Origin of the sequence: Streptomyces sp. NPDC005706 (genome assembly GCF_040631045.1) — a bacterium.
Taxonomy (GTDB): Bacteria; Actinomycetota; Actinomycetes; order Streptomycetales; family Streptomycetaceae; genus Streptomyces.
On record NZ_JBEXYS010000026.1, the window covers coordinates 57,230 to 101,137 of the forward strand.

At 74.1% G+C, this 43,908-nt stretch carries 42 protein-coding genes and 2 pseudogenes (1 of these 44 running past the window's edge); 19 read left to right on the top strand and 25 right to left on the bottom strand.

Annotated elements, in window-relative coordinates; translation table 11 throughout:
• The 3 genes from ABZ478_RS30070 to lnt form a co-directional block, all read right to left on the bottom strand.
• On the bottom strand, positions 1-447 hold the 5' portion of the coding sequence (locus ABZ478_RS30070; protein WP_359554066.1) for a 3-hydroxybutyrate dehydrogenase. 375 nt of this gene lie to the left of the window's left edge; only the first 447 of its 822 coding nucleotides appear in the window; its start codon is at positions 445-447; the stop codon falls past the left edge of the window.
• 54 nt (positions 448-501) lie between these two features.
• Positions 502-981 carry an NUDIX domain-containing protein gene (locus ABZ478_RS30075; RefSeq protein WP_359554068.1) on the bottom strand — a complete coding sequence of 160 codons (480 nt, stop codon included), beginning with the start codon at positions 979-981 and terminating at the stop codon, positions 502-504.
• A gap of 66 nt (positions 982-1,047) precedes the next feature.
• Positions 1,048-2,658, bottom strand: coding sequence for an apolipoprotein N-acyltransferase (gene lnt, locus ABZ478_RS30080; protein WP_359554070.1), 1,611 nt, complete (start codon positions 2,656-2,658; stop codon positions 1,048-1,050).
• Positions 2,659-2,972: 314 nt separating this feature from the next.
• Between lnt and ABZ478_RS30085 the strand changes: the two genes are divergently transcribed.
• Positions 2,973-3,938, top strand: a complete 966-nt coding sequence (locus ABZ478_RS30085; protein WP_359554072.1) for an O-antigen ligase family protein — start codon at positions 2,973-2,975, stop codon at positions 3,936-3,938.
• 30 nt (positions 3,939-3,968) lie between these two features.
• Here ABZ478_RS30085 and ABZ478_RS30090 read toward each other — a convergent pair whose 3' ends face one another.
• Together ABZ478_RS30090 and ABZ478_RS30095 are read right to left on the bottom strand one after the other, a co-directional pair.
• Positions 3,969-4,514: a hypothetical protein gene (locus ABZ478_RS30090; protein WP_358929250.1), complete on the bottom strand. Its 546-nt coding sequence runs from the start codon at positions 4,512-4,514 to the stop codon at positions 3,969-3,971.
• A gap of 93 nt (positions 4,515-4,607) precedes the next feature.
• Positions 4,608-5,402, bottom strand: coding sequence for an aspartate/glutamate racemase family protein (locus ABZ478_RS30095; RefSeq protein WP_359554074.1), 795 nt, complete (start codon positions 5,400-5,402; stop codon positions 4,608-4,610).
• Between the two features lie 57 nt (positions 5,403-5,459).
• Here ABZ478_RS30095 and ABZ478_RS30100 point away from each other — a divergent pair, with 57 nt between their 5' ends.
• Positions 5,460-6,635 carry a glycosyltransferase gene (locus ABZ478_RS30100; protein ID WP_359554076.1) on the top strand — a complete coding sequence of 392 codons (1,176 nt, stop codon included), beginning with the start codon at positions 5,460-5,462 and terminating at the stop codon, positions 6,633-6,635.
• 6 nt (positions 6,636-6,641) lie between these two features.
• Here ABZ478_RS30100 and ABZ478_RS30105 read toward each other — a convergent pair whose 3' ends face one another.
• Positions 6,642-7,934, bottom strand: coding sequence for a TerD family protein (locus ABZ478_RS30105; RefSeq protein WP_359554078.1), 1,293 nt, complete (start codon positions 7,932-7,934; stop codon positions 6,642-6,644).
• Positions 7,935-8,216: 282 nt separating this feature from the next.
• Between ABZ478_RS30105 and ABZ478_RS30110 the strand changes: the two genes are divergently transcribed.
• The 4 genes from ABZ478_RS30110 to ABZ478_RS30125 all read left to right on the top strand — a co-directional run bounded on the left by ABZ478_RS30110 (position 8,217) and on the right by ABZ478_RS30125 (position 12,833).
• A complete protein-coding gene (locus tag ABZ478_RS30110) occupies positions 8,217-8,654 on the top strand; it encodes a DUF6643 family protein (RefSeq protein WP_359554080.1) in 438 nt (145 codons plus the stop codon).
• A 42-nt stretch (positions 8,655-8,696) separates the two neighbouring features.
• Positions 8,697-9,521: an MOSC N-terminal beta barrel domain-containing protein gene (locus ABZ478_RS30115; RefSeq protein WP_359554081.1), complete on the top strand. Its 825-nt coding sequence runs from the start codon at positions 8,697-8,699 to the stop codon at positions 9,519-9,521.
• A 154-nt stretch (positions 9,522-9,675) separates the two neighbouring features.
• Positions 9,676-10,281 (top strand): hypothetical protein, encoded by a 606-nt coding sequence (locus ABZ478_RS30120; protein WP_359554082.1) that lies wholly within the window; start codon positions 9,676-9,678, stop codon positions 10,279-10,281.
• Between the two features lie 110 nt (positions 10,282-10,391).
• Positions 10,392-12,833, top strand: a complete 2,442-nt coding sequence (locus tag ABZ478_RS30125) for a right-handed parallel beta-helix repeat-containing protein (RefSeq protein WP_359554084.1) — start codon at positions 10,392-10,394, stop codon at positions 12,831-12,833.
• 22 nt (positions 12,834-12,855) lie between these two features.
• On the opposite strand, the gene ABZ478_RS30130 is transcribed toward ABZ478_RS30125, so the two are convergent.
• On the bottom strand, positions 12,856-15,186 hold the full coding sequence (locus tag ABZ478_RS30130) for a hypothetical protein (RefSeq protein ID WP_359554086.1): 2,331 nt from the start codon (positions 15,184-15,186) through the stop codon (positions 12,856-12,858).
• A 306-nt stretch (positions 15,187-15,492) separates the two neighbouring features.
• On the opposite strand from ABZ478_RS30130, the gene ABZ478_RS30135 reads away from it, so the two are divergent.
• Entirely contained in the window at positions 15,493-16,323 is an 831-nt protein-coding gene (locus ABZ478_RS30135; protein ID WP_359554087.1) for a DeoR/GlpR family DNA-binding transcription regulator, read from the top strand.
• Positions 16,324-16,341: 18 nt separating this feature from the next.
• On the opposite strand, the gene ABZ478_RS30140 is transcribed toward ABZ478_RS30135, so the two are convergent.
• Positions 16,342-17,466 (bottom strand): PLP-dependent cysteine synthase family protein, encoded by a 1,125-nt coding sequence (locus ABZ478_RS30140; RefSeq protein ID WP_359554088.1) that lies wholly within the window; start codon positions 17,464-17,466, stop codon positions 16,342-16,344.
• A gap of 379 nt (positions 17,467-17,845) precedes the next feature.
• On the opposite strand from ABZ478_RS30140, the gene ABZ478_RS30145 reads away from it, so the two are divergent.
• Together ABZ478_RS30145 and ABZ478_RS30150 are read left to right on the top strand one after the other, a co-directional pair.
• Entirely contained in the window at positions 17,846-18,169 is a 324-nt protein-coding gene (locus ABZ478_RS30145) for a hypothetical protein (RefSeq protein ID WP_351660537.1), read from the top strand.
• Between the two features lie 207 nt (positions 18,170-18,376).
• Positions 18,377-18,985: an ATP-binding protein gene (locus ABZ478_RS30150; protein WP_359554089.1), complete on the top strand. Its 609-nt coding sequence runs from the start codon at positions 18,377-18,379 to the stop codon at positions 18,983-18,985.
• Positions 18,986-19,263: 278 nt separating this feature from the next.
• On the opposite strand, the gene ABZ478_RS30155 is transcribed toward ABZ478_RS30150, so the two are convergent.
• Complete coding sequence (locus ABZ478_RS30155) at positions 19,264-19,545, bottom strand: SHOCT domain-containing protein (RefSeq protein ID WP_359554090.1); 282 nt, start codon at positions 19,543-19,545, stop codon at positions 19,264-19,266.
• A gap of 270 nt (positions 19,546-19,815) precedes the next feature.
• On the opposite strand from ABZ478_RS30155, the gene ABZ478_RS30160 reads away from it, so the two are divergent.
• Positions 19,816-20,007, top strand: coding sequence for a DUF1272 domain-containing protein (locus ABZ478_RS30160; RefSeq protein ID WP_359554092.1), 192 nt, complete (start codon positions 19,816-19,818; stop codon positions 20,005-20,007).
• Positions 20,008-20,056: 49 nt separating this feature from the next.
• Here the strand turns inward: ABZ478_RS30160 and ABZ478_RS30165 are convergent, their stop codons facing one another.
• From ABZ478_RS30165 to ABZ478_RS30175, 3 genes are read right to left on the bottom strand one after another with little or no spacing between them, the layout of a single operon-like run.
• Complete coding sequence (locus tag ABZ478_RS30165) at positions 20,057-20,791, bottom strand: NUDIX hydrolase (protein WP_359554094.1); 735 nt, start codon at positions 20,789-20,791, stop codon at positions 20,057-20,059.
• Positions 20,788-22,023, bottom strand: a complete 1,236-nt coding sequence (locus ABZ478_RS30170; protein ID WP_358929222.1) for an ROK family protein — start codon at positions 22,021-22,023, stop codon at positions 20,788-20,790. The genes ABZ478_RS30165 and ABZ478_RS30170 overlap by 4 nt, the downstream gene beginning before the upstream one ends.
• A 46-nt stretch (positions 22,024-22,069) precedes the next feature.
• Positions 22,070-22,729 carry an alpha-ketoglutarate-dependent dioxygenase AlkB gene (locus ABZ478_RS30175; protein WP_359554096.1) on the bottom strand — a complete coding sequence of 220 codons (660 nt, stop codon included), beginning with the start codon at positions 22,727-22,729 and terminating at the stop codon, positions 22,070-22,072.
• 67 nt (positions 22,730-22,796) lie between these two features.
• Between ABZ478_RS30175 and ABZ478_RS30180 the strand changes: the two genes are divergently transcribed.
• Positions 22,797-23,933, top strand: a complete 1,137-nt coding sequence (locus tag ABZ478_RS30180) for a methyltransferase (RefSeq protein ID WP_359554135.1) — start codon at positions 22,797-22,799, stop codon at positions 23,931-23,933.
• Here ABZ478_RS30180 and ABZ478_RS30185 read toward each other — a convergent pair.
• Together ABZ478_RS30185 and ABZ478_RS30190 are read right to left on the bottom strand one after the other, a co-directional pair.
• Positions 23,920-24,813, bottom strand: coding sequence for a class II fructose-bisphosphate aldolase (locus tag ABZ478_RS30185; protein WP_359554097.1), 894 nt, complete (start codon positions 24,811-24,813; stop codon positions 23,920-23,922). The two genes, ABZ478_RS30180 and ABZ478_RS30185, sit on opposite strands and share 14 nt — an antisense overlap.
• A gap of 26 nt (positions 24,814-24,839) precedes the next feature.
• Positions 24,840-25,721 (bottom strand): SIS domain-containing protein, encoded by an 882-nt coding sequence (locus tag ABZ478_RS30190; protein ID WP_359554099.1) that lies wholly within the window; start codon positions 25,719-25,721, stop codon positions 24,840-24,842.
• Between the two features lie 123 nt (positions 25,722-25,844).
• Between ABZ478_RS30190 and ABZ478_RS30195 the strand changes: the two genes are divergently transcribed.
• On the top strand, positions 25,845-26,624 hold the full coding sequence (locus ABZ478_RS30195; protein ID WP_359554100.1) for a DeoR/GlpR family DNA-binding transcription regulator: 780 nt from the start codon (positions 25,845-25,847) through the stop codon (positions 26,622-26,624).
• A gap of 64 nt (positions 26,625-26,688) precedes the next feature.
• On the opposite strand, the gene ABZ478_RS30200 is transcribed toward ABZ478_RS30195, so the two are convergent.
• Entirely contained in the window at positions 26,689-27,084 is a 396-nt protein-coding gene (locus ABZ478_RS30200; RefSeq protein ID WP_359554101.1) for a luciferase family protein, read from the bottom strand.
• 414 nt (positions 27,085-27,498) lie between these two features.
• On the opposite strand from ABZ478_RS30200, the gene ABZ478_RS30205 reads away from it, so the two are divergent.
• Positions 27,499-28,665, top strand: coding sequence for an MFS transporter (locus ABZ478_RS30205; RefSeq protein ID WP_359554103.1), 1,167 nt, complete (start codon positions 27,499-27,501; stop codon positions 28,663-28,665).
• A gap of 117 nt (positions 28,666-28,782) precedes the next feature.
• Positions 28,783-29,523, top strand: coding sequence for a maleylpyruvate isomerase family mycothiol-dependent enzyme (locus ABZ478_RS30210; RefSeq protein WP_359554105.1), 741 nt, complete (start codon positions 28,783-28,785; stop codon positions 29,521-29,523).
• A gap of 7 nt (positions 29,524-29,530) precedes the next feature.
• On the opposite strand, the gene ABZ478_RS30215 is transcribed toward ABZ478_RS30210, so the two are convergent.
• Positions 29,531-29,929 (bottom strand): MarR family transcriptional regulator, encoded by a 399-nt coding sequence (locus ABZ478_RS30215; protein ID WP_359554107.1) that lies wholly within the window; start codon positions 29,927-29,929, stop codon positions 29,531-29,533.
• 84 nt (positions 29,930-30,013) lie between these two features.
• Here ABZ478_RS30215 and ABZ478_RS30220 point away from each other — a divergent pair, with 84 nt between their 5' ends.
• On the top strand, positions 30,014-31,495 hold the full coding sequence (locus ABZ478_RS30220; protein ID WP_359554109.1) for an MFS transporter: 1,482 nt from the start codon (positions 30,014-30,016) through the stop codon (positions 31,493-31,495).
• Between the two features lie 77 nt (positions 31,496-31,572).
• Here ABZ478_RS30220 and ABZ478_RS30225 read toward each other — a convergent pair whose 3' ends face one another.
• The 3 genes from ABZ478_RS30225 to ABZ478_RS30235 all read right to left on the bottom strand — a co-directional run bounded on the left by ABZ478_RS30225 (position 31,573) and on the right by ABZ478_RS30235 (position 34,381).
• Positions 31,573-32,238, bottom strand: a complete 666-nt coding sequence (locus tag ABZ478_RS30225; protein WP_359554110.1) for a response regulator transcription factor — start codon at positions 32,236-32,238, stop codon at positions 31,573-31,575.
• On the bottom strand, positions 32,235-33,455 hold the full coding sequence (locus ABZ478_RS30230) for a sensor histidine kinase (protein ID WP_359554112.1): 1,221 nt from the start codon (positions 33,453-33,455) through the stop codon (positions 32,235-32,237). Before ABZ478_RS30230 ends, ABZ478_RS30225 begins: the two co-directional genes overlap by 4 nt.
• 230 nt (positions 33,456-33,685) lie before the next feature.
• Complete coding sequence (locus ABZ478_RS30235; protein WP_359554113.1) at positions 33,686-34,381, bottom strand: TetR/AcrR family transcriptional regulator; 696 nt, start codon at positions 34,379-34,381, stop codon at positions 33,686-33,688.
• A 146-nt stretch (positions 34,382-34,527) separates the two neighbouring features.
• Between ABZ478_RS30235 and ABZ478_RS30240 the strand changes: the two genes are divergently transcribed.
• Entirely contained in the window at positions 34,528-34,986 is a 459-nt protein-coding gene (locus ABZ478_RS30240; protein WP_359554114.1) for a nitroreductase family deazaflavin-dependent oxidoreductase, read from the top strand.
• Here the strand turns inward: ABZ478_RS30240 and ABZ478_RS30245 are convergent.
• Entirely contained in the window at positions 34,976-36,226 is a 1,251-nt protein-coding gene (locus ABZ478_RS30245) for a geranylgeranyl reductase family protein (protein WP_359554116.1), read from the bottom strand. The two genes, ABZ478_RS30240 and ABZ478_RS30245, sit on opposite strands and share 11 nt — an antisense overlap.
• Positions 36,227-36,358: 132 nt before the next feature.
• Here ABZ478_RS30245 and ABZ478_RS30250 point away from each other — a divergent pair, with 132 nt between their 5' ends.
• Both ABZ478_RS30250 and ABZ478_RS30255 read left to right on the top strand, forming a co-directional pair.
• Entirely contained in the window at positions 36,359-37,714 is a 1,356-nt protein-coding gene (locus ABZ478_RS30250) for a dipeptidase (protein ID WP_359554118.1), read from the top strand.
• A gap of 62 nt (positions 37,715-37,776) precedes the next feature.
• A pseudogene (locus ABZ478_RS30255) lies at positions 37,777-38,486 on the top strand (MBL fold metallo-hydrolase).
• 30 nt (positions 38,487-38,516) lie between these two features.
• Here ABZ478_RS30255 and ABZ478_RS30260 read toward each other — a convergent pair.
• From ABZ478_RS30260 to ABZ478_RS30270, 3 genes are all read right to left on the bottom strand, one after another.
• Positions 38,517-39,563, bottom strand: a complete 1,047-nt coding sequence (locus ABZ478_RS30260) for an NUDIX domain-containing protein (RefSeq protein WP_359554120.1) — start codon at positions 39,561-39,563, stop codon at positions 38,517-38,519.
• 141 nt (positions 39,564-39,704) lie between these two features.
• Positions 39,705-39,896, bottom strand: a complete 192-nt coding sequence (locus tag ABZ478_RS30265; RefSeq protein WP_359554122.1) for a hypothetical protein — start codon at positions 39,894-39,896, stop codon at positions 39,705-39,707.
• Positions 39,897-40,007: 111 nt separating this feature from the next.
• Positions 40,008-40,961: an ROK family protein gene (locus tag ABZ478_RS30270; RefSeq protein WP_359554125.1), complete on the bottom strand. Its 954-nt coding sequence runs from the start codon at positions 40,959-40,961 to the stop codon at positions 40,008-40,010.
• Between the two features lie 212 nt (positions 40,962-41,173).
• On the opposite strand from ABZ478_RS30270, the gene ABZ478_RS30275 reads away from it, so the two are divergent.
• Complete coding sequence (locus ABZ478_RS30275; RefSeq protein ID WP_359554128.1) at positions 41,174-42,223, top strand: LacI family DNA-binding transcriptional regulator; 1,050 nt, start codon at positions 41,174-41,176, stop codon at positions 42,221-42,223.
• A 36-nt stretch (positions 42,224-42,259) separates the two neighbouring features.
• Here the strand turns inward: ABZ478_RS30275 and ABZ478_RS30280 are convergent, their stop codons facing one another.
• Positions 42,260-43,558 carry an aldolase gene (locus ABZ478_RS30280; RefSeq protein ID WP_359554130.1) on the bottom strand — a complete coding sequence of 433 codons (1,299 nt, stop codon included), beginning with the start codon at positions 43,556-43,558 and terminating at the stop codon, positions 42,260-42,262.
• A 181-nt stretch (positions 43,559-43,739) separates the two neighbouring features.
• Positions 43,740-43,908, bottom strand: a pseudogene (locus ABZ478_RS30285) (electron transfer flavoprotein subunit alpha/FixB family protein); the annotation flags it as partial.

The following is a 43,908-nucleotide window of genomic DNA, read 5'->3' on the forward strand; positions in this document are numbered from 1 at the left end:
CCGCCCCCACCCTTGCTCGTACATGTGCGGCAGGGCGCCCCGGATGAGCCGGAACGGTGCCTCCAGCATCACGGTCAGCACGGTGTGGAAGACCTCGGGCGGGAACTGCTCCAGAGGACGGACCAGTTGCAGTCCGGCGTTGTTGACCAGGACGTCGGTGCCGGCGGCGACGCGCTCGGCGGCGTCGAGGTCGGTGAGGTCCAGGGTGTGGGGTACGACCGTGCCCGAGAGGTCACCGGCCCGCAGGGCGAGTTCCGCCAGCTCGGCGAGGCCCGCCGCGTCCCGGTCGACGGCTCTCACCTCGGCGCCGGCGGCGGCGAGCCGCAGCGCGCAGGCGCGCCCGATGCCGCTGGCGGCGCCGGTGACGAGGGCGGTGCGGCCGCCCAGGTCGAGGGAGTGGTGCGGGGCTGGGGGCTGGGCGGCCGGTGGCGGGCTGGACGTGGTCATGAGCCGACGATAGGCGGGGCCCACACCTCACCACATGTGGTCACCACCCACACTTCAGCCAACCGTCATAGGGTCGAACCATGTGGGTGCCTCGGACATGGCCTGCTTGATCCGGAAGAGCCCGAACTCGTTCAGGTCCGGCAGCGCGTCCACCGTGAACCAGCCCACCTCCAGCGACTCGTCGTCGTTGACCCGGGCCTCGCCGCCCACGGCACGGCAGCGGAAGGTGATGTCCATGTACTGGCAGACGTCCCCGTTGGTGTAGGTGACCGGCTCCAGGGCCTGGACGAGGACGACCCGCTCGGGGACGCACGTCACCGCCGTCTCCTCGAACACCTCCCGCACCGCGCAGGCCGCGGGTTGCTCGCCCGGGTCCGGGATGCCCCCGATCACCGACCACTTGCGGGTGTCGGACCGCCGGCCCAGCAGCACTCTGCCGTCGTCGTCGAAGACGATCGCGGTGACCCCGGGGAGCCACAGCAGCTGCTGACCGGCGCTGGCCCGGAGAGTGCGGATGAAGTCAGGAGTAGCCATGGACCGACCCTAACGGGCCGGTCCACGGCTCCCCCGCATGTCAGACGGCGTACGGCCGTCGTACGGCTACGCGCCACCGGCGCGCCGGGCGCGCACACCGGAGCCGATCGCCCAGCCGAGTCCGCCGGCGGCGACCAGCACCAGGGCGATCTCCGGCAGGATGCCGAGCCGGGTCGCGGGCGTCTCGGAAGTGCGCAGCGGCACCTTCTGCACCAGGTACGCGGGCACGAACATGCCGGTCTTCTGGGTGATCCTGCCGTCCGGCATGATGATCGCGCTGACGCCGCTGGTGACCGGCACGGTCACGGTCCGGCTGTGCTCGACGGCGCGGACCCGGGACATGGCGAGCTGCTGGTAGGTCATCTCGCTGCGGTCGAAGGTGGCGTTGTTGCTCGGCACCGAGATCATCTCCGCGCCGTGTGTGACGGTGTCCCGGACCGCCCAGTCGAAGGCGGCCTCGTAGCAGGTGGCGAGGCCGACCCTGGCGCCGCCGAAGTCGAAGACGCCCGGCTCGCTGCCCCGGCTGAAGTCCTGGCGTACCATGCCGGTCCAGTCCTTGTTGATCGCGCCGACCAGGCCGCGCAGCGGAAGGTACTCGCCGAACGGCTGCACCTGCCGCTTGTCGTAGGTCTGGGTCGGCCCCTTGACCGGGTCCCACAGGATCTGCTCGTTGAGCAGCCTGCCGTCCTTCTCCACGACACCGCCGACCGAGATCGGCACCCCGACGGCCCTGGCCGCCTCGTTGATGACGGCGGCCGCGTCCGGGTTGGTGAAGGGGTCGATGTCGGAGGAGTTCTCCGGCCACAGCACGTAGTCGGGCTTCGCCGCCTTGCCCGCCTTGATGTCGGCGGCGAGCTTGAGGGTCTCGCGCGCGTGGTGGTCGAGCACGGCCCGGCGCTGGGCGCTGAACTCCAGACCGGAGCGGGGGACGTTGCCCTGGATGACCGCGATGGTCGCGGTGCCGTCCTGCGCCTTGTCGCTCACCAGCGGCCGGGCGGCGACCGCTGCGGCCACCGGGACGGCGACGCTCAGCAGGGCGGCGGCCGCCGCCCCGCGCCGCAGGGTCCGGGTGCGGCGCCGCTCGGCGACCAGACGCCCCGCCTCGTACAGACCGAAACCGCACAGGACGACGGCGAAGCCGAGCACCGGGGTGCCGCCCACCGCGGCGAGCGGCAGGAAGACGCCGTCCGCCTGGCCGAAGGCGATCTTGCCCCAGGGGAAGCCGCGGAAGGGCACACGCGCGCGTACCGCCTCGCCGGCGATCCACAGGGCGGCCGCCCACACCGGCCAGGCCGGCAGTCTCGACACCGCCGCGACACCGACGCCGACCAGGGCCACGAAGACCGCCTCGATGGCGACGAGGGCGAGCCAGGGCCCGGGACCGACCTCCACGCCCGTCCACACCAGCAACGGCAGCAGAAAGCCGAGTCCGAAGAGGTAGCCGAGGCCGAGGGCCGCCTTCCAGCCACGGCCGCGCAGCACCCAGGCGAAGCCGGCGAAGGCGGGCAGGGCCAGCCACCACAGGGGGCGCGGCGGGAAGCTGACGTAGAGCAGCGCTCCGCACAGGGCGGAGGCGGCGGCCGGGAGCAGACGGAGCAGCCGGCTGCCGCGCGCGGTGTGCGCGGAGGGCGGCCTGAGCTGGTCGGACTGGTCCACGGAAGTTGCGGTGACGGTCACCCGGGGAGTGTACGGCGGCCGCCCTCGATGCCGACAGCGCCGTCCAGGACGTCCCGGCCGCCTCCGGCGTCCCGTCGCCGGTCACGTGTTGCCGCGCGACTCGTCCACAAATCGGCCGTCAGCCGTTAACGTGTGCCCAGCCTCAGCGGTGCGGCCGGTCCGGTGCGCGCCGCCGGGGGACCGCCACAGGTCGGGGGACCTGGGACCTGGGTACGAGGGGCTACGGGGTGGGGTCGACGGGAATGGGATCCGTGGCCGGTGTGGCCGGCGCCGACTGCCGGCAGGCCGGACGAAACGTTTCTGACGGGGTGGGCATGATCCTCCTCGGGGCGTGTGCCGCCTGGTCGCTGATCACGGCGGCCGCTCATGAGGGGCGGCCCGAGGGCGTGCTGCTCGCGGTGCTCGCCCTGGCCGCGGGCTACGCCGCGGGGCGGATCTCCGGGTCGCTGCTGCCGGTGGCCGCGCCGGCGGCCGGTGCGGTCGTGGGAGCGGCCCTGCCGCTGGTGATGCCCGGCCTCTCCCCCGGCTCCCGGTACGCCGTCCCGCTGGGGCACGCCGGTGCCACCGCCGCGCTGCTGGCGCTGGCGGCCGGAGCGGCCTGCTGTGCCGCCTGGTCGGCGCGCCGGCCGCCGACCCGGCTCGGACTGCGGCTGCTGGCCGCCGGTATCGCGCTGACCGGCGCCGCGACGGGGTCGGCCGTCGGCTGCGCGGTCGGCGCGGCCGTTCTGCTGTGCTCGCTCGCGGCGGGCGCGATGCCCCGCCGGGGCGCCGGTGTCGCCGGGCTGGCCCTCGTGGCGGCCGTACCCGCGGCGGCGGTCTGGGCGGTGGCGGCGGACGCGCTGCCCGCCGGTCTCACCGAGGCCCTGCGGGACCGGTTCACCGCGAGCCGGCTCGGGCTGTGGCGGGACGCCCTGCGGCTGGCCGGCCACGACACCCTGCTCGGTGTCGGCCCCGGGCGCTTCGGCGAGGTCGGTGCGGTCGGGCCGCCGGGAGCACCGGCCGACGGCAGACCGCACTCGGCCCCGCTTCAGCAGGCGGCCGAGCAGGGTCTGATCGGGGTGCTGCTGCTGGTCGCCGTGCACGGCTGGATTCTGCACGCCCTGTGGCGCTCCCCGCGCTCCACCCCGGTGGTCCTCACCGCGGGCGCGGCACTGACCGCGCTCGCCGGGCTCGCCGCGGTCGGCGACGCGCTCAGCTTCACCACGGTCACGGCGGGCGCCGGTCTGCTGGCGGGGTGGGCGACGGCACGGCCGTGGGCCGGGGACGGCACGGAGCCGTAGCGCATCCGTACGGGCGGAGCCGGCCGTGTGTCAGCTGGTGGTGCCCGGTGTGATCGCCCGCAGCCGGGCTCTGATGACGCGGACCGCGGACTCCGCGTTGTCCACGGTGATCGTGAAGGTGTGGCCGTCCCACAGCCGGAGCACGATGCCCTCGCCGCGGCGGACGACGACCGCGGTGCCCTTCTCGGGGCGCCAGCGGTAGCCCCAGCCGCCCCAGTTGCAGGGGGTGACGAGGGCGGCGAAGTCGGCTCCGGCGACCTCGGAGAGCGGGATGCGGCGGCGCGGCACTCCGATGTGGCCGCAGCGCACCTCGAGGCAGTCCTTCTCGAGTTTCAGGTCGACGTGCACGAAGGCCAGCGTCCCGAAGAGGACCAGCAGGCCGGCCGCGATGCAGCCGACGACGGACATGGCCAGCGCGGCGACGCCGGAGGTCCAGGCGGACTCCACGGCCAGTTCGACGCCCAGCGCCATGCAGGCGGCGCCCACCAGCGCCAGCAGCCACTGGACCCGGTTGGTGGCGCGTCCGGTCCAGACGTCGGGGTGCGAGGCGTCCTCGGCGTGGCGGTGCTCGCTCATGGATACGAGGTTACCCAGGTTTCGGTGCGCGGGTAGCGCGCGCGGCGGGTGACCCCTCCGGGCGGCCCGGACACCGGCCGCGGCCGTCCCGGGTCAGTGCCGGTCGGCTAGCGGGCCGGCGGACGGCAGCAGCCGTCCCTCCGGGTAGAGCAGCGCGGCCGCGGGCAGCGCGCCCTCGCGGCCGCTCAGCAGCACCGTCAGCGTGCCCTCGGCCGGAGCCTCGGGAGCGGCCTTTTCGCCGAGGCGGCGCAGGGCCTGGGCGGCGACCGCCCCGGCGGAGCCGTGCAGGGCGAGCGGGGTGGCGCTTCCGTCGCGTAGGGCGGCGCGGATGCGGTCCGCCACCAGCTCGTAGTGGGTGCAGCCCAGGACGACGGTCGTGACGTCGTCCGGGGTCAGCGCGGCCGCGGCGGCGACGGCGGTGTCGATGGCCGCCTCGTCCGCGTGCTCCACGGCCTCCGCCAGCCCCCAGCAGGGCACCTCGGTGACCCGGACGCCGCCGGCGAACTCCTGGATGAGGCCGCGCTGGTAGGGGCTGCCGGTGGTGGCGGGCGTGGCCCAGATGGCGACCGGGCCGCCGCCGGCGACGGCCGGCTTGATCGCCGGGACCGTGCCGATCACCGGGATGCCGGGCTCCAGCCGGGCACGGACGGCGGGCAGCGCGTGCACGGTGGCGGTGTTGCAGCCGATGATCAGGGCGTCGGGCCGGTGGGCCGCGGCGGCGTCGGCGACGGCCAGGGCCCGTGTGGTGAGGTCCTCGGTGGTGCGCGGCCCCCAGGGCATGCCGTCGGGGTCGAGGGAGAGGACGAGATCCGCGTCGGGCCGCAGGCGCCGTACCGCGGCGGTGGCCGCCAGCAGGCCGATTCCGGAGTCCATGAGCGCGATCTTCACCCGGCCACGATAGACGATGGGCTCCGATCGGCCGGCCGGGTGGGGCAGACTGCGCCCGTGAGCGCCCTCGTGTGGATCGCCGTCGTCTCCCTCGCCGCCTGGTGCTGGCTGCTGCTGTGCCAGGGCTTCTTCTGGCGCACGGACGTCCGGCTGCCACCGCGCCGAGCTTTCGGTGACTGGCCGTCGGTGTGCGTCGTGGTGCCGGCCCGGGACGAGGCCGCGGTGCTGCCCGCGAGTCTGCCGTCGCTGCTCGCCCAGGACTATCCGGGGCGCGCCGGGATCGTCCTCGTGGACGACGGGAGCACGGACGGCACCGGGGAGCTGGCCCGCGAGCTGTCCCGCCGGCACGGAGGACTGCCGCTGACGGTGGACTCCCCCGGTGAGCCGCCGGCGGGCTGGACGGGCAAGCTCTGGGCGGTGCGCCACGGCATCGCCCTCGCACGCGCGCGTGACCCCGAGTACCTGCTCCTGACGGACGCCGACATCGCGCACGCGCCGGACAGCCTGCGGGAACTGGTGGCGGCGGCCCGAACCGGCGGCTTCGACGTGGTGTCGCAGATGGCGCGGCTGCGGGTGGAGAGCCTGTGGGAGCGGCTCGTGGTGCCGGCGTTCGTCTACTTCTTCGCGCAGCTCTATCCGTTCCGCCGGATCGGCCGGCGGGGATCGCGTACGGCGGCGGCGGCGGGCGGCTGCGTGCTGCTGCGCGCGGACATGGCGGAGCGGGCGGGCATCCCGGACGTCATCCGGCACGCCGTCATCGACGACGTCGCTCTCGCGCGCGCGGTGAAGCGCGCCGGCGGTCATGTCTGGCTGGGTCTGGCCGACCGGGTGGACAGCGTGCGGCCCTATCCGCGGCTGCACGACCTGTGGCGGATGGTCTCGCGCAGCGCCTACGCCCAGTTGCGGCACAGCCCGGCGCTGCTGCTCGGCACGGTCGCCGGGCTCGCCCTGGTGTACCTGGTGCCGCCCGCCGCCGTGCTGACGGGGGCGGCCGCCGGCAGCGCGGCCACGGCGGCGGCGGGCGCGCTCGCGTGGGCGGTGATGGCGGGAACGTACCTGCCCATGCTCCGTTACTACCGGCAGCCGCTGTGGCTCGCGCCGCTGCTGCCGTTCACCGCTCTCCTCTATCTCCTCATGACGGTGGACTCGGCCGTGCAGCACTACCGGGGGCGGGGTGCGGCCTGGAAGGGCCGCACGTACGCGCGCCCAGAGGTGCGGCCCGACGAGGGCTGACCCGGCTCACTTGCGGCCGGGTGTCCAGTTCATGCCCCAGCCGTAGGCGCGGTCCACGGTCCGCTGCGGGCTCACCCCACGGTCGGGCACCAGGTACCGCGCCTCGCGCTGGACGACGAGGTCGCCGCCCGTGTTGGTGATCAGGGCGAGCGCGCAGACCGTGGACGGGACCGTGCACTCGTCCAGGGAGAAGTCGATCGGGGCGCCGTGCTGGGGCTGGAGGGTGACCGTGGCGTGCAGGTCGGTGAAGGAGGCGGCGCCCTCGTAGATGGTGACGAAGACGAGGACGCGCCGGAAGTCCTGCTTGTGGTCGAGGTTGACGGTCAGGTTCTCGCCGTCGGCCACCGCGCCGGTGCGGTCGTCGCCGTCCAGGTGGATGTAGGGCGGACGGTTCAGCGATCCGAAGGCGTTGCCGAGGGCCTGTACGACGCCCTTGCGCCCGTCGGCGAGTTCGTACAGGGCGCACAGGTCGAGGTCCACGTCGCCCTGGCCGCCGCCCCATCGGCCGCGCCGCCCCGGGAACTGCCCCCGCACCTTCCAGTTCAGGTTGACCCGCATGGCCCCGGAGGTGCCGCCCTGCTTGGCCAGCGAGACGGAGGGGGCGGCCTTGGTGAGGGTGACCTTGGAGAGTCGGACCGGCGCGGCGGCGGCCGGGGGCGGTGGCAGCGGGACCGGCGCGGTGACCGGCGGGGGCATGGTCACGAGGGGCGGGGCGGCCGGGGGCGGCGGCGTGGCCGGCGAGTGCGGCGCGGTGTGCTGCCGCGGTTCGTCGACGGTGATACCGAAGTCCGTTGCCAGTCCCTCGAGTCCGCTGCTGTAGCCCTGGCCGACGGCGCGGAACTTCCAGCCGCCCTGGCGCCGGTACAACTCGCCGAGCAGGAAGGCGGTCTCGGAGGTCGCGCCGGGGCTGTCGAAGCGGGCGACCACCGCGCCGCCGCCGTCCTCGGTCACCTCGATGTAGAGGCCGGGGACCTGCCCGAACGTCCCGCCGTCGGCCGAGGCCGCGAGGACGATCCGGTCGACCCCGCTCTCCACGCGCGCGAGATCGACGAGCAGGGTGTCGGTGACCCGCTCACCGGTGGTCCGCTTGCCCTCGTGCCGGACCGCGCCGGAGGTGTGCGCCGGCTGGTTGTAGAAGACGAAGTCCCCGTCGGTGCGGACCTTTCCGGCCGCGAGCAGCAGCGCCGAGGCGTCCGCGTCGGGCACCTGGGGTCCCGGGCGCCAGCCCAATTCGACGCGGAGGGCCGTGGTCGGCACCGGCGCATTCGATCCTTTCGACATTGTCATGTCCGCCCCCATCGCGTGTCGGTGTGCGTCCCGGCCGTTCCCGGACGCCCCGGGTGATCGCTGCCCGCCCAACCTATTCCCGGCGGCGGCGAACGCACATGCGGAGCGCAGGAAGATCGCCGGTCAACCGCCGGTAACCCGCCAGGAGCTCGGCTTTTACACGATCCAAACCCGGATCGGCGTCCTTTTTTGCCGAGTTCGCTCGTATTGGGGATCCCACGTCACTGCCGACACGGAAAACAACCCTCTTATCGGTCTCCCCAACCAGCACATCGTGGGCTTAACTTATGTGCCATGACCTCCCCCCGCTCCACTTATGGCGGCGGCTACTACTCCGCCTCCTTCCCGGACACTCCGATCTACGACTCCCTCGTGGCCGAGCGGGGTACCCCGCAGATCGCCCCGATCCGGGTCCCCGCCGCGTACGACACGGGCAGCCACCTGCCCGCGCTGCCGTCGGCGCTGCCCGCCCTCCCGGCGGGCCCTTCGTACCAGGCCCCCGCCTACGGCTACCCGCAGGCGCCGCAGCCCGCCCCGCTGCAGCAGGCGCCCACGGCGTACATCCCGCAGCAGGCGAGCGCGCCGCGCGGTTATCCGGGCCCGCAGGCGCCGCAGCAGCAGCGCCCGATGGCCGGCGGCACGGGGTACGAGGCGATGCGCCCGGCCGCCCCGCGGCCCGCGCCGGCTCCCTACCAGGATCCGTACAACAACCAGCAGTACCGCGGCTACTGACCTGCGGCCCCGGCCGCCGCTGCCACCTGGCACGATGGCCGCATGGGGAACGCACGACTGCGGTCGATCCACGTCCATCCGGTCAAGGCGTTCCGGGGCGTCTCGCCCCGGGAGGCCGTGGTGGAGCCCTGGGGGCTGGCCGGGGACCGACGCTGGACGCTGATCGACGACGGGGGAAAGGTCGTCACACAACGCGAGCAGCCGCGTCTCGCGCTTGCCGCCGCCGAGCCCATGCCCGGCGGCGGCATTCGCCTGTCGGCGCCCGGACGTGAACCGCTGGAGGTCGCGGTCCCGGAACCGGCCGCCACCGTGCCGGTGAACATCTTCGGCGCGAAGGTGGCGGCGGTCCCGGCGTCCGGCTCCGCTCACGCGTGGTGTTCCGGCCATCTGGGCGCCGGTGTCCGACTGGTCCACATGGACGATCCGGCCTCCCGCCGCCCGCTGGACCCTCGGCACGCTCGGCCGGGCGAGACGGTGAGCTTCGCCGACGGCTATCCCCTGCTGGTCACCACCGTCGCCTCCCTCGACGCCCTGAACGAACTGATGGCGCGGGGCGATCACGCCGCCGAGGGTCCGCTGCCGATGAACCGCTTCCGGCCGAGCGTGGTCGTCGAGGGCACCGAGCCGTGGGCGGAGGACGACTGGTCCGGCCTCTCCATCGGCGAAGTGGCCTTCCGGGTCGCCAAGGCCTGCGCCCGCTGCGTGGTGACCACGACCGACCAGGACACCGCCCGGCGCGGCCGCGAGCCCCTGCACACCCTGGCCCGGCACCGCAAGACCGGCGGCAGGCTGCTGTTCGGCCAGAACCTGGTGCCGCTCGGGCCCGGCACCATCCGGGTGGGCGACCCGGTACGGGTGTCGTCGTGACTCGTGGGAACCCCGGCGCGGGGCCCGGTCGTTGGGACACCATGAGAAATGCGTGAACGGCCCGGGCCGGAAGCGAGGTCACTCGCTCCCGGCCCGGGCCCGGGGGTGTGTGGCTCCTCGGGGGACCGCCGGGGAGCGGAAGGGGGTGGGGAACGTGCGGGCCATCGCAGGCCTGTGGCGCTGGCGGCGCAATCCGCTGCGCCGGGCGACCGATATGACCGAGGCCTGGGTCGCCCTCGTGGCACTGGTGCTGATCGCCGTGGCCGCACCGGTGACCGGCACACTGGTCGGGGTGACGGCCCAGGACTCCCTGCAGCGCTCCGCGCGGGAGCAGCAGCACGAACGCCACCTCGTCATGGCGACCGTGGTGCGAAGACTCGGCGGCGCCCCGGTGGAGACCGACCCCGACACCAGCGCCGTGGGGGACGCCCACAGCCGGGTCCTCGCCGATTGGACGGCGCCCGACGGCGGCCACCGGCGCGGACCCGCGCTGGCGAAGCTCAGATCACCGCGTCCGGGCGACCGTTTCGGACTCTGGACGGACCGGTACGGCCGTGTGACGACACGCCCGCTGGACTCCCCCACCGCGACGACGCACGCCGTACTCGCGGGTCTGGGCGCCGCGTTGCTGACCGCGGGCCTGGTCGAGTGCGCCCGGCGGCTGATCGTGTGGCGCATGGTCCGCCGCCGCTACGCGCGCTGGGACCGGGCCTGGGACCGGGCGGGTCCGGACTGGGGCAAGGCGGGCACCGGCAGCTGACGGCCTTGCGGCTCTGGTCATCCCACCACCCGCGCGCACGCTACGGTGGAGCGGCCGACTCGCATTCGGCACCAAACCCGCGTACTACGAGGTGGGGGCACGGCAACGCCATGGCACAGGGCACGGTCCAGGTGACGCACAGCGGAACTTCGCGGTGGCGTCGCCGCACGGGTGAGTACGCTTCGCTCGCCGCAGCCCTGGAGGCCGCCGCCGACGGCGACGTCCTCACCATCGCTCCCGGCACCTACCGGGAGAACCTGGTCGTGCGGCGGCCGGTGACCCTGCGGGGTCCCGAGGGCGCCCCGGGCTCGGTGCGGATCGCGCCGGCGGACGGTGTCCCGCTGACCGTGCGGGCCTCGGCGGTCGTACAGGACCTGCATGTGGAGGGCCAGGACGCGGCGGCGCCCGCCCTGCTGGTGGAGGAGGGCACGCCCGAGCTGAGGGACGTGCGGATCGTCACCCGGTCCGCCGCGGGCATCGAGGTGCGGGGCGGGGCGCGCCCGACCGTGCGCCGCTGCACCGTCGACAACCCGGCCGGTATCGGCATCGCCGTACTCGACGGCGCGGGCGGGGTGTTCGAGGAGTGCGAGGTCGTCGCGGCGGGGCAGGCGGGGGTCTCGGTCCATGGCGGCGCCCATCCCCGGCTGGAGCGCTGCCGGGTGCACCACGCCGCCGGCAACGGGCTGACCGCGACCGGGGACGACTCGGCGCTGGAGGCGGTCGGTTGCGAGGTGTACGAGGTCCGGGGCTCCGGGGTGCAGGTCACCGGGCGGGCCACGGCTCATCTCACCGACTGCGATCTGCACCGCACCACGGCCGACGGCGTCACGCTGGACACGGACGCGGTACTCACGCTCGCCGACTGCCGGATCCACGACGTCCCGGAGAACGCGATCGACCTGCGCTCCCGCTCGGTGCTCACGCTGACCCGGACGACGGTCCGTCAGTTCGGCCGCAACGGGCTGTCGGTGTGGGACCCGGGCACCCGGGTCGACGCCAACCAGTGCGAGATCTTCGACAGCACCGGTGACTATCCGGCGGTGTGGGTGAGCGACGGCGCCACCGCGGTGCTCGACGCCTGCCGGGTGCACGACGTGCCGGACGCGCTGTTCGTGCTGGACCGCGGCTCACGCGCGGACGTGGTGGACAGCGATCTGTACCAGGTGCGCAACACGGCGGTGTCGGTGAGCGACGGCGCGACCGCGCAGCTCGACGACTGCCGGATCCGGGACGCGGCCACCGGTGCCTGGTTCCGCGACCACGGCAGCGGCGGCAACCTCGGCAACTGCACCCTGGACGGCACCCAGACCGGTGTGATCGTCACCAAGGGCGCCGACCCCACCGTCGAGCGGTGCACGGTCGACTCCCCCGCCGAGGCGGGCTTCTACGTGTCCGCGGGCGGCCGGGGCACCTTCGTGGACTGCCGGGTCGTCGGCAGCGGCGGCTACGGCTTCCACGTGATCGACGGATGCCGCACGACGCTGCGCAAGTGCCGCACGGAGCGGTGCGCGCGCGGTGGATTCGAGTTCGCGGACGCCGGGCCGGACACGGGCTCCGGGACGGGTCCGGTGGTGGAGGACTGCACCAGCGACGAGAGCGGCGGTCTCCGGCCGCCGGCACCGCGCGAGACGGCCGGGCAGTCGGCGACCCCCTCCTCCGCGGGCCTGCTCGGAGCCATCCCCGGCCAGCGCGTCCTGGACGCGGAACCGGCCGTCGCCGCGGTCGGGCCCGAGCAGCCGGTCCGGCCCCCGAAGGCCGTCCTCGGTGAACTGGACGCACTGGTGGGCCTGGAGAGCGTCAAGCGGGAGGTCCGCGCGCTGACCGACATGATCGAGGTGGGCCGGCGCCGGCAGCAGGCGGGCCTGAAGGCGGCCTCGGTCAAACGGCACCTGGTCTTCACCGGCTCCCCCGGCACGGGCAAGACGACGGTGGCCCGGCTGTACGGCGAGATCCTCGCCTCCCTCGGCGTGCTGGAGAAGGGCCATCTGGTCGAGGTGTCCCGGGTGGACCTGGTCGGTGAGCACATCGGCTCGACGGCGATCCGCACCCAGGAGGCGTTCCAGCGGGCGCGCGGCGGTGTGCTGTTCATCGACGAGGCGTACGCGCTCTCCCCGGAGGACGCCGGGCGCGACTTCGGCAAGGAGGCCATCGACACGCTGGTGAAGCTGATGGAGGACCACCGGGACGCGGTGGTGGTGATCGTCGCCGGCTACACGGCCGAGATGGAGCGCTTCCTCTCCGTCAACCCCGGTGTCGCTTCCCGGTTCTCACGGACCATCACCTTCGGTGACTACGGCGCCGACGAGCTGCTCAGGATCGTGGAGCAGCAGGCCGACGAGCACGAGTACCGGCTGACTCCGGGCGCGTCCGAGTCGCTGCTGAAGTACTTCACGGCGATCCCCAAGGGTGCCGCTTTCGGCAACGGCCGTACCGCGCGTCAGACGTTCGAGGCGATGGTGGAACGGCACGCGAGCCGTGTCGCCCAGCTCGCCGACCCCAGCACCGACGACCTGACCCTGCTGTACGGCGAGGACCTGCCCGAGCTGCCCTGACCGGAGCGTCCGGCCGGGACCGTCACGGTTCCGGGTGGTCGGGGCGCTGGGTGGGCAGGCCGGGTCGCAGGCGGGTCAGGAGGCGGGCCCGTTCGCGGGCGAAGGCCGGGTCGGCCTGGTAGTCGGAGTGGCCGAGGATCGGGGCCGGCAGCGGGTGCTCGGGGGTGCGGCCGTAGGCGAGGGGGTCGCGCAGGGGTTCGTGGTCCACCTCTGGGCCGCAGTCGCCGGGGAGACGGACCGGGCCGCCGATGGGGTCGGTGGGGCGGTGGAGGTTGCGCCAGCAGGCGACGTCCCGGTGCAGTGCGGCCAGCGCGGGCGGGCCGAAGTGGGCCGGGAACCAGCGGCCGTAGAGGCGCTCCAGCGGGGAGCCGTAGGTGAGCAGGGCCACCCGTTTGCGGGCCGACGGGCTGAGCTGCCAGGCGGCGGACGCGGCCAGCACGCTGCCCTGGGAGTGGCCGGACAGCACCAGCCGGCCGCCGGTGCGCGCGGTCCAGGTCGCCATCCGCCAGGTCAGGTCCGGCACCGCGCGCTCGGCGTAGCAGGGCGGGGCGAAGGGGTGGGCGGCGCGCGGCCAGAAGGTGCCGACGTCCCAGAGAATGCCGATGGTGCGCCGGGCGGAGGCGTCCCGGTAGGCGCGCCGGCCCCACGTGACGAACAGCAGGAAACCTATTCCGACCAGCCAGGAACCCAGCGCCTGCGAGGTCTCGGCGGCCGCCTGGACGACGTCGTACGTCCGCCGCGCCGCCCCTTCGGGTGGCTTGCCGGTGGCCAGGGCGCCCGCCAGCGCGGCGGCGCCCAGCAGCAGGGTGGTGGCGCAGAGCACGCCGATGACCAGCGGTGCCCGGTCGGTGAGGGTGGCCATGGCCCGCGCATGGGCGATACGGCGGGTGCGGGCCGGGTCCTCGGGCTCGCCGGGATGCTCGTGCCGTACCCGGTCGCGCTCGGCGCGGGCGAGCCGTGCGGTGCGCCGGGCCAGGTGGGCGGCGAGGAGCAGCAGCACCGCCAGCAGCGGCGGGATGACGGAGGCCTGCCAGGTCAGCAGTACCGGCGGCCCGTCGAGGAGGGCACGGGTGCCGTCCAGCCAGTCGGCGACGCGCTGTGCGACGCCGCCGGACATGACGCCGCCCAGCGCGCAGGCGAGCAGCGCCACCGCCGGCCCGCCGAGGCCGTGTCCCGCGGCGCGCGGGTCGGGGCGCCGGCGGTAGAGGTCGTGGGCGACGACGGCGAGGGCGACGACGACGAGTCCCTGGGTCAGCATGAGGGCGCCGAAGGCCGCGTCACCGGGCAGCCGGCCGGCGGACCGCCAGCCGGGGCGGGACCAGCCGGCGTGGACGAGGGTGAGCAGCAGCAGGACGAGGGCGCCGAGCGGCAGGCGGCGGACGAGGTGGCGGTCGAGCCGGTGGTCGGGGCACCGCTCGCTGCGGCCGCGGCGGCAGACGACGGCCACCACGGCCGCCGCACCGCCGAGCAGGGCCGCGGCGAGGAGCCAGCCGAGCACGTTCAGGGCGGCCGGCCCGCCGGGACGGTGGTCGAAGCGGGCCGTGGGCGTGGCGACGGCGGCGGCGACCGTGAGCAGGCCGGCCGCGGTGTGGGCGGCGCGCAGCCGGGCCACCAGGCGGCGCCCGTACCAGAAGCCGGGCCGGGCCAGTGCGCTCGCGTCGGTCTCCGGCTCGGGATCACGGGACATCGGCTGGTGGGACTCGTAGGCGTTCCAGGTGCGGTGCGAGAGGTACCAGAGCAGGGCGGTCAGCACGGCCGGGATCAGCGCGGCGAGCGCGAGGCGGCGGCCCGGCCGGGTCCACCAGGCGTCGCCGGCCACGGCAGGGGAGAGGAAGCCGAGCCAGGTGTGGCGGCGGGCGCAGTCCGTGACGCCCGCGCACTGCCAGGCGACCAGGTCGAGCGCGACCTCACAGGCGGCGGCCGTGAGCAGCACGGTCAGGGTGAGCGCGGCCAGCCGCACGAGGAGGCCGTAGAGCCGGACGGTGCGCCTGCGGCCGTGGGCGGCGGGGCGCATCCAGTGGGCGAGGTTGACCACCATGAAGGGCAGCAGCAGGAGCCAGAGGGCGCGGGTGCCGTCACCGGACGTGAGGTTGCACCAGACGTACGCCTCCTGGACCGGTTCGCCGCGGGTTCCGGCCGCGGCCGCCGGTTTCCCGGCGTCGGCGGCGCGCCGGAAGATCGCGGCCGTGTCGTCGCCGGTGATCCGGACGGTGCGGGGGTCGTCGAGCATCTTCTCGGGTGTGGTGCCGCCGACGCCGTGCACCAGGAGTTCCAGCTCGGCACCGGCCGGTGCGGGCCGTAAGTCGGAGCCGTCCGTCTCCGGCCCGGGACTGCGTTCCTGCGCACGTTCCACTGTCAGCACTTCCCCCGTGACGCGTCTGCCGGACACCTGCCCACGCGGGCTTCAGGTTCTCCGTTTCCCGGCCCTTGTACACCTCTCGTCACGGAATCTCCCCGATCCGTGTGACAACGGTCCCGGGTCCCGGTGCCGGGCCCCGACCGCAATGACATGCGCGCGTCGGGAAAGGCGGTGGCGCGACCGCCGCCGTCCCGTGAAAAGATGGAACGCCCGTGCATCGGGGACCGCTGGACCTCCAGGTCGGAGCCGGTGCGGCGGGCGGGTCGGACGACGGATCGCGACGAAGGGACCGGAGCGTACGTGAGTGAGAATCAGAACCTCCTCGCGGAGCAGCGTCGCGCCCTGATCCTGGACGAGGTCCGGCGCCGGGGCGGCGTCCGGGTCAACGAACTGACCCGCAAGCTCGGCGTGTCCGACATGACCGTACGGCGTGATCTGGACGCGCTGGCCCGCCAGGGCATGCTGGAGAAGGTGCACGGCGGCGCGGTCCCGGTGGTCGAGGCGAGCACGCACGAGCCGGGTTTCGAGGCGAAGTCGGCTCTGGAGCTGTCCGCCAAGGAGGACATCGCGCGGTCCGCCGCCCGGCTGGTCACTCCGGGCACGGCGATCGCCCTGTCGGGCGGTACGACGACCTACGCGCTCGCGCAGCACCTGCTGGAGGTGCCCGACCTGACCGTGGTGACGAACTCGGTGCGGGTCGCCGACGTCTTCCACGCGGCGCAGGGCACCTCCGGGCAGCGGCAGGGCGCGGCGACGGTGGTGCTGACCGGCGGGGTGCGCACCCCGTCCGACTCGCTGGTGGGCCCGGTGGCCGACCAGGCGATCGCCGCGCTCCACTTCGATCTGCTCTTCCTCGGCGTGCACGGGATATCGGTGGAGGCCGGACTGTCCACACCGAACCTCGCGGAGGCCGAGACGAACCGCCGGCTGGTGCAGTCGGCGCGCCGGGTCGTGGTGGTGGCCGACCACACCAAGTGGGGGACGGTGGGCCTGAGTTCGTTCGCCGGGCTGGCGCAGGTGGACACGCTGGTCACCGACGCGGGTCTGCCCGCCGAGGCACGCACGGAGATCGCCGAACACCTGCACCGGCTGGTGGTGGCGGGCGAGACCGAGGACGACGAGGAAATCTGACAGGGCGTCGGCCGGCCCTCAGCCCGGCCACACGCCCGTGGCCAGCAGCGACTCGATCGCGGCCGTGTAGGGGACGATGTCCAGGCCCTGCTCCTCGAGCCAGGAGTCGGAGTAGTACTTGTCCAGGTAGCGGTCCCCCGGGTCGCACAGCAGGGTGACGACGCTGCCGGTGCGGCCCTCGGTCACCATCTCGGAGACGATCTTCAGCGCGCTCCACAGGCCGGTGCCCGTCGAGCCGCCTGCCTTGCGGCCGATGGTCCGCTCCAGGGCGCGTACGGCGGCCACGCTGGCCGCGTCCGGGACCTTCATCATCCGGTCGATGGCGCCGGGCACGAAGCTCGGCTCCATGCGCGGCCGGCCGATGCCCTCGATCCGGGAGCCGCAGTCACAGGTGACGTCCGGATCGCCGGTGGTCCAGCCCTCGAAGAAGCAGGAGTTGTCCGGGTCGGCGACACAGATGCGGGTGTCGTACTGCATGTAGTGCACGTAGCGCGCCAGGGTCGCCGAGGTACCGCCGGTGCCGGCCGTGGCGACGATCCAGGCGGGCTCCGGAAACCGCTCCAACTCCAGCTGACGGAAGATGGATTCGGCGATGTTGTTGTTGCCGCGCCAGTCGGTGGCCCGCTCGGCGTAGGTGAACTGGTCCATGTAGTGGCCGCCGGTCTCCACCGCGAGGCGGGCGGACTCCTCGTACATCTTCCGGGAGTCGTCCACGAAGTGGCACTGCCCGCCGTGGAACTCGATCAGACGGCACTTCTCGGCGCTGGTCGTGCGTGGCATGACCGCGATGAAGGGCACGCCGATCAGCTTGGCGAAGTACGCCTCGGAGACGGCCGTCGAGCCGCTGGACGCCTCGATCACCGGGCGGTCCGGCCGGATCCAGCCATTGCACAGGCCGTAGAGGAACAGGGAGCGGGCGAGCCGGTGCTTGAGGCTGCCGGTGGGGTGCGTCGACTCGTCCTTCAGGTACAGGTCGATGCCCCACCGCTCGGGCAGCGGGAAGCGCAGCAGGTGCGTGTCCGCCGAGCGGTTGGCGTCGGCCTGGACCTTGCGGACGGCTTCTTTCAGCCAGCCGCGGTAGGTGGCGTCGCTGCGGTCGACGTCGAGGGTGGTGCCGGTCCGGGTCTGTGGGGTGGTGCTCACGGCGGGGCTCCTTACGCTGAGCGGCGACGGCGCCTCGGGCGGCCGGCACTTCGCATCATAGGCACCTTCCACACCTCTTCTCACCTGCATAAACGTATCTTTGAGCCGCTCAAAGGGACCCTGGGGCACCGCCGCGCGAGGCGCCCCGGGGCGCATTGGCGCGAGTGCTCCGGGCGCCCCTCGCGCGCGCCCCCTGCGCACTGGTGCTCCCGACCTCGCCGGGGCAGACTGCACCGGACGGGACGATCGTCCCGGACAGCGGCGCACACTGGATCACGGCACCGCGCCGGCCCGGACCGGTACGACCGGACACGGGCCGGATCCGGACCCACGCGGTCCGGCATCGCGGCGAAGGACGCGCACAAGGGGGCGGCAGGACATGGCGGAGCCGGAGTTCACGGCCAAGGGCGTGCGGATCGGCAAACGGCTGCGTTCGCTCACCCGGGCCGGGCAGGTCCGGATCAGCGACGGCCGGGTGGAGTTGCTCACCAGTTACGGCAGCGAGATCGACAGCGCTCCGGTGCAGGCGGTGCGCGCCTCCAGGCCGTGGTTCGCCCCGGAGGACCGGGCGCACGCCGACCTCAACGGGAAGCGGTACTCGCTGACGCTGGGTGAGCACGATCCCGCTCCGGGCGAGCCGGGGCCGCCCGCGGCACGGCGGTTCATCGAAGCGGTGCGCCGCGCGGCCGGGCGCGGCGGCTGACCGGCAACCGACGGTGGCGAGTTGCGGGAGCGCATCCGCTGCGTCACGCTGGTCTCACGTCACTCTGGGTTTACCGGCGATAACGCTGCGAACCAGCCCGCCGGCCCTCACAGCAGGCGGACGTTTGGACGCAAGCACCCTGCTGGATCCGTTTGTTCTCCGTGTTTCCTCCGGTTCCTCCGGACCTCACATCGGGGAGTCGCAGCCGTGATCAGTCACTCAAGCAGGCACTGCACGGTGGAGCTCCAAGCCCTGCCGTCGCGGATCGGCCAGGTCCGCAGAATCGTATCTGCGCAATTGCGCTACTGGCATATGGACCCGTTGATCGACCGGGCCGCGCTCGGTGTCACCGAGCTGCTCAGCAACGTCCACCGGCACGCCCGGCCCGACAAGTCGTGCACCGTCGAGCTGGAACTGCTGGTCGACCGGCTCACGGTCTCGGTGCGCGACCACGATCCGCGCCTTCCCGTGGTCGCCGACCCCGCCGGGGCGCCGGACCTCGTTCCGCTGGCCACCTGCGGACGGGGCCTGGTGATGGTGGCCGCGATGAGCGAGAGCTGGGGGGCGCGCCCCGAGGGCGACGACGGCAAGGTCGTGTGGTTCACCCTGCCCGCGCCGTCCACGGCGGTCCGGCAGCCGGCCCGCTCGCCGCGGCCCGCGGCCGAGCGGCGGCCCGCGCCCCGGCTCACGGAGGCGCGACCGGCCCCGGTGGCGCCCACCCCGGTCACCGCGGCTCCCGCCCCCGCCCCCGCCCCCGCCGTGGCGCATGCCTCGGCCGTGGCATCCGCTCCCGCCCGGTCGGCCGTTCCCGGCTGACCGGGCGGTGACGCCACCACGGGTGACGCCACCACGACGTACGGACGGGGCGGGTCGCGCCGACCCGCCCGCCCGTGTGCCGTGGCGGGGTGCGACAGGACGCGAAACGGGTTTCCTGTCCTGCCGCGCACCGTCCGGCCCGTGACTTCACGGCGCTCGCGCCGGGTGCGCCGCTCACTTCGCGGCGATCGCGCCGAGTGCGTCCCGCCAGGCGGGAAAGCCGACGCCCATACCGTCGCGGGTGCGGGCGGCGGAGCGCACCGCCGTCGTCGTGGTCGTCATGCCGTCCGGTCCTTGCGGCCGAAGTGCTCCTCCAGGACGGACATCCGGCGCCAGTACTCGTCCTCGTCGATCTCGCCGGAGGCGAAGCGGCGGCCGAGTACCGCGAGCGGCGCGTCGCCCGCCGGGCGGCCACCGTCCACCGGCCGCCACGGCCCCCTCCCCCGCCGGCCGGTGCGGCGCAGGAAGGTGACGGCGCCGATCACGACGGCCGCCCAGATCAGGGGGAAGAAGAGGATCCACGGGCCGGGCCCGCCGTCCCAGTTCGCCAGGGTCTGCATCTCGTTCGTCTCCGTCGTCGTCTCGGGGGTTCGGGTGATGTCACGAGACTCCCTCGGGAGGGGGTCCGGGTCGTCGTGCGGCCGGCGGCAGTGCGTATACCCCCGCGGGAGTACGCGAGGGAGTCGCCGTACCCGCCGCACCGGGTGCGGCCGTGGCCCGATCGTGCGGATCCCTGGCCCCCGGACGGGTTCCGGTGCGGGCCGCGGCCCGGAGGATGGGAGGCGGGACCGGAACACCGCCGGTCCGCGACCCGAGGAGACGAGACGCCGATGGCACTGGAGATGCGCGACCGCTGCGAGCGCTGCGGGACCGCCGCCCTTCCGGCGGACGGCCCGGCCCGCATCTGCTCGTACGAGTGCACGTACTGCGTGCCGTGCGGCGAGGCCCTGGGGCAGGTCTGCCCCACCTGCGGCGGGGAACTGGCCGCCCGGCCCCGGCGCCGGACACGCGCGGACGCGTAGGCCCCGTCTCCCACGGCGGCCGGGTCGCCGCCGGGCCGGTGCCCGCGGCTCAGGCCGAGGTGTCCACGTAGTGGCGGCAGACCGGTTCCAGGTAGTCGACGTGCGGTCCTTCCAGCCCGTCCAGACCGGCGGGCGGGCGGACCAGTTTGATCCGGTCGAACTCGGGCTCACGGCCCTCGCCCGTCTCCGTGCTCACCAGCCGCGCGTACCGCTCACGCAGTTCGTGGCCGGGGCACGGCGGGGCGAGGAACAGGGCGCCGACGCCGCCTCCCGCTCCCCGGGTGGTCAGCCACAGGGTCAGGGCCTCGGCGGGCGTGTCGGAGCCGGTCTCCTCGGACAGCTCGCGGGCCGCGTGCCGGCGCAGCCCGTCGACATTCAGCTCGGCTCCCTCGTCCGGTGGTTCGACGGTCCCGCCGGGGAGCTGCCAGCGGCCCGGCGCCGAGGTCGAGGCGGCCATCCGCCCCACCATCAGGCGCCCGTCGCCGGACGGCTGCACCACGGAGACGAACAGGGAGGAGCAGACCGGCGCGTCCGGTACCCCGCGCAGCGCGCGGTACCGGTAGGTGGCCCGGGCCCACGACAGCACCAGACCGTCCCGCCCGTCCCGCTCCAGGCCCGTCAGCGCGGCCACCGGACCGTCGAAAAGCGCCGGGTTGGCCCGCACCGCCTCCTCCCACCGGCGGTCCATGGCCGACCGGTGCGCCGGTGACAGTCCGGGCGCGGCGGTCTCGACGAGCCGGATGCGCGGGGCGTCCAGCAGTTCCACCCGGCCGGCCCGTGTCACAGCGCCGCCAGCGGATCGTCCAGCACCGGCTGCCAGGCCAGCTCGGCCGCGCCGACCAGGCTGTTGTGGTCCAGGGTGCAGGCCAGGACGGGGACGCCGCCGCTCTGTCCCCACAGACTGCGGTCGGCGACCACCGCGCGCAGGCGTCCGGGGTCGGCGTCGAGCAGGGTGCGGTGCAGGCCGCCGAGGATGATGCGGTCGGGGTTGAGGATGTTGACCAGGCCGGCCAGGCCCAGTCCGAGGCGGTCGATCAGGGCCTCGGCGGCGGTGCGCACGGCCGGGTCGGTGTACTGGTCGCGCAGCATGTCGTTGGCCTGCTGGAGCAGGGAGACCTCGGGGCCCGGATCGCGGCCCGCCTCGACGAGCAGGGCCAGCGGGTCCGTCTCGACGTCGAGGCAGCCGCGGCTGCCGCAGTGGCAGGGGCGGCCCTCCGGGTTGACGGTGAGGTGCCCGACCTCCAGGGCGAGCCCAGAACTCCCGGTGTGCAGACGGCCGTCGAGGACCAGGGCGCCGCCCACGCCCCGGTGCCCGGTGGCCACGCACAGCAGGTCCCGGGCCCCCCGGCCGGCGCCGTGCCGGTGCTCGGCGAGCGCGGCGAGGTTGACGTCGTTGGCCGCGAAGGCGGGGCCGGTGATGCCGGCGGCGCGCACGCACTCCGCGAAGATCCGGCGGACCGGTGCGCCCGCCGGCCAGGCCAGGTGGAGCGGGTTGAGGGCCAGGCCGTCGGGTTGGGCGACGGCGGAGGGCACGGCGAGGCCGGCGCCCACGCAGCGGCGGCCGGTGGTGCGCAGGAGTTCGGCGCCCGCCTCGACGACCGAGCCGAGTACCTTCGCGGGGTCCGCGTCGACGGTCTCGCAGCCGGGCGCGGTCGCCACGATCCTCCCGCCGAGACCCACCAGCGCGGCCCGGAAACCGTCGGCGTGGACCTGCGCGGCGAGGACCACCGGGCCGTCCTCGGCGACCTCGAGACGGTGCGAGGGGCGCCCCTGGGAACCGGCGGCCGCGCCCGGCCGGGCGTTCACCCGGATCAGCCCGAGCGCCTCCAGTTCGGCCGCCACCGCCCCGGCGGTCGCCCGGGTGACCCCGAGTTCGGCGGTGAGCACGGCCCGGGTCGGCGCCCGTCCGGTGTGCACGAGTTCCAGCGCGGGTCCGAGCGCACCGCGCCCCCGGTCCAGCCGCGCCCTGGAGGTGGTCCCTTCCCCCGCCTTACGGGGGTCCGCCTTGCCGGTCATGAGGGGAGTCTCCCATGATCCGCAGCCCTCGTGGCCTGCTCCGGATCTACAGCCCGCTGACCCGCAGGGTGATGTTCAACCGCCCGATCAGCCCCAGTTCCGGCGGCGCCGTTCCCGGGCGTACCCGCGGTACCCCGTGGAAGGCGAGGCGGGACGGGCCGCCGAACACGAACAGGTCGCCGCTGCGCAGCTCGACGTCCGTGTACGGCCTGGTGCGGGTCTCGGTGTTGCCGAACCGGAAGACGCAGGTGTCGCCCAGGCTCAGCGAGACCACCGGCGCGTCCGACCGCTCGTCGCTGTCCCGGTGCATGCCCATGCGGGCGTCGCCGTCGTAGAAGTTGATCAGCGCGATGTCGTACGGCTCGGCCGGGAGCGCCCGCGGGCCGAGCGCGTCGGTCACGGCGCTCCGGGCCAGTTCGTCCAGCCAGGCCGGGAACGGCTTCACGGGCGCGCCGTCGCCGTCGACGGCGGTGGGGGCGTAGCCGTACGGGTACCAGTGCCGGCCCAGGCAGACCTGCCGGGCGCTCATCGTGCCGCCGCCGGGCGTGCGGACGGTGCGCAGGCCGGCCGGGGGCCGGGCCCACTCGCGGCAGGCGGTCAGCAGCGCGCGCCGGCGCTCGGCGGGCAGCCAGCCGGGGACGTGCACGGCGCCCGGCGCGACCCGCGCCGGCTCCCTGGCGAACAGTTCGGCATCCGTGCCATCCATGCCTCCCATCCTGCCCGAACGGTCGTGAGCTGCGGCTCGGCTAGCCTGGAGCGCGATGAACGACCGTATGACGACGCCATGGGGCGAGTTCGAGCTGTCCCGCTTCCCCGAGGATCCCCGCGACCCGCTGCGCGCCTGGGACGCCTCCGACGCGTACCTGCTGCGGCACCTGGCCGAGGAGGAGGTGCCGCTGACGGGCACGGTCGTGGTGGTCGGCGACCGCTGGGGCGCGCTGGTCACGGCGCTCGCCCGGCACCGGCCGACGCAGATCACCGACTCCTTCCTCAGCCAGGAGGCGACCCGGGCGAACCTGGCCCGGGCGGGCGTCGAACCCGGTGCCGTGCGGCTGCTGACCACCCAGGATCCGCCGCCGGACCGAGTGGACGTGCTGCTCGTCCGGGTGCCGAAGAGCCTGGCCCTGCTGGAGGACCAGTTGCTGCGGCTCGCACCCGCCGTGCACGCGGGCACGGTGGTGGTCGGCACCGGGATGGTGAAGGAGATCCACACCTCCACGCTGAGCCTGTTCGAGCGCATCCTCGGGCCGACCCGGACCTCGCTGGCCCGGCAGAAGGCCCGGCTGATCCTCTGCTCCCCGGACCCCGCCCTGGAGCGGCCCGCCAACCCGTGGCCGTACGGCTACGACCTTCCCGAGGACGTCGGGGCTGTCTCCGGGCGCCCGGTCGTCAACCACGCGGGGGTCTTCTGCGCCGACCGGCTCGACATCGGCACCCGCTTCTTCCTGCGGCACCTGCCGGCCGGGCCGGGCACCGGCCGGGTGGCCGACCTCGGCTGCGGCAACGGCGTGGTCGGTACGGCGATGGCGCTGGCCGACCCGGAGGCCGAAGTGCTGTTCGTGGACGAGTCGTTCCAGGCCGTGGCCTCCGCCGAGGCGACGTACAGGGCCAACGGGGTCCCCGGGCACGCGGAGTTCCGGGTCGGCGACGGGCTGGCGGGGGTGGCGGCCGGCAGTGTGGACCTCGTGCTGAACAATCCGCCGTTCCACTCCCACCAGGCGACCACCGACGCGACGGCCTGGCGGATGTTCACCGGGGCGAAGCGGGCGCTGCGTCCCGGCGGCGAGCTGTGGGTGATCGGCAACCGGCATCTCGGCTACCACCTCAAGCTGAAGCGGCTGTTCGGCAACAGCAGGCTGGTGGCGAGCGACCCGAAGTTCGTGGTGCTGAAAGCGGTCAAGCGGGGCTGACCGCCTGGTCCGCGGGGGGCGCGGTCCGGCCGCGGACCAGGACTCCGATGATCCGGGCCACCTCCCGGGCCATCGCGTCCCTGCCGACGTGGAGGTACTTCCGGGAGTCGACGGCCTCCGGGTTGGCGGCCAGGAAGTCCCTGATCGCGCCGGTCATGGCCGCGTTGAGCGCGGTGCCGACGTTGACCTTGGCGATGCCGCCCGCGACCGCGGCCACCAGGCCGTCGTCCGGCACGCCGGAGGAGCCGTGCAGGACCAGGGGTACCGGCAGCGCGGCGGACAGCCGCCCGAGCAGGGCGTGGTCCAGGGCCGCGGTGCGGGTGGTCATGGCGTGGGCGCTGCCGATGGCCACGGCGAGCGCGTCGACCCCGGTGCCGGTGACGAAGTCGCCCGCCTGGGCGGGGTCGGTGCGCGCACCGGGTGCGTGGGCGTCCAGCGGGCCCCGGCCGTCCTTGCCGCCGATCTGCCCCAGTTCGGCCTCGATCCACAGGTGCCGGGAGTGCGCCCAGTCGGCGGCCGCCCGGGTCGCGGCGAGGTTGTCGGCGTAGGGCAGGTGGGCGGCGTCGTACATCACCGAGCCGAACCCCGCGCCGGGCGCCTGGCGCAGCAGTTCGTCGCTTCGGACGTGGTCGAGGTGCAGCGCGACGGGGACGTCGGCGCGTTCGGCGGCGGCGACGGCGGCGCGGGCCAGCGGCAGAAGGCGCCCGTAGCGGAACTTCACGGCGTTCTCGCTGACCTGGAGGATCACGGGGGCGCCGGTGGACTCGGCGCCCGCGATGACGGCCTCGACGTGTTCCAGGGTGATGATGTTGAAGGCGGCGACGGCGGAGCGGGTCCCGGCGGCGCGGGTGACCAGCTCGCCGGTGGTGGCGAGGGGCACGGCTTGTCTCCCTTCCGGGGCGGGGGTCAGGAGGCGAGGATCACCGAACGGGTGAGGTGGCGCGGACGGTCGGGGTCGAGACCCCGGCGGGCGGCGACGGCCACCGCGAGGCGCTGGACGCGGACCAGTTCGGCGAGCGGGTCGAGCGTGCCCGCGATCCACGCCCCGCCCGTGCCGCGCACCTGTTCGGCGAGGCCGGCCGGTGCCTCGCCGAGCATCCAGGTGGCGGTGCCCCCGGTGGTGACGCTGATGGGCCCGTGCCGGTACTCCATCGCCGGGTAGGCCTCGGTCCAGGACAGCGAGGCCTCCCGCATCTTCAGGCCGGCCTCGTTCGCGAGGCCCACGGTCCAGCCGCGGCCCAGGAACGTGAACTGCGTGCTGTCGGCCAGGCCTTCGGGCAGCGGGGCCGTCAGGGCCGTGCGGGCGTCGGCGACGACGTCCGCGGTGTGCAGGCCGAGGTGGGCGCGCAGCAGGGTGAGAGCGGTGGTGGCGAACCGGGTCTGGACGACGGAGCGTTCGTCGGCGAAGTCCAGCACGACGAGGTCGTCGGCGGCCGACATCACCGGGGTGGCGGGGTCGGCGGTGATCGCCGTCGTCCTGGTGCCGCCCCTCAACCGCGCGAGCAGTTCCAGCACTTCGGTGGTGGTGCCGGAGCGGGTCAGGGCGACGACCCGGTCGTAGGACCGTCCCGGCGGGAACTCGGAGGCGGCGAAGGCGTCCGTCTCCCCCTGCCCGGCGGCCTCGCGCAGGGCGGCCACCGCCTGCGCCATGAAGTACGAGGTCCCGCATCCGACGATCGCCACCCGCTCGCCCGGCGCCGGCAGCGCCCCGCCGTGCCGCCCCGTCTCCTCGGCCGCGCGTATCCAGCACTCGGGCTGGCTGTTCAGCTCGTCCTCGACATGGCTCATGCCACACCCTCCCCTTGCTGATTGTTCTTGCAAGATATAGCGGCCTTTCGAGCACAATCAAGCATTCGGACCGAGGGTGAGGTGCGCTAGGGTCGCCGGGGGTACGGAGAACGGAGGCCGCGGATGTCCCGGGACGCCCGCTGGAAGGCGCTGCTGGAACTGCTCGTGGAGCGCGGCCGGCTGGAGGTCGAGGAGGCCGCGGCCGAGCTGCAGGTGTCGGCGGCCACGATCCGCCGGGACCTCGACCAGCTCGCCGAGCAGCAGATGCTGGTCCGCACCCGGGGCGGGGCGGTGGTGCACGGGGTGTCGTACGAGCTGCCGTTGCGCTACAAGACGGCCCGCCGCGCCTCCGAGAAGCAGCGGATCGCCAAGGCGGTGGCGGATCTCGTGGCGCCGGGCGAGGCGGTGGGGCTGACCGGCGGCACGACCACCACGGAGGTGGCCCGCGCGCTCGCCGTGCGCGGCGATCTGGGCACCGGCTCGCCCGCCCTGACCGTGGTCACCAACGCGCTGAACATCGCCAACGAGCTGGCGGTGCGGCCCCAGTTCAAGATCGTGGTGACCGGCGGGGTCGCGCGTCCGCAGTCGTACGAGCTCATCGGCCCGCTCGCGGACGGGGTGCTGGGCCAGATCACGCTCGACGTGGCGGTGCTCGGCGTGGTCGCGTTCGACGTCACGCACGGCGCGGCGGCGCACGACGAGGCGGAGGCCGCGATCAACCGGCTGTTGTGCGAACGCGCCGAGCGGGTGGTGGTGGCCGCCGACTCCAGCAAGCTGGGCCGGCGGGCCTTCGCCCGGATCTGCGCGGCGGAGCAGGTGGACACGCTCGTCACGGACACGGCGGTCGCCCAGGACACCGTGCACCGCTTCGAGGAGGCGGGTATCCGGGTCCTGGCGGTGTGACGCCCCGGTGCCGGGGCGCGCCGGACCACGCGTCGCCCACCGGACGCGGCCGGCGGCCCCGGGCTCAGTAGCCGCTGCGGTCGGCCTTCACGAATCCGGCGCCTCGTTGGTCGTTGCAGCCGGACACCGCCCGCCCCTCCGGGTCCGGCCAGGACTGCCGGGCCTGCAGCGCCACGCTGACCAGGGTCAGCAGCAGATCGACGTCGCTGGCCGCGTCGAGCCGTAGGGTGACCCACGGGGAGCCCGGCACGATGCGGACCGCGCCCGAGGCCTTCAGATCCTTGGCGAACCGCTGGATGGCCCGGCCGGTCAGCCGCAGGTCGACGTCCCGGCCGGAGTGGAAGTGAACGATCTCACCCTCGGCCGAGTCGACCGCCTCGCCCGTGCCACAGCTCGGGACGGCTCGTCTCAGGTCCGGCCAGGTCGCCAATTGCGCGAGCGCGCGCGAGGCCAACGTCATGAGGCCATCATGACTTGCTCACCCCTCGGCAACCAGCCGGTGCGCAAGCATTAACCGACCTGTATCCGCTCCGGTTTGCGGGGTCCGGACGCCCGCGCGCACACGGGCCACCCCTCAACTCGGCATGTCCCGCCGTAATGGGATGCGTCCGGACCGGCAAGTCAACGCAGCTCAGCGGCACTTCATGGTCCGCCCCCCAACCCACCGGGCCGTGCGGTCCCCGGCCCGCGCCGGGCGCGAAGGCCGCGCGTGCCGCGAGCAGGGCGCATCGTCACCGTCGGAGCCCGCGGCCGGCGCCGGTCCCTGCCCCGCCGGACACATGCCCGAGGCAACCGTCGGCTCTTGCATCCGCTCGGCGCCCGCCCGTAGCCTGCATTTGTGCCGCAAATAAACAAAACCCGAACGCACAGCGTCGTGCCGGGTCACGGGCTCACGCGTCTCCGCGCCGCGATCACGGCCTTCTTCGCCCTGGACGGCTTCATCTTCGCCGGGTGGGTCGTCCGCATCCCCGACATCAAGGAACAGACGCACGCCTCCGCCGGCACCCTCGGGCTCGCCCTGCTCGGGGTCTCCGCGGGGGCCGTCCTCACCATGACCATGACCGGCCGGTTGTGCCGGCGTCACGGGAGCCACCCGGTGACCGTGGTGTGCATGACCGTGCTCGCCCTGAGCGTCGCGCTGCCGCCGCTCACTCACTCCGCCCCGGCGCTGGGTGCCGTCCTGCTGCTCTTCGGGGCGGCCTACGGCGGGGTCAACGTGGCGTTCAACAGCGCCGCCGTCGACCTGGTGGCCGCTCTGCGCAGACCGATCATGCCCAGTTTCCACGCGGCGTTCAGCCTCGGCGGGATGATCGGCGCCGGCCTCGGCGGACTGGTGGCCGGCACCCTCTCCCCCACCCGGCATCTGCTGGGCATCACCCTGCTCGGACTGCTGGTCACCGCCGTCGCCGGGCGCACCCTGCTGCGGCACGAGGCGCCGGTGCCGCCGGAGCGCGGGAACCCGGAACCCGGGAGTGGCGCGCGGCGGCCGGACGGCAGGACACGCGTCGTGGTCGTCGTCCTCGGGCTGATCGCCCTGTGCACCGCCTACGGCGAGGGCGCCATGGCCGACTGGGGCGCCCTGCACCTCCAGCAGGACCTCGCGGCGTCCGCCGGCACGGCGGCCGCCGGCTACTCGCTCTTCGCGCTCTCCATGACCGTCGGGCGCCTGACCGGGACGGCCCTGCTGGAACGCCTCGGGCGGGCCCGTACCGTGGTCGCCGGCGGCACCACGGCGGCCGCCGGCATGCTGCTCGGCTCGCTCGCGCCCTCCGTCTGGGCGGCTCTGCTCGGCTTCGCCGTCACCGGTCTCGGTCTCGCCAACCTCTTCCCGGTCGCGGTGGAACGGGCCGGCGCGCTGGCCGGCCCGTCCGGTGTGGCGATCGCCTCCACCCTGGGCTACGGCGGCATGCTCCTCGGGCCGCCCGCGATCGGCTTCATGGCCGAGTGGCTCTCCCTGCCCGCCGCACTGACCAGTGTGGCCGCCCTGGCCGCCGTCGCCGCGGCCATCGGGGCGACGACACGGCGCAAGCTGAGCGGCTGAGCCCGGCGGCGCCGGGTGGACGCCGGGGCGCGCGGGCGCCGTTCGCCCCGCCCCAGGGGGCCGCGGGCAGGGAAAACCGGTTCCTTCGAGCGCGCTCCATCCGGCAGACTCGCCGCCATGGAGACTGCCGAGTTCCTGGATGCGCTGGACCGGGAGGGCCGGCTGCTGGCCGCGGCCGCCGAGTCGGCGGGCACGGACGCCAAGGTGCCGACGTGCCCGGAGTGGCAGGTGCGGGACCTGCTGCGGCACACGGGCACCGTGCACCGTTGGGCCGCCGCGGTCGTCGCCGACGGGCACACCGCCCCGCGCCCCCTCCCCGACGGCCCGGACCTGGACGGGGCCGAGCTGGTGGCCTGGTACCGGGACAGCCACCGCCGGCTGGTCGAGACGCTGGCCGGCGCTCCGGCCGACCTGGACTGCTGGACCTTCCATCCGGCGCCGAATCCGTCGCCGCTGACGTTCTGGACCCGCCGGCAGGCTCACGAGACGGCCGTCCACCGGTACGACGCAGAGGCGGCGCGGGGCGGACCGGCGTCCCCGGTGGCCGCCGGATTCGCCGCGGACGGTGTCGACGAACTGCTGCGCGGCTTCCACGCCAGGGCCCGGAGCCGGGTCCGCACCGAGCGGCCGCGCGTGCTGCGGGTGCGTGCGGTGGACGCGGGCCCGGACGCCGTGTGGACCGTACGGCTGTCCGGCCAACCGCCGGTGACCTCACGGGACGCGGACGGAGAGGCGGAGGCCGAGCTGACCGGCACGGCCGAGCAGTTGTACCTGGCGCTGTGGAACCGGGTGCCGGTGCCGGAGGTGACGGGCGACCGCGCGCTCGCCGCGCTGTGGCGGCAGACGTCCGGGATCTGACGTCTCGTCAGCCGGATTCGGCCAGCATACGGCCGAGCACCGCGCGCTGCACCGGCCGCACCTCGTCGTGCAGCGCGCGTCCCTTCGCCGTGAGGGCCACGCGGACTCCGCGCCGGTCCTCCTGGCACATGGCCCGGCACACCAGGCCGTCCTTTTCCAGACGGCCTATCAGGCGGGACAGCGCGCTCTGACTGAGATGGACCCGCTCGGAGATCTCCTGCACGCGGTAGGCGCAGCCGCCGTCCGCCGCCGCACCCTCGGCGAGCACGTCGAGCACCTCGAAGTCACTGGCGCACAGGCCGTGTCCGTGCAGGGCCCGGTCCAGCTCGCACTGGGTGCGGGCATGCAGGGACAGGATGTCCCGCCACTGCTCCACGAGCGCGTGCTCGGCGTTCTTCCCCGTCATGGGCGCACCGTAGCAGAGAATCGCGATTGTTGCATCGTAATTAAATGCGCTTGCATTCGATGCGTGTGCATGTAGTCTCGCCACATGACCTCTCCGCTCACCACCCCCGCCGCCGAGGGACGCTGGACTCCCCGGCTGTGGGGCACCCTGCTGGTGCTGTGCGCCGCGATGTTCCTGGACGCGCTCGACGTGTCCATGGTCGGCGTCGCGCTGCCGTCCATCGGCGCCGATCTCCATCTGTCCACGTCGACGCTGCAATGGATCGTCAGCGGCTACATCCTGGGGTACGGCGGGCTGCTCCTGCTCGGCGGCCGCACCGCCGACCTGCTGGGCCGGCGCCGGGTGTTCCTGGTGGCGCTCGGCGTCTTCGCGCTGGCCTCGCTGCTCGGCGGGCTGGTGGACTCCGGTCCGCTGCTGATCGCCAGCCGCTTCGTCAAGGGGCTGAGCGCGGCCTTCACGGCACCGGCGGGCCTGTCCATCATCACCACGACGTTCCCCCAGGGGCCGCTGCGCAACCGCGCGCTCTCCATCTACACCACCTGCGCCGCCACCGGGTTCTCCATGGGCCTGGTCCTCTCCGGCCTCCTCACGGAGGCCAGCTGGCGCCTCACCATGCTGCTGCCCGCGCCGATCGCGGTGATCGCCCTCCTCGCCGGCCTCCGGCTGCTGCCCCGCAGCGCCCGCGAGGAGAACCACGGCGGCTACGACATCCCGGGCGCCGTCCTCGGCACCGCGTCGATGCTGCTGCTGGTCTTCACCGTGGTCCAGGCACCGGAGGCCGGCTGGGCCTCGGCCCGCACGCTGCTGTCCTTCCTGGCCGTCGCCGTCCTGCTGACCGCGTTCGTCCTCGTCGAGCGGCGCTCGACGAGCCCGCTGATCAGGCTCGGTGTGCTGCGCTCGGGCAGCCAGGTCCGGGCCCAGCTCGGCGCGGTGGCCTTCTTCGGCTCCTACGTCGGCTTCCAGTTCCTGACGACCCTCTACATGCAGTCCCTGCTCGGCTGGTCGGCGCTGCACACGGCGCTCGCCTTCCTGCCCGCGGGCGCGCTGGTGGCGGTCTCCTCGACGAAGGTCGGCGCGATCGTCGACCGGTTCGGCACCCCGCGGCTGATCGCTACCGGCTTCGCCCTGATGGTCGCCGGGTACGCGCTGTTCCTGCGGGTCGACCTGGACCCGGTGTACGCGGCCGTGATCCTGCCGTCGATGCTGCTGATCGGCGCGGCCTGCGCGCTGGTCTTCCCCTCGCTCAACATCCAGGCCACCAACGGTGTCGAGGACCACGAGCAGGGCATGGTCTCCGGGCTGCTCAACACCTCGGTGCAGGTGGGCGGCGCGATCTTCCTGGCGGTCGTGACCGCCGTGGTGACCGCGGCCGCACCGGCCGCCCCCACCCCGCAGGGCGTCCTCGACAGCTACCGGCCGGGCTTCATGGTGGTCACCGCGATCGCCGCGGCCGGACTGCTGATGACGCTCACCGGAATGCGCGGCCGCCGGAGCCTGCCGTCGGTCGTCGTCGCCCGGTCCACCGTGGAGGAGGCGCTCGCGGAACGCGTGCCGGTCCGCGACTAGGGGAAGCGCCTCAAGGCGCGCGTCCGGCGGGAGTCGTCTGCCGCCGGACGCGCGCCGACGCGGACCGGGCTCGGACCTCAGCCCAGCCAGCCCGGCCGGACCAGCCCCGACTCATAGGCGAGTACGACGAGTTGGGCGCGGTCACGGGCGCCCAGTTTCACCATGGTGCGGCTCACATGGGTCTTGGCGGTGAGCGGGCTGACCACCAGCCTGCGGGCGATCTCGTCGTTGGACAGGCCGATGCCGACCAGCGCCATCACCTCCCGTTCCCGTTCGGTGAGCCGGGCGAGGCCGCCGGCGGCCGCGGGCTCCTTGGAGCGGGCCGCGAACTCGGCGATGAGGCGGCGGGTGACGCCCGGGGAGAGCAGCGCGTCCCCCTCGACCACCGCGCGCACCGCGCGCAGCAGTTCGTCCGGCTCGGTGTCCTTCACCAGGAAGCCGGAGGCGCCCGAGCGGATCGCCTCGAAGACGTACTCGTCGTGCTCGAAGGTGGTGAGCATGACCACCTTCACCTCGGTCAGCTCCGCGTCCCCGGTGATGCGCCGGGTCGCGGCGAGCCCGTCCAGCAGGGGCATGCGGATGTCCATCAGCACTACGTCGGGCCGCAGTTCGCGTACCCGGCGCAGTGCCTCCGCACCGTCCGCCGCCTCGCCGGCCACCTCGATGTCCGGCTGCGCGTCGAGCAGCGCCCTGAAACCGGCCCGCACGAGCGACTGGTCGTCGGCGAGCAGTACCCGGATCACTGGGCCTCCCCGGTGCGCGAGGGCAGTACGGCGAGCACCCGGAAACCGCCGTCGGGGCGGGGGCCCGCCTCGACGGTGCCACCGAGCGCGGCCGCCCTCTCCCGCATGCCGGCCAGCCCGTTGCCGCTGCCGCCGGCATCGGCTCCGGTGGGCGGTCCGTCGTCGTCCACCCGCAGCCGCAGCTCGCCGCCGTCGTACTCGAAGCGCACCCGGGCCCGCCGGGAGCCGGAGTGCCGTACGACGTTGGTCAGGGCCTCCTGCACGATGCGGAAGGCCGCGAGGTCGGCGCCGGGCGGCAGTCGAGGCGGCTCGCCCTCGACCTCGACGCTCAGGCCGGCGGCCGCCGCCTGTTCGGTCAGTTCCGGAAGCCGGTCCAGGCCCGGGGCGGGGGCGCGCGGGGCGGCGCCCGGGGCCCGGAGGGTGTCGAGGACCTGGCGCACCTCGCCGAGCGCCTCCTTGCTGGCCGCCTTGATGGTGGTGAGCGCCGCGCGGGCCTGCTCGGGATCGTTGTCCAGCAGCGCGAGGCCGGCGCCGGCCTGGACGTTGATGACGGAGATGCTGTGCGCGAGCACGTCGTGCAGTTCGCGGGCGATGCGCAGCCGTTCCGCGTCCGCCCGCCGCTGGGCGGCCTGGGCGCGTTCCGCGCGTTCTCGCGCCCACTGCTCGCGCCGCACCCGCGCCAGTTCGCACACCACGGCGACGGCCAGCACCCAGGTGGTGACGACGATCTCCTGGCCCACGCTCCCCGCGCCGTCGCCGGCGGGTGGAAGCCAGTGGTAGAGCCAGAGCGTGATCAGCGCGTGCCCCGCCCACAGCAGCCCGAGGGCCGCCCAGGCGGCGCGCCGGTGCCCGGCGGCGACGGCGCTGAAGCAGCCGACCACGACGGTCAGGAGAACCGGGCCGTAGGGGTAGCCGGCGCCGGTGTAGAGAAGGACCGCCGTGGCCGTGCCGAAGGCGACGGCGACCGGACGGCGCTGCCGCCACAGCAGCAGTACCGACGCCGCGAGCAGCAGTACGCGCGCGTACCCGTCCAGCGGTACGCGCTGCGGCTGCCCGTGCGCGCCGAAGTTCGTGCCGACGAGGACGAACACGGTGATCAGGGCGGTCGAACGCCACGGCAGCCGGTCATGGTGCGGCTGCGGTTCTCCGGCCCGACCCCACCAGGCGGGCCCGTGCCGCCACCGGTGCGAGGGACCGAGTCCGCGCTGCTCTTCCATGTCCGCCACGCTAGACGCCCACCATGCCCGCAGCCGTCAGCCGGACGTGGTGGTCGCGGCTACTCCCCGGGGAGTACGCGCGACCGCCGACCGGGACACCGGCGGGCCGGGCGGGGTCCGGCGGGCCGGGCGGGGTCCGGCGGGCCGGGCCACCACACATCCGGGCCGGACGGGCACACACCCGGGTCGCACGGGCCGGGCCCGCGCAAGCACCGGTGCACCGGCGCACATCAGGGACCGGCCGTCAGGCCCACGCTTGCGGCGAGTCGCGTCACCGCGTGGCGGAAGAAGGCTTCGCGGTCCTCGATCACCCGGTTGAACTGCCCGAACACCTCGAAGCCGACCAGTCCGAACAGTTCGGCCCAGGCCGCCACCAGGGCAGCCGCCGCCTCGGGGGGCAGGTCGGGCGCGAGGTCGGCCGCCAGCCGTTCGGCCTCGGAGCGCAGTTCGGCGGTCAGGGGCAGCTCGGTGAGGCCGCTGGTGCGGTGCGCGTCGCGGACGATGCCGATGAGCAGCAGTCCGACGCGCGCGGCGGCGGGAACGGTGGTCTGCGGTGCGGCGTAGCCGGGCACCGGTGAGCCGTAGATCAGCGCGTACTCGTGCGGATGGGCGAGGGCCCACACGCGCACCGCCTCGCACACCGCCGTCCACTGCCGCACGGGGTCCGCGTCGGGCGCCGCCGCTCGGGCGGCCTCGGCCGCCGCGCCGAGGGAGTCGTAGGCGTCGATGATCAGCGCGGTCAGCAGGTCGTCCCGGCTGGGGAAGTACCGGTACAGCGCGGAGGAGACCATTCCCAGTTCGCGGGCGACGGCCCGCAGCGAGAGTCTGGCCGCGCCCTCCTGGGCGAGCTGTCTGCGCGCCGCGTCCTTGATGGCCGCGGTCACTTCGATCCTGGCCCGCGCGCGGGCGCCCTGTGCGGTGCTCATGGCAGCAGTGTGCCACGTGGACGGAGCAGTGCACACAAACAAGAGCAGCGAACAAAAAAGAGAGCATCGCTCTTGCTTCGGAGCACCCGCCTGCCCCACACTGGAGTCAACCGAGAGCACTGCTCTCCCGAATCGTGGGGGTCACCATGCCGTCGTCTGCTTCGCCGTACTACCTCAAGGGCAGCCCGCTGAGCGTCCGGCTCAACGGAGTCATCGGCTGGCTCGCGCGGCACGGGATCAGCCTCGCGGGAAGCGCCGAGATGTCCGTGCGCGGCCGCAAGAGCGGGCAGATGCAGCGCATTCCGGTCAACCCGCACAGCTACGAGGGCGCGCGGTACCTCGTCTCGGCGCGCGGCCACTCCCAGTGGGTGCGCAACATGCGGGTCGCCGGCGGCGGTGAGCTGCGGGTGGGGCGCAAGGTCCGCCCGTTCACCGCGCAGGAGCTCCCCGACGCCGAGAAGCTCCCGATCCTGCGGACCTACCTGGAGAAGTGGGGCTGGGAGGTCAACCAGTACTTCCAGGGCGTGACGGCCAAGTCCTCCGACGAGGAGATCCTCGCGACGGCCGGCGACCACCCCGTCTTCCGGATCACCGTCACGGAGTGACGGTGTCCTCCGCGGCGGCGGGGGCCGCGCCCCGGGCCCGGTCGAACGCGCTCAGGGCGCGCTGGGCGAGCGGATGGGAACGGACCAGCTCGCCCAGGGACGTCGAGCCCTGCGTGATCTCCTTGAACGCCTTCCACGCGGGACGGAAGCCGGTGAGCACCGCGTGGAAGACGCCGGGGCGGCGCTCGAACGCGGCCAGCATCCGCTTGCCGACGCTCATCTCGATGCCGAGCCCCGCCTTGATCGCGAACGCGTAGTTCAGCGCCTGGCGCCGGGTGTCCACGGCGTCGTGCGCCTCGGCGATCCGGACCGCCCACTCCCCGGCCAGCCGGCCCGAGCGCAGCGCGAAGGAGATGCCCTCCCGGGTCCACGGCTCCAGCAGCCCCGCCGCGTCACCGCAGACCAGCACCCGGCCGCGGGAGAGTGGCGAGTCGTCGGCGCGGCAGCGCGTCAGGTGCCCGGAGGAGATGCTCGGCTCGAAGCCGGCCAGTCCGAGCCGGGCGATGAAGTCCTCCAGGTACCGCTTGGTGACGGCGCCCTCGCCGCGTGCCGAGATCACACCGACCGTCAGTGTGTCGCCCTTGGGGAAGACCCAGCCGTAACTGCCCGGCATGGGGCCCCAGTCGATGAGCACGCGCCCCTTCCAGTCCTCGGCGACCGTCTCCGGGACCGGGATCTCCGCCTCCAGGCCGAGGTCGACCTGGTCCAGCTTCACGCCGACGTGCGCGCCTATGCGGCTGGCGCTGCCGTCTGCGCCGACGACCGCGCGGGCCAGCACGGTCTCGCCGCCCTGCAGCACCACGGCGACGGTGCGCCGGTCGGGCACCGTCGAGCCGTGCTGCTCGACCCGCTGGACGGCGACGCCGGTGCGCAGCTCGGCGCCCGCCTTCTGGGCGTGCTCGACGAGCTGCTGGTCGAACTCGGGCCGGTTGATCAGCCCGAACAGCATCTGCCGGGAGCGGCGGGTGCGGGTGAAGCGGCCGTTGTGGGAGAAGGTCACCGCGTGCACGCGGTCCTGGAACGGCAGCTCGAAGCCGGGCGGCAGCGCGTCACGGGACGGGCCGATGATGCCGCCGCCGCACGTCTTGTAGCGCGGCAGCTCGGCTTTCTCCAGCAACAGCACGCGCCGCCCCGCGACCGCCGCCGCGTAGGCCGCCGAGGCCCCCGCGGGTCCCGCGCCCACCACGACGACGTCCCATACCCGCTGCACGTCGTCCGCCGAAGAGTTCTCGCCGCTCACGATGGTCTACTGCTCCGATCAAGCCGCTGCCGCACCTGTCCCCCGCATCCTACGGCGACGATCACGGCGGGCCGCTGTGGGAGGATCGGTGTACTCACCCGGTACAACGTCGCACCCACGAGGAGCGTGCCCATGTCGTCGAATCCGGTCGCCGAGACCGTCGCCTCGCTGCTGCCCAGGGCCAGGGCGGAGCTGGCCGAACTGGTCGCCTTCAAGTCGGTGGCCGACTTCGCGCAGTTCCCGAGGAGCGAGAGCGAGGGCGCCGCGAACTGGATCGCGGACGCGCTGCGCGCCGAGGGATTCGTGGACGTGGCGCTGCTGGACACCCCGGACGGCACGCAGTCGGTGTACGGCTTCCTGCCGGGCCCGGAGGGCGCAAAAACGGTTCTGCTCTACGCCCACTACGACGTCCAGCCGCCGCTGGACGAGGTCGGCTGGACCACCCCGCCGTTCGAGCTGACCGAGCGGAACGGCCGCTGGTACGGCCGCGGCAGCGCCGACTGCAAGGGCGGCGTGATCATGCACCTGCTCGCGCTGCGCGCGCTGAAGGCCAACGGCGGCGTCCCGGTGAACGTCAAGGTGATCGTCGAGGGCTCGGAGGAGCAGGGCACGGGCGGTCTTGAGCGGTACGCCGAGCAGCACCCCGAGCTGCTGCGCGCGGACACGATCGTGATCGGCGACGCCGGCAACTTCCGGGTCGGCCTGCCCACGGTCACCACCACCCTGCGCGGCATGACCATGGTCCGGGTCCAGGTCGACACCCTCGCCGGCAACCTGCACTCGGGCCAGTTCGGCGGCGCCGCCCCGGACGCGCTCGGCGCGCTGATCCGGGTCCTGGACTCGCTGCGCGCCGAGGACGGCTCGACCACCGTGGACGGGCTCGACTCCAGCGCGCGGTGGGACGGCCTCGAGTACACCGAGGAGCAGTTCCGCGAGGACGCCAGAGTGCTGGACGGCGTGGGCCTGATCGGAGACGGCTCGGTCGCGGACCGCATCTGGGCCCGCCCGGCGGTCACCGTCCTCGGCATCGACTGCCCGCCGGTCGTGGGCGCCACCCCGTCGGTGCAGGCCGGCGCCCGGGCGCTGATCAGCCTGCGGGTGCCGCCGGGCGTGGACGCGGCCGGGGCGACCAAGCTGCTGCAGGCGCACATCGAGGCGCACACCCCGTGGGGCGCCCGGGTCACCACCGAGCAGATCGGCCAGGGCCAGGCCTTCCGCGCCGACACCTCCAGCCCGGCCTACCGGGCGATGGCCGACGCGATGACGGTCGCCTACCCGGGCGAGGCCATGAGCTACGCCGGCCAGGGCGGCTCCATCCCGCTGTGCAACACCCTGGCCGGTCTCTACCCGCAGGCGGAGATCCTGCTGATCGGCCTGAGCGAGCCCGAGGCGCAGATCCACGCGGTCAACGAGAGCGTGTCCCCCGAGGAGCTGGAGCGGCTGTCGGTCGCCGAGGCGCTGTTCCTGTCCAACTACGCGGCGGGCTGAACCCTTCTGCCCGCGGCAGAGCGCCCTCGCCACCGGGCGGGGGCGCCGCCTACGTTCGGCGGATGGACGTGCTCGAACTGCTCCCCCGCCTGCATCTGCTGCGCTTCCCGGTCGGCCAGGCCTATCTCTGGCGCGACGGCGACGAGCTGTCGCTGATCGACGCGGGGGCGATCGGCTCGGGCCGCGCGATCGCCGGAGCGATCACGGCGCTGGGCCCGGGGACGTACGGCGGATCGTGCTGACCCATTTCCACGAGGACCACGCCGGCGGGGCGGGCGAGTTCGCCGCGCTGAGCGGCGCCGAGGTGTGCGCGCATCATCTGGACGCGCCGTTCGTGCTCGGTGAACGCCCGGGTCCGCCCCCGCGGTTCGAGGACTGGGAGCTGCCGGTCCACGCCGAGGCGGCACGGCACCTGCCCGGGGGCGAGCCGCGGCGGCCCCGGCATGTCACGGCGCTGTCCGACGGCGCGGTGCTCGGCTTCGGCGGCGGCGCGCGGGTGCTGCACGTCCCCGGGCACACGGACGGCAGCATCGCCCTCTTCGTACCCGACGAGGGCGTGCTGTTCACGGGCGACACGGTGGCCGCCTCGCCGGTCGACGGATCGGTCATGCCGGGCGTGTTCAACCTCGACCGCCCTCGACTGATGTGATCCCTGCGCCGGTTGGCCGCGCTCGATGCCGAACTGGCGTGCTTCGGGCACGGCGAACCGGTGCTGGGCGGTGCGTCGGCCGCTCTGCGGAGAGCGGCCGACGGCGGACCGTCCACCGGCTGACGGCACGGGTGGCAGGGCGGCGCGGAGCCGTCAGGCCGCCCGGCCCACGACCGGTACGCCGGCCTCCAGGTAGAGGGCGGCCCCCCGTTCCCGGGCCCGCAGCGCCCAGCGCAGCCGTTCGTAGCGCACCGGCGGCAGCATGCCGGCGGCCTCCTGCTCGGTCGCGAAGCGCCAGCCGCGCAGCTCGGGACCCGGCAGCAGCACCCGCGCCGCCTCGGCGGAGTCCAGCGTGCCCCCGTCGAAGAGCAGGCGCAGTCCGCCGTAGCCGGGCGGCACCGGCCGTTCCCAGTCCACGACCAGCAGCCGGGGCACCTCCCGCAGCCGTATCCCGGTCTCCTCGGCCACCTCGCGCATCCCGGCCCGGGCCGGGGCCTCACCGCGCTCGACCACGCCGCCGGGGAACTCCCAGCCCGGTTTGTAGGTGGGGTCGACGAGCAGCACCCGGTCCTGCTCGTCGAAGAGCAGCACACCGGCGGCGAGGGTCTCGGCCGTGGGCTCGGGGGTCTGCACGATGTCGACGGGCGGCACGGCACCGCTGCCCACGGCGTCGGCGATGCGGACGGCGGTCTCGTACGGGGTGAGGCCGCTGGAGTCCACCAGGTGGGCGTCGGCGGTGAGCCAGGAGGCGAGGGCGGCACGGTAGGGCTCGAGGTGGTCGTACGCCCACTGCCGCTGCCGTGTCTCGCCGTCCGGCGGGACGTCGCGCCCGGCGATACGCGCCCGCAGGATCGTTTCGGCCGGGGTGAGCAGCAGATGCCGTACGGGTATCCGGCGTGCGGCGAGACCGCCGAAGATCTCGTCGCGGTACTCCTGGCGCAGCAGGGTCATGGGAACGACGAGCGTGCCGCCCAGCTCCGCGAGCATCGCGGCCGCCGTGTCGATCACGAGCCGGCGCCAGATCGGCAGGTCCTGGAAGTCGCCGACCTCGGCGAGGCGCTTGGGCGGCAGCAGGTGCGGGAGTGCCGCGCCGATGACCTCGGGGTCGAAGAGCGTGCTGTTCGGGATCAGTTCGATCAGTTCCCGTGCGGTCGTTGTCTTCCCCGCACCGAACGCGCCGTTGATCCAGACGACGGTCACGGACTCCCCCTCTTCTGTTGGCCCCCTGTGGCTTGCCCGCTCCACCCTGCCACGGAAACCACGTCCAGTTGAGGGCGCGCATACGCCAGTGCCGGTGCCTCCCGTGAGGGTGACACCGGCACTTTCACCGGGGGTCCGGGGCTACTTCTTGCCCCGCGCGTTCTCCGCGACGGCGAGGGTGGCCTGGCTGACCAGGTGGTCGACGTCGCCGAGGGTGTTGGAGAGCTTGAAGTCGCGGACGGGCTCCTGGTCCGCGGCGTGGGACGGGGTGACGGCGGCCACGACGAATCCGGTGGCGAGGGAGGCGATGGCGAGCATGCTGCGCTTCTTCATGCCCTGATCAACTGCTTGACCCTCCGCGGGGTCACGCGGATGACGCGGATTCGCCCCCGTCGGCCCGGCGGCGGTCCGGCACCGGGGCCGTGAACGCTGCCGGCCGGGCGTTCAGACCCCCGCCGCCGTCGTGTCCGGACGACGGGACAGCGCGGCCGCGGCGGCGCCGACCAGGCCCGCGTCCGTGCCCATCCGGGCCGGGGTGACCGTCAGCCGCTGGACGAAGGAGAGGGTCGCGTAGTCGGTGAGCGCCTTGCGCAGGGGCGTGAAGAGGATGTCGCCGGCCTTGCCGACGCCCCCGCCGATCACGGCGATGTCGATCTCCACCAGGGTCGCGGTGGCCGCGATCCCGGCGGCCAGGGCCTGCGCGGCCCGTTCGAAGGAGGCCACGGCCACCGGATCGCCCGCCCGGGCGGCGGCGGCCACCGCCGCGGCGGAGGTGTCCCCGTCGGGGCCCGGCAGCCAGCCCCGCTCCAGGGCCCGGCGGGCGATGTTGGGGCCGCTGGCGATGCGCTCGACGCAGCCGCGGGCGCCGCACGGGCACGGGTCCCCGTCGAGATCGACGCTGATGTGCCCGATGTGCCCGGCGTTGCCGGTCGGGCCGGGATGCAGCCGGCCGCCCAGCACCAGGCCGCCGCCGACGCCCGTCGAGACGACCATGCACAGCGCGTTGTCGTGGCCGCGGGCGGCGCCCTGCCAGTGCTCCGCCGCGGTGATGGCCACCCCGTCGCCGATCAGCTCCACCGGAAGCCCGCCCGTGGCCGCGCCTACCCGCTCGACCAGCGGGAAGTCACGCCAGCCCGGCACGTTCACCGGGCTCACGGTGCCCGCCGAGGCGTCCACGGGGCCCGCGCTGCCGATGCCGACCGAACCGGTCCGCTCCCACAGAGGGGAGGCGGCGAGATCGCCGAGCACTCCCTCGACGGCCCGCATGACCGTTTCTCCGTCCTGCTGGGCGGGGGTCGCGCGCTGGGCACGGGCCTGGATCCGTCCGTGACCGTCCACCAGCGCGCCGGCGATCTTGGTGCCGCCGATGTCGAGGGCCGCCACGAGGTCGGTGTACATCAGAGTCAGATCTCCCCGTTGATGCTCGAAAACCAAACAGACGCGGGCCGGTCAGGCGGTGGGGGCGCGGGCCGGAGACAGCGGTGAACAGTCTCTCCGCTTCTGACAACGTTGTCCAGGCTCTATGCTCGACGCCACATCCTCATACAAACCATCGAACGCCGCAGCCGCCCTTCCCAGAATTCCACGGACACAGGACAGGACACCGCATCGTGCCCGAGACCACCCGCCGCGCAGACCGCCCCACCGGGAACCGTTACGGCAACCGCCCGACGATGAAGGACGTGGCGGCCCGGGCCGGGGTGGGCCTGAAGACGGTGTCCCGGGTGGTCAACGGCGAGCCCGGCGTCACCCCGGACACCGAGCGCCGGGTGCAGGAGGCGATCGAGGCGCTCGGCTTCCGCCGCAACGACAGCGCGCGGGTGCTGCGCAAGGGCCGGACCGCCAGCATCGGTCTGATCCTGGAGGATCTCGCGGACCCCTTCTACGGCCCCCTCAGCCGTGCGGTCGAGGAGGTGGCCCGCGCCCACGGCGCCCTGCTGATCAACGGCTCCAGCGCCGAGGACCCGGGGCGTGAGCAGGAGCTGGCGCTGGCGCTGTGCGCGCGGCGGGTGGACGGCCTGGTGATCATCCCGGCCGGCGACGACCACCGCTATCTGGAGCCGGAGCTGCGGGCGGGCGTGGCCACCGTGTTCGTGGACCGGCCGGCCGGGAAGATCGACGCCGACGTCGTCCTGTCCGACAACCACGGGGGCGCCCGTGACGGCGTGGCCCACCTGATCGCGCACGGCCACCGCCGGATCGGCTTCATCGGCGACATGCCCCGCATCCACACCGCTGCGGAGCGGCTGCGCGGCTACCGGGCCGCCATGGAGGACGCCGGAATACCCGTCGAGGACGCCTGGATGTCCCTCGGTGCGACGGATCCGGAGCGGGTGCGACGGGCGGCCGAGGAGATGCTCTCCGGCCCCTCCCCCGTCACCGCGATCTTCACCGGCAACAACCGGGTGACGGTCACCGTGATCCGGGTCCTCGCCGGGCGGCCCCGTCCGGTCGCCCTCGTCGGGTTCGACGACATCGAGCTGGCCGACCTGCTCCAGCCGGGTGTGACGGTGGTCGCCCAGGACGCGGCCGCGCTCGGCCGGACCGCCGCCGAGCGCCTCTTCCGCCAGCTCGACGGCACCCTCGTCGCGCCGGAGCGCATCGAGCTGCCGACGCGGCTGATCACCCGCGGCTCCGGCGAGCTGCCGCCCGCCGGCTGAGCCGGGGCGACGCGACACAGCCGGCGCGGCGTCCCGCTACGTGGCGGAGGCCGTGAGGTCGCCGCGGCGGGGCACCGCGAAGCCTTCGAGGTCGGCCCGGGTCAGTCCGCTCAGCCGGGCCACCTCCGCGACGTCCAGGGCCCCGCAGTCCAGACCGCGCAGCAGGTAGCCGCTGAGGGCCTTGGCGGTGGCGGGCTCGTCCATGACGTCGCCCCCGACCCGGTTGGCGTAGCGGGCGAGGCGGCCCGCCGCCTGCTCGAAGCCCTCGCGGTAGAAGGCGAAGACGGCGGCGTAACGGGTCGGGATGTGGCCGGGGTGCATGTCCCAGCCCTGGTAGTAGGCGCGGGCCAGGGCGCGGCGGGTGAGGCCGTAGTGCAGGCGCCAGGCGTCGTGGACCTTCTCGGCCGGACCGACCGGAAGCACGTTGGTGGAGCCGTCCGAGACCCGTACGCCGGTGCCCGCGGCCGCGACCTGCATCACCGCCTTGGCATGGTCGGCGGCGGGGTGGTCGCTCGCCTGGTGGGCGGCGGAGACCCCGAGGCAGGCGCTGTAGTCGAAGGTGCCGTAGTGCAGTCCGGTGGCGCGGCCCCGGGCGGCCTGGATCATGCGGGCGACGGTGGCGGTGCCGTCGGCGGCGAGGATGGACTGGCTGGTCTCGATCTGGATCTCGAAGCCGAGCCGCCCGGCCGGCAGTCCATGGGCCTGCTCGAAGGCCTCCAGCAGACGCGCGAACGCGCCGACCTGCTCGGCGTACGTCACCTTCGGCAGGGTCAGCACGAGTCCGCCGGGAAGTCCGCCGGCCTCCGTCAGGCCGGTGAGGAAGACGTCGAGGGTGCGGATGCCCCGGTCGCGCACCGCGGCCTCCATGCACTTCATGCGGATGCCCATGTACGGGGCCGCCGTGCCGTCGCGGTACGCCTCGGCGATCAGACGGGCCGCGCGCGCGGCGGTCTCGTCCTCCTCGGCGTCCGGGCGGGGGCCGTAGCCGTCCTCGAAGTCGACGCGCAGGTCCTCCACGGGTTCGCGCTCCAGCTTGGCCCGGACGCGGGAGTACACCGGCTCCGCCAGGTCGTCGGAGAGGCCCAGCACCGCGGCGAAGGAGGCGGCGTCGGGGGCGTGTTCGTCGAGCGCCGCCAGGGCCCGGTCGCCCCACGAACGGATGGTGCCGGCGTCGAAGACGTCGCCGGGGACGTACACCGTGTGGACGGGCTGCCGGGTGCCGGGGTCGCCCGGGTAGCGGCGCGCCAGCTCCGCGTCGACCGGCGCGAGGGAGGCGCTGATCTCCTCGCTGACGGCACCCGCGAGGCTCGTGGCCACCTTCTCCTGCTGACCCATCCCACACCCTCCAAGTTTTCCGCTCTACGGAATCAACAATCCGTTGAACGAAGTTATCCGGGGTGCTTCCCGCCGGTCAACACCCGGGGAGGCCGGCCGGCACCGGTCCGGATGTGTCCAGCATGCGCCGAGGCCCCCGTGACCGTGCCGGTCACAGGGGCCTTGTGGAGCGAGGGGGAGGTCAGCCCTTGCGGGCCTTGACCTCGTCGGTGAGCTGCGGGACGACGTCGAAGAGGTCGCCGACCACGCCGTAGTCGACGAGGTCGAAGATCGGGGCCTCGGCGTCCTTGTTGACGGCCACGATCGTCTTCGAGGTCTGCATGCCGGCGCGGTGCTGGATCGCGCCGGAG

What these genes read in the sequence shown, in the direction of transcription:
- ABZ478_RS30075 (WP_359554068.1), bottom strand. Translation starts at nt 981, where the DNA reads ATGGCTACTCCTGACTTCATCCGCACTCTCCGGGCCAGCGCCGGTCAG.
- ABZ478_RS30085 (WP_359554072.1), top strand. Translation starts at nt 2,973, where the DNA reads ATGATCCTCCTCGGGGCGTGTGCCGCCTGGTCGCTGATCACGGCGGCC.
- ABZ478_RS30090 (WP_358929250.1), bottom strand. Translation starts at nt 4,514, where the DNA reads ATGAGCGAGCACCGCCACGCCGAGGACGCCTCGCACCCCGACGTCTGG.
- ABZ478_RS30105 (WP_359554078.1), bottom strand. Translation starts at nt 7,934, where the DNA reads ATGGGGGCGGACATGACAATGTCGAAAGGATCGAATGCGCCGGTGCCG.
- ABZ478_RS30110 (WP_359554080.1), top strand. Translation starts at nt 8,217, where the DNA reads ATGACCTCCCCCCGCTCCACTTATGGCGGCGGCTACTACTCCGCCTCC.
- ABZ478_RS30115 (WP_359554081.1), top strand. Translation starts at nt 8,697, where the DNA reads ATGGGGAACGCACGACTGCGGTCGATCCACGTCCATCCGGTCAAGGCG.
- ABZ478_RS30125 (WP_359554084.1), top strand. Translation starts at nt 10,392, where the DNA reads ATGGCACAGGGCACGGTCCAGGTGACGCACAGCGGAACTTCGCGGTGG.
- ABZ478_RS30145 (WP_351660537.1), top strand. Translation starts at nt 17,846, where the DNA reads ATGGCGGAGCCGGAGTTCACGGCCAAGGGCGTGCGGATCGGCAAACGG.
- ABZ478_RS30155 (WP_359554090.1), bottom strand. Translation starts at nt 19,545, where the DNA reads ATGCAGACCCTGGCGAACTGGGACGGCGGGCCCGGCCCGTGGATCCTC.
- ABZ478_RS30160 (WP_359554092.1), top strand. Translation starts at nt 19,816, where the DNA reads ATGGCACTGGAGATGCGCGACCGCTGCGAGCGCTGCGGGACCGCCGCC.
- ABZ478_RS30170 (WP_358929222.1), bottom strand. Translation starts at nt 22,023, where the DNA reads ATGACCGGCAAGGCGGACCCCCGTAAGGCGGGGGAAGGGACCACCTCC.
- ABZ478_RS30175 (WP_359554096.1), bottom strand. Translation starts at nt 22,729, where the DNA reads ATGGATGGCACGGATGCCGAACTGTTCGCCAGGGAGCCGGCGCGGGTC.
- ABZ478_RS30180 (WP_359554135.1), top strand. Translation starts at nt 22,797, where the DNA reads ATGACGACGCCATGGGGCGAGTTCGAGCTGTCCCGCTTCCCCGAGGAT.
- ABZ478_RS30190 (WP_359554099.1), bottom strand. Translation starts at nt 25,721, where the DNA reads ATGAGCCATGTCGAGGACGAGCTGAACAGCCAGCCCGAGTGCTGGATA.
- ABZ478_RS30195 (WP_359554100.1), top strand. Translation starts at nt 25,845, where the DNA reads ATGTCCCGGGACGCCCGCTGGAAGGCGCTGCTGGAACTGCTCGTGGAG.
- ABZ478_RS30200 (WP_359554101.1), bottom strand. Translation starts at nt 27,084, where the DNA reads ATGACGTTGGCCTCGCGCGCGCTCGCGCAATTGGCGACCTGGCCGGAC.
- ABZ478_RS30210 (WP_359554105.1), top strand. Translation starts at nt 28,783, where the DNA reads ATGGAGACTGCCGAGTTCCTGGATGCGCTGGACCGGGAGGGCCGGCTG.
- ABZ478_RS30215 (WP_359554107.1), bottom strand. Translation starts at nt 29,929, where the DNA reads ATGACGGGGAAGAACGCCGAGCACGCGCTCGTGGAGCAGTGGCGGGAC.
- ABZ478_RS30220 (WP_359554109.1), top strand. Translation starts at nt 30,014, where the DNA reads ATGACCTCTCCGCTCACCACCCCCGCCGCCGAGGGACGCTGGACTCCC.
- ABZ478_RS30230 (WP_359554112.1), bottom strand. Translation starts at nt 33,455, where the DNA reads ATGGAAGAGCAGCGCGGACTCGGTCCCTCGCACCGGTGGCGGCACGGG.
- ABZ478_RS30235 (WP_359554113.1), bottom strand. Translation starts at nt 34,381, where the DNA reads ATGAGCACCGCACAGGGCGCCCGCGCGCGGGCCAGGATCGAAGTGACC.
- ABZ478_RS30240 (WP_359554114.1), top strand. Translation starts at nt 34,528, where the DNA reads ATGCCGTCGTCTGCTTCGCCGTACTACCTCAAGGGCAGCCCGCTGAGC.
- ABZ478_RS30250 (WP_359554118.1), top strand. Translation starts at nt 36,359, where the DNA reads ATGTCGTCGAATCCGGTCGCCGAGACCGTCGCCTCGCTGCTGCCCAGG.
- ABZ478_RS30265 (WP_359554122.1), bottom strand. Translation starts at nt 39,896, where the DNA reads ATGAAGAAGCGCAGCATGCTCGCCATCGCCTCCCTCGCCACCGGATTC.
- ABZ478_RS30270 (WP_359554125.1), bottom strand. Translation starts at nt 40,961, where the DNA reads ATGTACACCGACCTCGTGGCGGCCCTCGACATCGGCGGCACCAAGATC.
- ABZ478_RS30280 (WP_359554130.1), bottom strand. Translation starts at nt 43,558, where the DNA reads ATGGGTCAGCAGGAGAAGGTGGCCACGAGCCTCGCGGGTGCCGTCAGC.